Source organism: Providencia sp. (assembly GCF_003533305.1).
GTDB lineage: Bacteria > Pseudomonadota > Gammaproteobacteria > Enterobacterales > Enterobacteriaceae > Providencia.
Window position 1 is genome coordinate 1 of sequence record NZ_DOEH01000003.1, and the last position, 57152, is coordinate 57152.

The 57152-nt window shown below is 37.3% G+C and carries 46 protein-coding genes; 26 read left to right on the forward strand and 20 right to left on the reverse strand.

Going from position 1 to position 57152, the window contains the following annotated elements; all coding sequences use genetic code 11:
• Positions 1 to 315: 315 nt before the first annotated feature.
• The 4 genes from metA (at position 316) to aceK (ending at position 6424) form a co-directional block, all read left to right on the forward strand.
• On the forward strand, positions 316 to 1245 hold the full coding sequence (gene metA / locus DD649_RS00555) for a homoserine O-succinyltransferase (protein WP_336428572.1): 930 nt from the start codon (positions 316 to 318) through the stop codon (positions 1243 to 1245).
• Positions 1246 to 1610: 365 nt separating this feature from the next.
• Entirely contained in the window at positions 1611 to 3209 is a 1599-nt protein-coding gene (gene aceB, locus DD649_RS00560; RefSeq protein WP_294101345.1) for a malate synthase A, read from the forward strand.
• Positions 3210 to 3265: 56 nt separating this feature from the next.
• Positions 3266 to 4573, forward strand: coding sequence for an isocitrate lyase (gene aceA / locus DD649_RS00565; protein ID WP_294101347.1), 1308 nt, complete (start codon positions 3266 to 3268; stop codon positions 4571 to 4573).
• A 111-nt stretch (positions 4574 to 4684) separates the two neighbouring features.
• On the forward strand, positions 4685 to 6424 hold the full coding sequence (gene aceK / locus DD649_RS00570) for a bifunctional isocitrate dehydrogenase kinase/phosphatase (RefSeq protein ID WP_294101349.1): 1740 nt from the start codon (positions 4685 to 4687) through the stop codon (positions 6422 to 6424).
• Between the two features lie 543 nt (positions 6425 to 6967).
• On the opposite strand, the gene DD649_RS00575 is transcribed toward aceK, so the two are convergent.
• Together DD649_RS00575 and edd are read right to left on the reverse strand one after the other, a co-directional pair.
• The gene (locus tag DD649_RS00575) at positions 6968 to 7609 is read right to left on the reverse strand and encodes a bifunctional 4-hydroxy-2-oxoglutarate aldolase/2-dehydro-3-deoxy-phosphogluconate aldolase (protein WP_294101352.1); all 642 of its coding nucleotides are present in this window, start codon (positions 7607 to 7609) and stop codon (positions 6968 to 6970) included.
• 24 nt (positions 7610 to 7633) lie between these two features.
• Positions 7634 to 9484: a phosphogluconate dehydratase gene (edd, locus tag DD649_RS00580; RefSeq protein WP_294101353.1), complete on the reverse strand. Its 1851-nt coding sequence runs from the start codon at positions 9482 to 9484 to the stop codon at positions 7634 to 7636.
• A gap of 341 nt (positions 9485 to 9825) precedes the next feature.
• Here edd and DD649_RS00585 point away from each other — a divergent pair, with 341 nt between their 5' ends.
• From DD649_RS00585 to DD649_RS00595, 3 genes are all read left to right on the forward strand, one after another.
• Positions 9826 to 10617, forward strand: a complete 792-nt coding sequence (locus tag DD649_RS00585; RefSeq protein ID WP_294101355.1) for an N-acetylmuramoyl-L-alanine amidase-like domain-containing protein — start codon at positions 9826 to 9828, stop codon at positions 10615 to 10617.
• Positions 10618 to 11064: 447 nt separating this feature from the next.
• Complete coding sequence (locus tag DD649_RS00590) at positions 11065 to 11334, forward strand: helix-turn-helix transcriptional regulator (RefSeq protein ID WP_294101358.1); 270 nt, start codon at positions 11065 to 11067, stop codon at positions 11332 to 11334.
• Positions 11335 to 11871: 537 nt separating this feature from the next.
• On the forward strand, positions 11872 to 12765 hold the full coding sequence (locus tag DD649_RS00595; RefSeq protein ID WP_294101360.1) for an N-acetylmuramoyl-L-alanine amidase: 894 nt from the start codon (positions 11872 to 11874) through the stop codon (positions 12763 to 12765).
• 63 nt (positions 12766 to 12828) lie between these two features.
• Here DD649_RS00595 and iclR read toward each other — a convergent pair whose 3' ends face one another.
• Positions 12829 to 13659: a glyoxylate bypass operon transcriptional repressor IclR gene (iclR, locus tag DD649_RS00600; RefSeq protein WP_294101364.1), complete on the reverse strand. Its 831-nt coding sequence runs from the start codon at positions 13657 to 13659 to the stop codon at positions 12829 to 12831.
• A gap of 209 nt (positions 13660 to 13868) precedes the next feature.
• On the opposite strand from iclR, the gene metH reads away from it, so the two are divergent.
• The 3 genes from metH (at position 13869) to DD649_RS00615 (ending at position 19897) form a co-directional block, all read left to right on the forward strand.
• Positions 13869 to 17555, forward strand: a complete 3687-nt coding sequence (metH, locus tag DD649_RS00605) for a methionine synthase (protein WP_294101367.1) — start codon at positions 13869 to 13871, stop codon at positions 17553 to 17555.
• A 70-nt stretch (positions 17556 to 17625) separates the two neighbouring features.
• On the forward strand, positions 17626 to 18213 hold the full coding sequence (locus DD649_RS00610; protein ID WP_294101369.1) for a hypothetical protein: 588 nt from the start codon (positions 17626 to 17628) through the stop codon (positions 18211 to 18213).
• 205 nt (positions 18214 to 18418) lie between these two features.
• Positions 18419 to 19897 carry an SEL1-like repeat protein gene (locus DD649_RS00615; RefSeq protein ID WP_294101374.1) on the forward strand — a complete coding sequence of 493 codons (1479 nt, stop codon included), beginning with the start codon at positions 18419 to 18421 and terminating at the stop codon, positions 19895 to 19897.
• A gap of 142 nt (positions 19898 to 20039) precedes the next feature.
• Here DD649_RS00615 and lysC read toward each other — a convergent pair whose 3' ends face one another.
• A complete protein-coding gene (lysC, locus tag DD649_RS00620; protein WP_294101377.1) occupies positions 20040 to 21416 on the reverse strand; it encodes a lysine-sensitive aspartokinase 3 in 1377 nt (458 codons plus the stop codon).
• Positions 21417 to 21770: 354 nt separating this feature from the next.
• Here lysC and pgi point away from each other — a divergent pair, with 354 nt between their 5' ends.
• The 3 genes from pgi (at position 21771) to ubiA (ending at position 25076) form a co-directional block, all read left to right on the forward strand.
• A complete protein-coding gene (pgi, locus tag DD649_RS00625) occupies positions 21771 to 23417 on the forward strand; it encodes a glucose-6-phosphate isomerase (RefSeq protein WP_294101380.1) in 1647 nt (548 codons plus the stop codon).
• Positions 23418 to 23663: 246 nt separating this feature from the next.
• On the forward strand, positions 23664 to 24185 hold the full coding sequence (ubiC, locus tag DD649_RS00630; RefSeq protein ID WP_294101383.1) for a chorismate lyase: 522 nt from the start codon (positions 23664 to 23666) through the stop codon (positions 24183 to 24185).
• Positions 24186 to 24221: 36 nt separating this feature from the next.
• Positions 24222 to 25076, forward strand: coding sequence for a 4-hydroxybenzoate octaprenyltransferase (gene ubiA / locus DD649_RS00635; RefSeq protein WP_294101385.1), 855 nt, complete (start codon positions 24222 to 24224; stop codon positions 25074 to 25076).
• 105 nt (positions 25077 to 25181) lie between these two features.
• Here ubiA and plsB read toward each other — a convergent pair whose 3' ends face one another.
• Positions 25182 to 27698, reverse strand: a complete 2517-nt coding sequence (gene plsB / locus DD649_RS00640) for a glycerol-3-phosphate 1-O-acyltransferase PlsB (RefSeq protein WP_294101388.1) — start codon at positions 27696 to 27698, stop codon at positions 25182 to 25184.
• 126 nt (positions 27699 to 27824) lie between these two features.
• On the opposite strand from plsB, the gene DD649_RS00645 reads away from it, so the two are divergent.
• Together DD649_RS00645 and lexA are read left to right on the forward strand one after the other, a co-directional pair.
• Positions 27825 to 28199, forward strand: a complete 375-nt coding sequence (locus DD649_RS00645) for a diacylglycerol kinase (protein WP_294101391.1) — start codon at positions 27825 to 27827, stop codon at positions 28197 to 28199.
• A gap of 136 nt (positions 28200 to 28335) precedes the next feature.
• The gene (lexA, locus tag DD649_RS00650; protein WP_294101394.1) at positions 28336 to 28953 is read left to right on the forward strand and encodes a transcriptional repressor LexA; all 618 of its coding nucleotides are present in this window, start codon (positions 28336 to 28338) and stop codon (positions 28951 to 28953) included.
• Positions 28954 to 29224: 271 nt separating this feature from the next.
• Here lexA and zur read toward each other — a convergent pair whose 3' ends face one another.
• A complete protein-coding gene (gene zur / locus DD649_RS00655; protein WP_336428585.1) occupies positions 29225 to 29740 on the reverse strand; it encodes a zinc uptake transcriptional repressor Zur in 516 nt (171 codons plus the stop codon).
• A 968-nt stretch (positions 29741 to 30708) separates the two neighbouring features.
• Here zur and DD649_RS00660 point away from each other — a divergent pair.
• The 7 genes from DD649_RS00660 to DD649_RS00690 all read left to right on the forward strand — a co-directional run bounded on the left by DD649_RS00660 (position 30709) and on the right by DD649_RS00690 (position 37115).
• On the forward strand, positions 30709 to 31302 hold the full coding sequence (locus DD649_RS00660; RefSeq protein ID WP_294101398.1) for a fimbrial protein: 594 nt from the start codon (positions 30709 to 30711) through the stop codon (positions 31300 to 31302).
• 97 nt (positions 31303 to 31399) lie between these two features.
• Positions 31400 to 33889, forward strand: coding sequence for a fimbria/pilus outer membrane usher protein (locus DD649_RS00665; RefSeq protein WP_294101400.1), 2490 nt, complete (start codon positions 31400 to 31402; stop codon positions 33887 to 33889).
• A 33-nt stretch (positions 33890 to 33922) separates the two neighbouring features.
• Positions 33923 to 34660 carry a fimbria/pilus periplasmic chaperone gene (locus tag DD649_RS00670; protein ID WP_294101402.1) on the forward strand — a complete coding sequence of 246 codons (738 nt, stop codon included), beginning with the start codon at positions 33923 to 33925 and terminating at the stop codon, positions 34658 to 34660.
• Between the two features lie 10 nt (positions 34661 to 34670).
• Complete coding sequence (locus DD649_RS00675) at positions 34671 to 35162, forward strand: fimbrial protein (RefSeq protein ID WP_294101404.1); 492 nt, start codon at positions 34671 to 34673, stop codon at positions 35160 to 35162.
• 11 nt (positions 35163 to 35173) lie between these two features.
• The gene (locus DD649_RS00680) at positions 35174 to 35665 is read left to right on the forward strand and encodes a fimbrial protein (protein ID WP_294101406.1); all 492 of its coding nucleotides are present in this window, start codon (positions 35174 to 35176) and stop codon (positions 35663 to 35665) included.
• Complete coding sequence (locus DD649_RS00685; RefSeq protein WP_336428591.1) at positions 35665 to 36195, forward strand: fimbrial protein; 531 nt, start codon at positions 35665 to 35667, stop codon at positions 36193 to 36195. The genes DD649_RS00680 and DD649_RS00685 overlap by 1 nt, the downstream gene beginning before the upstream one ends.
• A 65-nt stretch (positions 36196 to 36260) precedes the next feature.
• Positions 36261 to 37115, forward strand: coding sequence for a hypothetical protein (locus DD649_RS00690; protein ID WP_336428592.1), 855 nt, complete (start codon positions 36261 to 36263; stop codon positions 37113 to 37115).
• A 104-nt stretch (positions 37116 to 37219) separates the two neighbouring features.
• Here DD649_RS00690 and DD649_RS00695 read toward each other — a convergent pair whose 3' ends face one another.
• The 8 genes from DD649_RS00695 to DD649_RS00730 form a co-directional block, all read right to left on the reverse strand.
• Positions 37220 to 37699, reverse strand: a complete 480-nt coding sequence (locus tag DD649_RS00695; protein WP_294101410.1) for a FidL-like protein — start codon at positions 37697 to 37699, stop codon at positions 37220 to 37222.
• Complete coding sequence (locus tag DD649_RS00700; RefSeq protein WP_294101412.1) at positions 37700 to 38698, reverse strand: helix-turn-helix domain-containing protein; 999 nt, start codon at positions 38696 to 38698, stop codon at positions 37700 to 37702. It lies immediately after the preceding gene.
• 461 nt (positions 38699 to 39159) lie between these two features.
• Entirely contained in the window at positions 39160 to 41169 is a 2010-nt protein-coding gene (locus DD649_RS00705; RefSeq protein WP_294101413.1) for a TonB-dependent receptor, read from the reverse strand.
• A gap of 134 nt (positions 41170 to 41303) precedes the next feature.
• Positions 41304 to 42149: a ModD protein gene (gene modD / locus DD649_RS00710; RefSeq protein WP_294101414.1), complete on the reverse strand. Its 846-nt coding sequence runs from the start codon at positions 42147 to 42149 to the stop codon at positions 41304 to 41306.
• Positions 42146 to 42964: a class I SAM-dependent methyltransferase gene (locus DD649_RS00715; RefSeq protein ID WP_336428616.1), complete on the reverse strand. Its 819-nt coding sequence runs from the start codon at positions 42962 to 42964 to the stop codon at positions 42146 to 42148. Before DD649_RS00715 ends, modD begins: the two co-directional genes overlap by 4 nt.
• On the reverse strand, positions 42964 to 43743 hold the full coding sequence (locus tag DD649_RS00720; protein WP_336428599.1) for an ABC transporter ATP-binding protein: 780 nt from the start codon (positions 43741 to 43743) through the stop codon (positions 42964 to 42966). The genes DD649_RS00715 and DD649_RS00720 overlap by 1 nt, the downstream gene beginning before the upstream one ends.
• The gene (locus DD649_RS00725; RefSeq protein ID WP_336428601.1) at positions 43740 to 44744 is read right to left on the reverse strand and encodes an iron ABC transporter permease; all 1005 of its coding nucleotides are present in this window, start codon (positions 44742 to 44744) and stop codon (positions 43740 to 43742) included. The genes DD649_RS00720 and DD649_RS00725 overlap by 4 nt, the downstream gene beginning before the upstream one ends.
• Positions 44741 to 45796, reverse strand: coding sequence for an ABC transporter substrate-binding protein (locus tag DD649_RS00730; RefSeq protein WP_336428603.1), 1056 nt, complete (start codon positions 45794 to 45796; stop codon positions 44741 to 44743). The genes DD649_RS00725 and DD649_RS00730 overlap by 4 nt, the downstream gene beginning before the upstream one ends.
• A gap of 202 nt (positions 45797 to 45998) precedes the next feature.
• On the opposite strand from DD649_RS00730, the gene gntR reads away from it, so the two are divergent.
• The 3 genes from gntR to gntU all read left to right on the forward strand — a co-directional run bounded on the left by gntR (position 45999) and on the right by gntU (position 49315).
• A complete protein-coding gene (gene gntR, locus DD649_RS00735) occupies positions 45999 to 46994 on the forward strand; it encodes a gluconate operon transcriptional repressor GntR (protein ID WP_294101420.1) in 996 nt (331 codons plus the stop codon).
• 423 nt (positions 46995 to 47417) lie between these two features.
• Positions 47418 to 47954 carry a gluconokinase gene (gene gntK / locus DD649_RS00740; protein WP_336428606.1) on the forward strand — a complete coding sequence of 179 codons (537 nt, stop codon included), beginning with the start codon at positions 47418 to 47420 and terminating at the stop codon, positions 47952 to 47954.
• A 2-nt stretch (positions 47955 to 47956) separates the two neighbouring features.
• Positions 47957 to 49315 carry a gluconate transporter gene (gene gntU / locus DD649_RS00745; protein WP_294101424.1) on the forward strand — a complete coding sequence of 453 codons (1359 nt, stop codon included), beginning with the start codon at positions 47957 to 47959 and terminating at the stop codon, positions 49313 to 49315.
• A gap of 84 nt (positions 49316 to 49399) precedes the next feature.
• Here gntU and DD649_RS00750 read toward each other — a convergent pair whose 3' ends face one another.
• Genes DD649_RS00750 through DD649_RS00775 form a run of 6 tightly spaced genes read right to left on the reverse strand, consistent with a single transcriptional unit; the run spans position 49400 to position 55649 of the window.
• Complete coding sequence (locus DD649_RS00750; RefSeq protein ID WP_294101427.1) at positions 49400 to 51385, reverse strand: ATP-binding cassette domain-containing protein; 1986 nt, start codon at positions 51383 to 51385, stop codon at positions 49400 to 49402.
• Complete coding sequence (locus tag DD649_RS00755; protein WP_336428609.1) at positions 51372 to 51848, reverse strand: hypothetical protein; 477 nt, start codon at positions 51846 to 51848, stop codon at positions 51372 to 51374. The genes DD649_RS00750 and DD649_RS00755 overlap by 14 nt, the downstream gene beginning before the upstream one ends.
• A 4-nt stretch (positions 51849 to 51852) precedes the next feature.
• The gene (locus DD649_RS00760; RefSeq protein ID WP_336428611.1) at positions 51853 to 53103 is read right to left on the reverse strand and encodes an HlyD family efflux transporter periplasmic adaptor subunit; all 1251 of its coding nucleotides are present in this window, start codon (positions 53101 to 53103) and stop codon (positions 51853 to 51855) included.
• A complete protein-coding gene (locus DD649_RS00765; RefSeq protein ID WP_294101440.1) occupies positions 53093 to 54316 on the reverse strand; it encodes a TolC family protein in 1224 nt (407 codons plus the stop codon). The genes DD649_RS00760 and DD649_RS00765 overlap by 11 nt, the downstream gene beginning before the upstream one ends.
• Positions 54317 to 54319: 3 nt before the next feature.
• Complete coding sequence (locus tag DD649_RS00770; RefSeq protein WP_294101441.1) at positions 54320 to 55237, reverse strand: hypothetical protein; 918 nt, start codon at positions 55235 to 55237, stop codon at positions 54320 to 54322.
• Positions 55188 to 55649 (reverse strand): hypothetical protein, encoded by a 462-nt coding sequence (locus DD649_RS00775; RefSeq protein WP_294101443.1) that lies wholly within the window; start codon positions 55647 to 55649, stop codon positions 55188 to 55190. Before DD649_RS00775 ends, DD649_RS00770 begins: the two co-directional genes overlap by 50 nt.
• Positions 55650 to 55857: 208 nt before the next feature.
• Here DD649_RS00775 and DD649_RS00780 point away from each other — a divergent pair.
• A partial coding sequence (locus DD649_RS00780) for an Ig-like domain-containing protein (RefSeq protein WP_294101445.1) occupies positions 55858 to 57152 on the forward strand: 1295 nt, incomplete at its 3' end.

A 57152-nucleotide genomic window follows, 5' to 3' on the forward strand; every position in this document is an offset into this window, starting at 1 on the left:
AAGTAGTAAGTAACAGCTCACTTATTTTTTAATCTATAGATTTCAATGGTAATCGTTCTACTGCTTTTATTGCCATATCTCATACAAAAAAAGTCTAAGATAATCGTTTATACAAAAATTATCATGGATGAATAAAAAACGTATAAAATCAATTGAATATAATTTTGATATACTCGGGTTCTTAATAGGACAAGGTTATGAGTATGAAATTTTTTCAACTGACCTTGAAATGCTCGACAAGGTACGTAACATTAGTTAAATTATTTAGCATTCTAGAAGTCTAAACGTATAAATGTATATAAAAGGGGATGAACGATGCCAATTCGTTTACCAGACGAGCTACCTGCAGTGAATTTCTTACGTGAAGAGAATGTTTTTGTCATGACCACGACAAGGGCTAGTCTTCAGGAGATACGCCCCTTGAAAGTCTTATTATTAAATTTGATGCCAAAAAAAATTGAAACTGAGAATCAATTTTTACGTTTATTATCAAATACTCCGCTACAGGTTGATATCCAATTATTACGGATTGATCAGCGTGAATCTAAAAATACGCCAACAGAACATTTAAATAATTTTTATTGTGACTTTGAAGATATTAAAGACCAAAATTTTGATGGGCTAATTGTTACAGGTGCTCCTTTAGGATTGGTTGAATTTGAAGATGTTGCTTATTGGCAAGAAATAGAAAAAGTGATCGCATGGGCTAAGTCTCACGTCACATCTACTCTATTTGTTTGTTGGGCTGTACAGGCTGCACTAAAGGTTTTATATGAATTACCTAAATGGACAAGGAAAGAGAAATTATCAGGTGTTTACCAGCATGATACAGTAGCCCCATATTCGCTGTTGACTAGAGGGTTTGATGCTTCATTTTACGCACCACATTCACGCTATGCTGACTTTCCCGAAGATCTTATCCGCCAGTACACTGATTTAGATATTCTAGCGAGCTCACAGGAAGCTGGTGCATATTTGTTTGCTTCAAAAGATAAACGTTTAGCCTTTGTGACAGGGCATCCTGAATATGATGGAGATACCCTCGCTTTAGAATATTGGCGTGATTTTAATGCAGGGATCTCTCCTGAGTTACCTTGTAATTATTTCAAGGATAATGATCCAAACAATGATCCAATTGTTAGTTGGCGTAGCCATGGGCATTTATTATTTTCAAATTGGCTAAACTATTTTGTGTACCAGATCACACCGTTTGATCTTACTCATATGCAACCAACATTAGATTGAAATCAATATTAAATTCTAAATTTAATTGTCATTACTTAGACAATATTTTTATAAATTGAATTATACTAGTTTATAAGTTTGATTTAACTAATTCCCTCCGAGTTATGGCAGCTAATAAAAAGCTGCTTTTTTATTTTTAAGATAAATTATCAAAAATAAAATTCCCTTCGTAATCGCTTGATTTAACGAATATTTAACATTTTTATTTTAAGTAAAGGAATGTTAAGTCAATTTTTTAATTGAGTTAAATTTATTATTTATCAATTAGATAATCTATTTTTTAATTAAAATGGAAATCGTTTTTGATTTATTTTGAATTTAATTCTATCCTTGATTCATAGTTAGCCATGAGCGAGGATTGACCAATGGAACAGCAGTTATCTATATCTGATTTAACATTTATAAAAGATATTACCCGTCAAGATGAAAAGGTATTACATGCTGATTCTATTGCTTTTTTATCGGAATTAGTTGACCGTTTCTTTGTTCGTAGGAAACAATTACTGAAAGATAGAATCGGAAGGCAAGAAATAATTGATTCAGGTACGTTGCCAGATTTTATTTCGGAATGTGATTCCATTAAAAATTCACAATGGAAAATACAGAATATACCTGAAGACTTACAAGATCGTAGAGTTGAAATAACTGGCCCTGTAGAACGGAAAATGGTGATTAATGCCTTGAATGCTAATGTGAAAATTTTCATGGCTGATTTTGAAGACTCTCTTTCGCCTTCATGGGAAAAATTAATTGATGGCCAAATTAATTTAACTGATGCAATTAAAGGCGATATTTCTTATACCAATGATAATGGAAAAGTTTATCAACTTAAATCTGATCCTGCTGTTTTGATTGCACGAGTACGTGGGCTGCATTTAGATGAAAAACATGTACTTTTTGGCGGTGTACCTATCCCTGGTGGGTTATTCGATTTTGCACTTTATTTTTTCAATAATTATCAAGCCTTATTAGAAAAAGGAAGTGGTCCGTATTTTTATATTCCTAAATTGGAGTCATGGCAAGAAGCCCTGTGGTGGAGCGATGTATTTAGCTTGGCGGAGGATATGGTAAACATACCAAGAGGGACAATTAAAGCCACTATATTGATAGAAACGTTGCCAGCAGTATTCCAAATGGATGAAATCTTGTACCACATGCGCCATCACATTGTGGGTTTAAATTGTGGCCGCTGGGATTATATTTTCAGTTATATCAAAACATTGAAAGAACACTCAGACCGAGTATTGCCTGATCGTCAGGTTGTGACTATGACTCAAGAGTTTTTAAGCGCTTATTCTCGTTTATTGATTAGAACCTGTCATCGCCGTGGTGCTTTTGCTATGGGGGGGATGTCTGCATTTATTCCTAGTAAGGATGCGCAAGAGAATCAAGCCATTTTGGCTAGAGTAAAAGCAGATAAAGAGTTAGAAGCTAAAAATGGACACGATGGCTCATGGATAGCGCATCCAGGACTTGCCGATACGGTGATGGATGTTTTTAATCAAGCACTTGGTGGAAATAAAAACCAGTTACAGGTATCTCGTGAATCAGATGATGAAGTAACCGCAGAGCAGCTATTGCAGCCTTGTGCCGGTGAACGAACGGAAGCTGGAATGCGAGCTAATATTCGAGTAGCGGTACAATATATTGAGTCGTGGATTACGGGTAATGGTTGCGTGCCTATCTACGGATTGATGGAAGATGCTGCAACAGCCGAGATATCAAGAACTTCAATTTGGCAATGGATCCGTCATGGCAAGGTTTTATCTAATGGCGAAAAGGTAACTAAGTTTCTATTTGAAGAAATGCTAGATGAAGAGTTACAGGTTATTCAAAAAGAGCTTGGTGATAAGCGTTTCCAAAGTGGTCGTTTTCGTGAGGCAGCTGATTTGATGCGTAGGATAACGACACAAGACGAGCTTATCGAGTTTTTGACTATACCTGGTTACCAATTAATAGATTAATCATTCAGTAAATATAATCCGATAGACCTTACATATTCTTATAAAGGACATTAACCATGACAACATCGCGCTTAGAGCAAATCTCTCAATTAGAAAATGAGTGGAAGAAGCCTCGCTGGAAAGGCATCACACGCCCTTACTCGGCTGAAGAAGTGATTAAACTACGTGGTTCCGTGAATCCAGAGCATACTTTGGCGCGTAAAGGAGCAGAACGCTTTTGGGCACAACTAAATGGTGGTTCTAAAAAAGGTTATGTAAATGCATTAGGTGCCTTAACGGGGGGGCAAGCTTTACAACAAGCTAAAGCTGGTATTGAAGCCGTTTATTTGTCTGGGTGGCAGGTTGCTGCGGATGCTAATACAGCATCGAGTATGTATCCTGACCAATCTCTTTACCCTGTTGATTCGGTTCCGTCTGTAGTACAAAAAATTAATAATACTTTTCGTCGAGCAGATCAAATTCAGTGGTCGAATGGAATTGGACCTGACAATAAAGAATATATCGATTTCTTTTTACCGATTGTAGCTGATGCTGAAGCTGGATTCGGTGGCGTATTGAATGCATTTGAATTGATGAAAAATATGATTGAAGCAGGTGCGGCAGCGGTTCACTTTGAAGATCAACTCGCAGCGGTTAAAAAGTGCGGTCATATGGGGGGAAAAGTGTTAGTTCCAACCCAAGAAGCTATTCAAAAATTAGTTGCTGCACGTTTAGCAGCTGATGTTTCTGGCGTACCAACACTTCTTATTGCAAGAACTGATGCAGATGCAGCGGATTTATTGACTTCTGATTGTGATCCTTATGATGCTGAATTTGTCACGGGTGAGCGAACGTCTGAGGGTTTTTTTCGTACCAATGCAGGTATTGAGCAAGCAATCAGCCGCGGTTTAGCCTATGCCCCTTATGCTGATTTAGTGTGGTGTGAGACGTCAAAACCTGATTTAGATGCGGCTCGTCAATTTGCCGAAGCTATTCATGAACAGTTTCCTGGTAAGTTGCTGGCTTACAACTGCTCTCCATCGTTTAATTGGAAGAAAAATTTAGATGATGCCACGATTGCTCGTTTTCAAGATGAACTTTCCGCGATGGGATATCGTTTTCAATTTATTACCTTAGCGGGTATTCACAGCATGTGGTTTAACATGTTTGATCTTGCTCATGCATATTCTCGAGGTGAAGGGATGAAGCATTATGTTGATAAAGTTCAAGAATGTGAGTTTGCTGCGATGAATAAAGGCTATACCTTCTCTTCGCATCAACAAGAGGTAGGAACTGGTTATTTTGATAAAGTGACCACAGTGATACAAGGTGGAACATCTTCTGTGACTGCATTAACGGGATCGACAGAAGAAGAACAATTCTAGTTTTAGTGATGAGATATCGGTTTTATTTTGATTTTTGAATCTCTGTTGTTTTGGTGTATCTGTTTATTTTTAAGGCACGTCACGGTGCCTGTTTTTTTATTGGGAGATAAAATGACATTAGCGACTGAACAGATAATTGCCCAAACTATCTTGCAAGGATTTGATGCTCAATATGGCCGATTCTTAGAAGTTACCTCTGGGGCGCAAGAGAGATTCGAACATGCGGATTGGCATGGCGTTCAGTATGCGATGAAACAAAGAATACAACTCTATGATCATCATGTCGGTTTAGTTGTCGCACAATTGCAGTGCATGGGACTCACTCAATCTTTGACACCGAATAGACTGTCACAGATTAAGCAAGTTTATGTGACACTCTTGCCTGATTATCCTCGTTTTGAAATTGCAGAAAGTTTTTTTAATTCAGTTTATTGCCGTTTATTTCAGCATCGAAAACTAACGCAGGAGAATCTATTCATTTTTACCTCGCAGCCTGCAAGACGTTTTCGTTATTTACCTCGCCCATTATCTCGTGAATATAAGTCTAAAGGTAATTTATCAAGTTTACTGTTTTCCATATTGAATGGTTTATCTTTGAGGTTACATTGGCGTGATTTAGCTTTTGATATTCAATGCATCATGGAAACGTTAAAAGGGCGATTTCCTCATATAGAAAATAAAAATATTAACTTACATGTTGCCAATGAATTATTTTATCGAAATAAAGCCGCTTGGTTAGTGGGGAAAATTTATATTGATGATGAAGTTCACCCTTTTTTATTGCCTATACATCATGATGATGAAAGTAAAATTTACATTGATACATGCTTAATTGAATTTGATGAGGCAAGCATTGTGTTTGGCTTTGCTCGCTCTTATTTTATGGTTTATGCGCCATTTCCAGCTGCGCTAGTTTTTTGGTTACGAGAAATTTTACCCAGTAAATCTATCGCTGAATTATATATGGCAATTGGTTGTCAAAAACATGGTAAAACAGAATACTACCGTGAATATCTTGCTTATATTAATTTCTCTCGTGAGCAATTTTCCATTGCACCCGGTGTTAAAGGTATGGTTATGTTGGTTTTTACATCACCATCATTTGATCGCGTTTTTAAAATAATTAAAGATGAATTTGCACCACAAAAAAATGTGACTAAAGAGCGGGTTCAAGAGTGTTATCGCTTAGTGAAAGAGCATGACAGGGTTGGTCGTATGGCTGACACTCAAGAATTTGAGAATTTTATTATTGAGAAACGTTTCATTAGTGATGAGCTAATGAATGAATTACAAAAAGAGGCAGCATCAAAAATAGAAGATCTTGGTGACAAGATATTGATCCGTCATCTTTATATGGAACGAAAAATGGTTCCGCTTAATATTTATATGGATGAGGCGAATGAAGAACAGCTAAATCACGTACTTGAAGAGTATGGCTGTGCTATCAAGCAGCTAGCAGCAGCAAATATCTTCCCCGGCGATATGTTATTTAAAAATTTTGGCGTAACGCGTCATGGGCGAGTAATTTTTTATGATTATGATGAAATTTGCTATATGACCGAGGTTAATTTTCGTCATATTCCAGAGGCTTTGTATCCTGAGCAGGAACTCTCTGCGGAGCCTTGGTACAGTGTTGGGGAACATGATGTTTTTCCCGAAGAATTTGCATCATTTATCTGTCAAAATCCCAATATTAGAGATTATTTATATCAGCACCATAATAATCTTTTTTCTGCTAATTATTGGCAAGAATTACAAAACAGAATTATTAATGGTCATGTAGAAGATGTTTTTGCTTATAGTGAGTCATTACGTTTTTGCCACCGTTTTACTGAGACGGTATGCGATTAAAAATGAAAATAAAAAAGTGTTAGATGGATGTCAGTGACGGGCGCCAATTGCGCTAGGCATGTATAAACTCATAAGCTAATTAATCTGCTGAGTATGGGAGAGTAAGTTAGCTAAAAGCTGACAGGCATCGACTAAATTGTTGGATATTCATAATGTGATTTAAGTGATTAGAGCACAATTTTAATGCTACCTTATCGTATGATGATTATAGCTAGGAAGTGATTATTCTTATTGGTGATAACCATTTGATATTAAAGGTTGCAGAGCCTTTTTATTGGCTTTCACAACATATAAAGATTAAGAAATGTTTGATTGAAATCTATTTGATTAAAAAATGTTTTGCTTATTTTATTCTACATTGAGAGGCTCTTACCTAGTTGGGCTAGGTGGTGAACCTCTCATCTTGATTACGTTGATTATTAGATGAAGATTTTCAATTCAAACGCTTTTATAAAAAAAAACGACCTGTAAAAATTAACAACTTCTCTATTTAATGATTTTTGACGTAATCATTAAATATCTAATATTATGATGATCTAAAGTTTAGGCTTTAGTCCCTAAAATTGCTTCTTGTGCTAATTGAGTGATTTTTTCATAGTTACCAGAGGTTAGAGCCTCTTCAGGTACTAACCAAGAGCCACCAATACATAACACGCTATCTAGGGCCAGATAGTCACGATAGTTGGCAAGTGAAATACCACCTGTAGGGCAAAATTTGACTTGTGAAAATGGTCCGGCGATGGCTTTTAGTGCTTTAACGCCACCATTAGCTTCAGCAGGAAAAAATTTAAATTCTTTTAAGCCATAGCGCATACCTAGCATGAGCTCTGATACTGTCGAAATTCCAGGTATCAAAGGAATATTTCCTTGCGTCGCTGCACTTAATAAATCATCTGTAAGGCCAGGGCTAATAGCAAACTGCGCACCCGCTTCGGTCACGGCAATAAGCTGTTGAGCGTTAATTACTGTACCGGCACCGATAATTGCATCAGGTACTTCTTTAGCAATTAAACGGATTGCATCAATAGCACATTCAGTACGTAATGTGACTTCAAGTACCTTAATTCCGCCTTTAACTAAAGCTTTAGCTAAGGGCACTGCTTGTTCTAGTTTATTGATGACAATGACAGGAACAACAGGGCCTTGTTCAAGTACACTTTTAGCGGTCATTTTCCAATTATTCATACGTTATCCTATTAATAAAATAGATTAGAACTCGATACAGCAAGCGCCTTCTTCCGCGCCAGATAAGTTTCGCCTTAATGCACCAAATAATTCTCTACCACAGCCAATGCGTTCATTACTGAGGTCTGGCTGATAAGGTTGACGGGCTATGAGGTCTTTTTCATCGACCAATAATGATAATTCGCCCGTTAATGCATTTACACGAATAATATCACCGTCTTTTACTTTAGCTAAAAGGCCATTATTGTAAGCTTCAGGTGTGACATGAATGGCAGAAGGTACTTTACCTGATGCTCCAGATAAACGGCCATCAGTGACTAAGGCAACTTTGTAGCCTTTATCCATTAAAACGCCTAGGGGTGGCATCAGTTTATGCAGTTCAGGCATCCCATTAGCGGAGGGGCCTTGAAAACGTACAACGATGATGCAATCACGATTGAGCGCACCGGATTCAAATGCAGGTGTAATATCATTTTGGTTATTAAATACGATAGCTGGTGCTTCAATAACTAGATTTTCTTCTGGGACTGCTGATGTTTTTATCACTGCTCGACCTAAATTACCTGAGACTAATTTAGTGCCACCATGGGGAGAAAATGGATGTTTAATATCAGAAATGACCTTATTATCATAAGATGTTTCTGGGCCTTCACGCCATTCTAATTTCCCATTATTTAGCCATGGTTCTAAGGTGTAGCGAGAGAGACCAAAACCTGCAACAGTATGTACATCTGGATGTAATAAGCCTTTTGTTAGCAACTGTCTGATGAGTAGTGATACACCGCCTGCGGCTTGAAACTGATTGATATCTGCTTGTCCGTTAGGGTATATGCGGCAGATCAACGGTACGACGGCAGAAAGATCAGAAAAATCATCCCAATTGATAATAATGCCTGCTGCTCTAGCAATTGCAACGAGATGCATCGTTAAGTTAGTTGAACCACCTGTCGCAAGTAGTGCAACAATACCGTTGATGATGACTTTCTCGTCAACGAGTTGTCCTACGGGTAAATAGTGACCTGATTGCTCAGTTAGCCGCGTAATTTGGTGTGCAGCAGCATTCGTCAATGCTGTTCGTAATGGGGTATCTGGTTGAACAAATGATGAACCTGGAAGGTGTAGCCCCATCACTTCCATCATCATTTGGTTTGAATTTGCTGTGCCGTAAAATGTACATGTTCCTATGCCGTGATAAGACGCGGCCTCAGCTTCCAATAGCGCATTCCTATCGACTTTCCCTTCAACATAGAGCTGGCGGATACGTACCTTTTCTTTGTTTGGTAGCCCCGTGGTCATTGGCCCTGCAGGAATAAATATTGCGGGTAAATGGCCAAATGACAGTGCTGCAAGCATTAAGCCTGGGACTATTTTGTCGCAAATACCTAAATATAAGGCACCATCGAACATATTATGAGAAAGGCCTATCGCGGTTGACATGGCAATGACATCGCGACTGAGCAGTGAGAGCTCCATGCCATCTTGTCCTTGAGTCACGCCATCACACATTGCAGGCACACCAGAGGCGACTTGCCCAATAGCGCCAGCTTCAAGTAGAGCGGTTTTTAACTGTTCAGGGTACCTATCATAGGGGCGATGGGCAGAAAGCATATCGTTGTATGAGTTGATAATGGCAATATCAGAGTGGGTCAGGCTTTTTAATATTTTCTTTTCGTTGCTTTCACATGCTGCAAAACCATGAGCTAGGTTACCGCAAGCAAGTTCAGCTCTATGTACTGTTGAGCTACGAGCTTGTTTAATTTTGTTGAGATAAGCTTCTCGCGTTTTCTTAGACCGAGATATTACACGTTGAGTAATGCGTATTATGTCGTTATTTACAACTGGAGAATCTTCCGCTACAAGGTTGTTATTGCTCATAATAATTGCTCCATGCCACTAAAAAATGATATGTCTACAAAACGGGTGTTTGTTGTGACTAATGAATATTTTATTTGTTAATAAATCAATACAGGTATAAATGTATTCAAAATGTTACCGGTAACATTGTTGAATGAAAATGAAAATGTTGCAATGACAAAAATGATCATTCCAACTTATCTGTGATCTGTATCAAAATTAATTTTTAGTGCTTTTTAAAATAGTATTGGGTTTTATTATTAAATGTTCATATTGAATAGATGAATTTATTCATAAAATTAAGGTCTATTGATCTGTCATACGATGAGGAATATATGTAATGAAAAGAGGAAAAAAGCACGATGTATAAATGTGTGGGTGCTGTGGTTATCTTTTTAGCTTCTCATTGGGTAAGTGCTGATGTGGTTTTTACATCGGGTTCTTATTCAATTTTAGAAAATGTACTAGTAGAGAGTCAAAATACCCGACAAGAGCTGAAAACTAAAGCTATCACACAGACCTTGCTAAGCACGCCTTATAGCAAGAGTACATTGAATATGAATCCATTATCAGTAGAACGGCTAATTGTGGATTTGAATGCGATGGATTGCATGACTTTCATTGAATACACGGAAGCGTTTAGGCGTGCTGAAAATTATCAACAATTTATTTCTAATCTTATTAATATTCGTTATATAGACCAACAAGTTACTTTTAGTAACAGACGCCACTTTTTTACTGATTGGGCTCAAGAATCTAAACCCATTGCCGTTGATATCACTACAATGATTAGCTCACACGCAGTTCCTATTGAGAAAAAACTAAATTGGAAAGGTAATGGAGGTTCATTCATTTCTGGTTTAGGCGTTAAGGCTAGGTTAATAAACTACATACCGACACGTTATGTAGATGAAGGTTTAATCGAATTATTAAAAACGGGAGATTATATTGGGATATATTCTAAAAATCAGGGGTTAGATGTTACCCATGTTGGTATTGTGATTAAAGAAAACAAGCAAGTTGTATTTAGAAATGCATCATCATTACGTCATAATTTAAAAGTGAGTGATGTAGAGCTCAGGCATTACTTAGATGATAAAGTGGGAATTATTGTTTTTAGGTCAAGTTTAGATTATTACTCTGACATAAACTAACTGAGTGCCTATTATTTAATACTTTACTCATTATTTTCATATGAAAACATTTGTTTAATAAGTTTCTATAAGCTATTCATAATCTAAAGATTAACTTATCTTTATTTTTAAAAAATAAAAATAAGTTAAATTTAATGTATTGAATTTATTTGTATTAGTTACTAATTATTTCTGGTGTTATTTAAAGTGTAAATGAATATTAAATTATCGGAATAATAAATGATTTTTTATTTTATCTATAAAACTAAGGTGATTGGAAAATTCATTTATAAAGCAATAGATTGCTCTTAAAAATAATACGGATGTCTCTTATCTTCATTAGAAAGTAAGGTTAATTCCTATCAATTTTTAACTTTTGATTGTTCATAACTATTTTAAATGTAAGGGATTAATTTTATAATGAATAATACTAGCTAAGTCTTTCTTTTTATTTTTTTGGGGGAAGGTATGCATATACCGGATAAAAAAAATATTTATGCATTATTAGGAAATCATTTACGTAAAGCTAGGGTTGGTAAAGGCTTGTCGGGAAATGAGTTAGCCGCAATTATTAACTTAAGTCAGCAACAAATTTCTCGTTATGAGCTTGGAATTAATAAGTTAAGTTTAGATAAACTCATTGAAATTGTTATTTTTTTAGAGATAGATATTGATGATATTACGAGTCTTATATCTAAACAGGTTGAGTATGAAAAAGGAGTATGTCTTGCTGATTAAATAGCCTGTCGATATTTTATGATTTTAAAAAATAAAATTGTATAATTATAAATAACAACCGAAATCTTGACATGAGTTACCATTGTTATGTGTAATGGGGTAGATAAGAAATCTTATTTAATTTTCCTTAAGTTATCTTAGTAATCACAGTATAACCGCCAGATAATATATTATTAAGTCGTCATAATATAAAGTGAGTATTGTTACTATAACTTATTACTAACTGGATGTTTATGTTGTGATCTTTAAAATAAAAATCACACAGAGATTGAAAAATAAGCCTTTATTTTTAACGTTTAAAGGAAAGTTGTTCTTTAAACTAGAGAAGTATAAGGCTTTAAATTAACAAGTATAAATTTAAAATAATCACCTAATACTGTTTTAGGTCATTAGGGGTGAATATATAATTGTTGTATAAAAATAGTATCAGATGTTTTTATAAAAACCCTTTTCTAAGGTATATCACCTTTTTATAGTGTTATTTAGCACTGTATGTTTAAATAAACAACTAATAGAAATGGAATAGGGTACGATAAGATGTACAAAGGAATAGGGATATTTATTATATTCTTACTTATTGGGTGTTCAAGCCCATCATCACAAACAGGTTATTACCTCGACCATAGTTACTCGTCAAAAAATACCAGTGAAAGAATTCAGTATGTTGTGCTGCACTATACTGTTTCAGATGATGAGCAATCTATTAAGATACTGACAAAAGGCAAAGTGAGTTCTCATTATCTTATTCCAAGTCAGCCGCAACAGAAAAATAATCAACCTATTGTATTGCAATTGGTTCCTGAATCGTTAAAGGCGTGGCATGCAGGAGATAGCCGTTGGCTTTATCATACTAGTATGAATGATAGCTCAATTGGTATTGAGATTGTGAACGGAGGTTTCTCTGATGATAAAAAAGGGAATAAAACGTGGGCTCCGTTTAATGATATTCAAATTGTAGCGCTTATCCCGTTAGTTAAAGATATTATGCGGCGTTACAATATTCCTCCAGAAAATATTCTTGGTCATAGTGATGTTGCTCCGCGACGTAAACAAGATCCAGGAAGAGCTTTTCCGTGGCAGCGGCTATCACAACAAGGCATTGGCGCTTGGCCTGATCCTAAAACGGTCACTAAATATTTAGCGGGTCGAAATGTGAATGAGCCGACGAATATCTTACAATTACAAAAAGCATTAAAATTTTATGGCTACTCTGGAATACCATTAACAGGAAAACTTGATAGGGAGACACAAAGTACTCTTCGCGCTTTCCAGTTACATTTCCGGCCTCGAGATATTGACGGACGTGCAGATGCAGAAACTGAAGCTATTGTATTTGCGTTGATTGAAAAATATCGCGATATGTCACGATTTAAGGCATATCAGCAGAAAAAACAGTCAGAAGAAAGCTTTTCTAATCAACATGGGGATTAGTTCGTATTTTTCGTAACTGTTTAATCATCTTAGTGATCCATTTAAGTCTCTGTGAATATTTAATTAACGGTTCGCACCATATTCACGGCTGATTTCTTTTGCTGCTTTGATGACCATAGCGCCGAGCTCGGTAATTCGGTCATCAGTGATACGAGATAGGGGGCCTGAAATTGAAATAGCAGCAAAGGCCTCTTTATGCTCATCGTAAATACAAGCTCCGATACATCGTAAACCAAGGGCATGTTCTTCATCATCATAAGAAAATCCTTGTTTTTTAGCTTGTTGTAGATTCTCTTTTAATGCAGAAGGATTAGTTAATGTATGAGGCGTGTAGGCGTGTAAGCCTTTTTTACTGAGTAGCGAAAATAGTTTTTCTTCGGTAAGGTTCGCAATAAAAGCTTTACCTGCTCCCGATGCATGTAATGGGAGCTTGCCACCAATCGGTGCCGACATTCTCATCAAAGCATTACATTGAACCTGATCAACAATCACGGCATCGTATTCACTGCGATCGAGAATGGCTAAATTAACCGTTTCACCAGATCCATCCATCAAACGACGTAATATTGGATGTACAAGTGCGAGTAAGTTGCGGCTTTCAAGAAAACTACTGCCGATAATGAATGCATTAGATGCGATGACCCACAGTCCTAAATCGCCTGTCTGGCGTACAAAACCATGTTGCTCTAACGTCATCAGTAGGCGATGAGTGGTTGAGTTAGGTAAACCTGATTGAAGAGCGATATCGGTTAATGCAATACCGCCAGTTGATTCAGAAATATATTCCAAAAGTGTCAGTCCACGACTTAATGATTGGACTTGTCCTGCTGCTGTAGCGCCGCTGGCAGGGCCTTTTGCCTTTTTTAATTTTTTTGTAATTGGTGCAGTCGCCATTAAGTCTCTCCTGACTGGAATGTATTTTTGTTTCTATTATGAATGATTTCCCCTGAAAATACTCATCGGATCAGTGAGAAATTAGATCTGGAGGCAACCTGAGAAACTCTCATCACAGCGATAAATTTTCTAACTGAAAGTTGTGATAGGATGTGAGAGCGAAAAATTTAACTTATTATTTGGGTGTCCGATTTCAGGAGGGCAGTGCAGTGTCCAGTAAAATCAAACAATTAGAACAAGAATTAAAGAAGCGCATCTTAGTCCTCGATGGTGCTATGGGAACGATGATCCAGCGCCATAAATTAACCGAAGAACAATTTCGCGGTGAAAGATTTGCTGATTGGCCTAGCGATCTAAAAGGTAATAATGATCTTCTCGTACTGACGCAACCGGATATTATCCGTGAGATCCATAGCCAATATTTTGAAGCTGGCGCGGATATTATTGAAACCAATACATTTAACTCGACGCCAATCGCGATGGCTGATTACCGAATGGAAGCTCTTTCCGCTGAAATTAATCAGGTTGCTGCGCAGATTGCGCGTGAATGTGCTGATGAATGGACGCGCAAAACACCAGAGCAGCCACGTTATGTCGCGGGTGTTTTAGGTCCAACTAACCGAACTGCCTCGATCTCCCCCGATGTTAATGACCCTGCATTTAGAAATGTGACCTTCGATTTGCTGGTGGATGCTTATCGTGAATCAACGCGCGCTTTAATTAATGGTGGTGTTGATTTAATCATGATCGAAACCATTTTCGATACGTTAAACGCCAAAGCAGCTATTTTTGCGGTAGAAAGTGAATTTGAAGCACTCAATATTTATTTGCCCGTGATGATTTCTGGCACGATCACCGATGCATCAGGTCGAACGCTATCTGGGCAAACGACCGAAGCCTTCTATAACTCTTTACGTCATGCACAGCCATTATCATTTGGCCTTAATTGTGCATTAGGCCCTGATGAGCTACGTCAATATATCGCTGAATTATCTAGAATTTCTGAGTGTTATGTAAGCGCTCACCCAAATGCAGGTTTACCTAATGCGTTTGGCGAATATGATCTTGATGCACAAAATATGGCTGCGCAAATTCATGAATGGGCGCAAGCCGGATTCTTGAATATAGTCGGGGGTTGTTGCGGAACCACGCCTTTGCATATTCAAAAAATGGCTGAAGCAGTCAAAGGTTTGGCACCACGGCAGCTCCCTGAATTACCGATTGAATGTCGATTAGCGGGCCTTGAGCCACTTAATATTGGGCAAAAATCATTATTTGTTAACGTGGGTGAGCGTACTAATGTCACCGGGTCAGCAAAATTTAAACGCTTAATTAAAGAAGAAAACTATCAAGAAGCGTTAGATGTTGCTCGTCAACAAGTTGAAAGTGGCGCACAGATTATTGATATCAATATGGATGAGGGAATGCTGGACTCTCATGCTGCAATGGTGCGATTTTTGAACTTAATTGCCGGTGAACCTGATATTTCTCGTGTGCCGATTATGATTGACTCCTCTAAATGGGAGGTTATTGAAAAAGGTCTTAAGTGTATACAGGGTAAGGGGATTGTTAACTCTATTTCGATGAAAGAAGGAGAAACCGCTTTTATCGAACATGCTAAATTAGTACGTAAGTATGGGGCTGCAATGGTTGTTATGGCCTTTGATGAGATTGGGCAAGCGGATACTCGTGAACGAAAAATTGAGATTTGTCGCCGTGCTTATCAAATATTAACTGAAACCGTTGGTTTTCCACCTGAAGATATTATTTTCGATCCTAATATTTTTGCGGTAGCGACGGGTATCGAAGAACATAATAACTATGCGGTTGATTTTATTGAAGTCTGTAAAGATATTAAACAACAACTGCCGTATGCGATGATTTCAGGTGGTGTATCCAATGTATCATTCTCATTTAGAGGAAATGATGCTGTTCGTGAAGCTATCCATGCGGTTTTTTTGTATTACGCGATTCGAAATGGCATGGATATGGGGATCGTAAATGCGGGGCAATTAGCCATTTATGATGATTTACCCTCAGAGTTAAAAAATGCAGTTGAAGATGTCATTTTAAACCGTCGGGATGATGGTACTGAGCGTTTATTAGAGCTTGCAGAAAAATATCGCTCGACAGGGTCAGAAGAACAACAAATACAGCAAGCAGAGTGGCGAAGTTGGGAAGTTGAAAAACGCTTAGAGTACGCCTTGGTTAAAGGTATCACTGAATTTATTGTTCAAGATACGGAAGAGGCGAGAGCACGTGCAACAAGTCCAATTGAAGTCATTGAAGGTTCTTTGATGAACGGAATGAACGTGGTAGGAGACCTGTTTGGTGAAGGAAAAATGTTTCTGCCACAAGTCGTGAAATCCGCCCGAGTCATGAAACAAGCTGTTGCTTATTTAGAACCGTATATTAATGAATTAAAACAGTCGAGTAGCAGTGCAGGTAAAGTCCTACTGGCGACAGTGAAAGGCGATGTACACGATATCGGGAAAAATATTGTTGGTGTAGTTTTACAATGTAATAATTATGAAATCATTGATTTAGGCGTTATGGTGCCGTGCGAAACTATTTTAAAAACCGCCCGCGAGCAAAATGTCGATATTATTGGTTTGTCTGGGCTAATAACACCATCCCTTGATGAAATGGTACATGTTGCTAAAGAGATGGAAAGGCAAGGTTTCTCACTGCCATTATTAATTGGCGGCGCAACAACTTCTAAAGCACATACTGCGGTTAAAATTGAACCTAATTATGTTCGTGGGCCAACCACTTATGTCTCTAACGCTTCTCGTACCGTTGGGGTTGTTTCTGCATTACTTTCTGAAATAAAAAAACCAGAATTTATAGAACGTACACGTCGCGAATATGAAACCGTCCGTCAGCAACATGGGCGCCGTAGGCCAAAAACACCGCCTGTTTCTCTTGATGTTGCGCGTGCGAATTCGGTAAAAATTGACTGGACAAATTATCAGCCCCCTGTACCTAATTTCTTAGGTGTTCAAGAAGTAGAAGCCTCTATTGAGGTATTGCGCCATTATATTGATTGGACTCCTTTTTTCATGACGTGGTCTCTCGCGGGTAAATATCCGCGAATTTTAGATGATGAAGTAGTGGGCTCTGAAGCTCGTAGGTTATTAGCTGATGCCAATGAGATGTTAGATATGTTGGCAGAGAAAAAACTGCTGACGCCTAAAGGTATTTTTGGTTTATTTCCAGCAAACAGTGTAGGGGATGATATTGAAATTTATCACTCTTCATTGCGTGATAGCGTTCAGGCTGTTGGGCTTAATTTACGTCAGCAAACATTGAAAACTGATTTTCCAAATTATTGCTTATCGGATTTTGTTGCACCTAAAGAGAGTGGTAAGGCCGATTATATCGGTGCATTTGCCGTGACTGGTGGTTTAGAAGAAGACGCGCTGGCTGAGCAATATGAAAATGAGCATGATGATTATAATAAAATTATGCTTAAAGCATTAGCAGATAGATTGGCGGAAGCATTTGCAGAATATTTACATCAGCAAGTAAGAATGCGTTATTGGGGCTATGCCGCAGATGAAAATTTGAGTAATGAAGAGCTCATTCGTGAAAATTATCAAGGAACACGGCCTGCTCCAGGGTATCCGGCTTGTCCTGAACATACTGAGAAAGAAAAGATTTGGCAGTTACTGGACGTTGAAACGCAGGTCGGCATGAAATTGACGAGCTCATTTGCGATGTGGCCGGGAGCTTCGGTATCGGGTTGGTATTTTAGTCACCCTGATAGTAAATATTTTGCGGTGGCGCAACTACAGAAAGATCAAATCGAAGATTATGCAAAGCGTAAAGGGATGTTAGTGACTGAACTTGAGCGCTGGCTAGCACCTAATTTAGGTTATGACCCGGAGGACTAATGGATCAGTGGATTGATTTTTCATGCATTAGGCACCATCTTATAGCTATGACATTCAAAGGGGCCAAATGATGAGCTATGAATTTATTATTGAAGAAAAACTACCATCAGCGTCAGTTTTTCCTTATCAGATTCAAAATAGTGCAGCGCCAGAAACGTTCATATTGAGTGAAGATGCTGTAAGCGCCATGATGAGTATTTTACAAATTATGGATAAGCTTGATACAGATGATTCACTCAATGAACACTGTTTTAATCAGATATGGTTAAGAAGTGAGTTAACTCCGGCGAGAGCAGAAGAAATCTATTTATTTCTTGAAGAGCAAGAAAAAGTAGAACCTCTACCTTCTGATGAGGAAATTACGGCTTTTCATCAAGCACAAAAAGATGAAGATAAACTGTTATCTCAAGAAAGTGCTAAAGATGGGATGATACCGGTACATAAGTTTTCGACTAATGATGGCTGGTTAGTGACATCTAAAGAAAGTGGATTGATTGCAGAGACTTTTTCGCCTGAGTTAATTAAAGAAAATCATTTTGTGATCTCTCAGATTTCAAGTTTGTGTAATATTAGCCATCCAAAACTAGAAGTGATATTCATCGAATGGGGCAAGTTTAATTTATTTGCCAGTAAACATGGTGGTTATCGAGTTAATTAATCGATAGTGTTTATTTTTGATTTGGCTTCTTACTTGTAAATATGACTGTTCAGTGCAGCTAAGGTCTTGGAGTATTGAGTGGTTAGCTGCCTGAATTTTTATCCGCTATTCTTGCTCAATTTCATTATTTTAAGCTTGAGTCCCTTATGATTTTTTTATTGAGGTGTTATGTTAATAACATCATTCTAGTTAATGGATTAAATCGATGAAATTACACCATCTATTGCTGGGTCTGTGTATTAGCTATATCCCTTTTACACAAGCTGAATCTGTAAAAGGGGACTCAATAAAAGAAAAATCTCAGACCCTCTTAGTACAAACAAAACAGAATGATTTTCCTGCTGAATTTAAAAAGAAAATGACACAGGCATCTAATGGCGATGTGAATGCGATGATTGATATCGGCATTGCTTATATGGATGGGACTGAGTTTTTAGAGGCTGACGATAAAATCGCCTATCGCTGGTTTAAAAAAGTCGCTGATTTAGATAACACGGATGGTGATTATTACCTCGGTATGTTATTACAAAACCAGAAGAAATACACTGAAGCCGCAAATTGGTACCGCAAAGGTGCAGAGAAAGGTGACGCCTATTGCCAATATGCCATGGGATTTTTATATGAACGTGGTCTAGGGGTCAAAGAAGATGATAAGCAAGCCAAGGCATGGTATTCGGAAGCGGCAGAGCAAGGGCAAGCGCACGCTCAGTTTGCGTTAGGTATGTTTTATCATGATGGTTTAGGGGGCGACGTTGATTATCAAAAAGCCCGTGAATGGTATGAGAAAAGTGCTGAAAATGGCATATCAGCAGCCTTTAATAATCTTGCCGTGATGTATGAGAATGGTGAAGGGCTTGAAAAAGATGATGCAACTGCCATTTATTTATATCGACAAGCTGCCAATATGGGCTCGGCAATTGCTCAAACAAACATGGGTGATTTTTATCAAAAAGGCCATCCTCTAATCGAAAAAAATAGTTATCAAGCAATTTATTGGTATAAAAGAGCGGCTTTGCAAGGCGATACATCGGGCCAGCTAGCGATGGCAAAAGCGTATGAGAATGGTGATGGCGTTGGTCTGGATTTAGTGGAAGCTTTTGCATGGTATCAACGTGCTGCTCTCAATGAGTCATCGGAAGCAGGCATGAAAGTGGCTGAGTTCTATGAAAAAGGGTTGGGGGGAGTAAAACAAGATAATGCTAAAGCCGTTGAATGGTATCTCAGTATGGCAGATGACGATATTACGCCGGCGCAGCTTAAGCTTGCATCGCTTTATTTAGCGGGCGGTTTGAAAGACATTGATATTAAGAATATTGTCGATTGGCTTCAATTGTCAGAAGAAAATAGTATTGATGCAAAAAATCAATTAGCGGTGTTTTATTTAACGGGTACTGGGGTTTCGCAAGATCCACGTAAAGCGCGAGAGTTATGGGAAAAAGCGGCTTTTAAAGAAAACAGTGACGCTCAAAATAATTTAGCGGTGATGTATGCAAGAGGTATTGGGGGCGATAAAAATATTTTTCGCGCTGTAATGTGGTTTGAACGTGCAGAAAAGTTAGGCAATACTAAAGCAAAACAGAATTTGACATTGCTCAAAAATGAAACAAAGGTAAAAGCAAATGAATTGCAATATACCGATGATTTACAAAAAATTTTGATGAAAAGTAAATCTAATAAAGTTTAATCTGAATTAAAATTAGCATAATGATTACCTCATATTTGAATATGCAATAAGGCTGTGTATTGGCTTGGTTTTAAGGCAGTGGCAGACTTAAATATAGACGGTCATGAATACCGTCTATATTTTTAGGAATACTAAATCGTTATTACTCAAACAAATTACTATGCAGTGTGCGAACAATTTCTTCAGCATCATCCCCTGGCACTAATAAGCAGATATTATGGCTACTTGCGCCGTAGCTTATCATGCGAATATTAAATGATTCTAAAGCTCCAAATATTTGTCGACCAAGTCCATTCACTTGTGAAAGTTCATTACCGATGATGGCAACTAACGCAAGATTCTCTTCAACTTCAACACGGCATAGTGCGGATAGTTCAGTCATTAAGGCATTGGTTAATAAGCTGCCGTTAGTGCCTGTTGAACCCGTCGTATCAAGCGTGAGTGCAATGCTGACTTCAGAAGTAGTGATGAGGTCAACTGAGATATTATGACGTAGTAAAATGGTGAAAATTTCAGCAAGAAAACCACGTGCATGGAGCATTTTAAGGCTATGCAGCGTAAGTAATGTTTGTTTACGACGTAATGCCAATGCTCTAAATTGTGGCGGGTTGGTAGTTTTATCACATACAATTGTTCCGCCATCTTCTGGTGCTTTGCTTGAGCCAACAAACACAGGTATACCTGCTCTTACGGCCGGTAGCAATGTGGCTGGATGAAGAATTTTTGCCCCAAAAGTGGCCATTTCAGCTGCTTCATCAAAGGCAATTTCATCGATACGTTTTGCATTCGGTACGACACGAGGATCTGTGGTATAGATTCCGGGTACGTCGGTCCATATGTCAACGCGAGAAAGGTCTAGGACTTCAGCAAGTAGTGCTGCCGTATAATCGCTACCGCCACGGCCGAGAGTGGTCGTTCTGCCTTTTTGGTCACGGCCAATAAAGCCTTGAGTGATCACTACTGCATCGGCTAAGCGAGGGTATAAATGTTGTTGAGCTAACGCTTTTAATTGGGAAAGCTCTGGTTCTGCGCGGCCAAAGTTTTCATCGGTTCTCATCACTTTACGGACATCAAACCATTGTGAGTTAGTATTTCTTTGGCGTAAAACCTCAACAAATAACAATGTTGACATCAACTCGCCATGGCTGACCATTTCATCTGTTAGGGCATCAGATGTGGCAAGTGAGGCGGAGTCGGCTAGATGGGCAATATTTTCTAATAAGCGATTTACTTCTTCACGAATAATATCTGCGGTTTGTAGTTTATCAATGATCGCATATTGAATTTCTTTGATTTTTTGCAGTAGCTCGTTACGTTTATCTGCATCACAACCTTCAGCCAGTTCTATCAGTAAGTTGGTAATGCCTGCGGATGCAGACAGCACCACTACACGCACATTACGGTTGGATAGAACAATATCGGCACTTTTATTCATTGCGTCGAAATTTGCGACACTAGTTCCGCCAAATTTTGCGATAACAAACTGACTATTGTCTGGTGAAGGTACGGCAGTATTCATGATTTCAATCCCTTTAGATAAACGTGTTCTTATGCTTTATATATTTAAAATGGCGCTTAGACTCTAAGTATAGAAATATCGGGTTCTATGGGCTCAGTCAATGAAGAATCGATGGAAATCAGTAATTCTAATGATAGGTAATTAATTATTTGTTTTCTCGATATACTCGTTATACCTCAAGTCACATAGCTGTTGATGACTCTGAGCTTGAATTATTTAGGGTTAGATGTAATTAGGTCTGGCTAAATAGGCCATAATTGAGGAATATCACTAGAACGCAGAAAACCGATAAGTCTCGTTTCATTGACGGGTTACAATCTATTATTATTTAAAATTGTTTGGAGAGAGTTATTTATGAGAAGTATTAATCCAAGCCAGACGGCAGCATGGCGTGCGTTAGAACAACATTTCGACCAAATGAAAGAAGTTCATATGCGTGATTTATTTGCCCAAGATAAAGACCGCTTCACTAAATTTTCAGCGACATTTGATGACCAAATGTTGGTGGATTTCTCCAAAAATAGAATTACCCAAGAAACGTTAGATAAGCTTATTGCATTAGCCAAAGAAACTGAGCTGCAAGATGCAATCAAAAGTATGTTTAATGGTGAAAAAATTAATCGTACGGAAGATAGAGCGGTATTACACACGGCATTGCGTAATCGTGATAACACGCCTGTTTACGTTGATGGCAAAGATGTGATGCCAGATGTCAATGCAGTGCTGGAAAAAATGAGCCAGTTTAGTCAGCGCATCATTAGTGGCGAGTGGAAAGGTTATACCGGTAAAGCGATTACTGATGTAGTGAATATTGGTATTGGTGGCTCTGATCTTGGTCCATTCATGGTAACGGAAGCACTACGTCCTTATAAAAATCATTTAAATATGCATTTTGTGTCGAATGTTGATGGCACTCAAATCGCAGAAACATTGAAAAATATTAATCCAGAAACTACGTTATTTTTGATTGCTTCTAAAACATTTACCACACAAGAGACAATGACGAACGCGCACTCTGCCCGTGATTGGTTATTGGCGAGCGCAAAAGATGAAAAGCATGTTGCTAAACACTTTGTTGCGTTATCAACCAATGCGGAGCAAGTGGAAAAATTCGGTATTGATACTGACAATATGTTTGAGTTTTGGGACTGGGTTGGTGGTCGATATTCTCTGTGGTCAGCTATTGGCCTGTCTATTATTTTATCTGTAGGTTATGACAACTTCGTTCAATTACTGGACGGTGCTTATGCTATGGATAAACATTTTACGACTACAGAGCTTGAGAATAATATTCCAGTGTTATTGGCTCTGATTGGCATTTGGTATAACAATTTTTTTGGAACAGAAACTGAAGCGATTCTGCCATACGATCAGTACATGCATCGCTTCGCGGCATACTTCCAACAAGGTAATATGGAGTCAAATGGTAAGTATATTGATCGCGATGGCAACCCTGTTTCTTATCAAACGGGCCCAATTATTTGGGGCGAACCTGGCACTAATGGCCAACATGCTTTCTATCAGTTGATCCATCAAGGTACAAAAGTGATCCCGTGTGATTTTATTGCACCTGCAGTGACGCATAATCAGTTGGGCGATCATCATGAAAAACTGCTTTCTAACTTTTTTGCCCAAACAGAAGCGTTAGCGTTTGGTAAAACGCGTGAAGTTGTTGATGCAGAGTTTGCGGCGCAAGGTAAAAATGTTGCAGAGATGGAATATGTTGCGCCATATAAAGTGTTTGAAGGTAATCGACCGACAAATTCTATTTTGTTAAAAGAGATTACGCCTTATTCACTGGGTGCATTGATTGCTATGTATGAGCACAAAATTTTCACTCAAGGCGCTATTTTAAATATTTTCAGCTTTGACCAATGGGGCGTTGAGCTAGGTAAACAACTGGCGAGCCGTATTTTACCTGAGTTAGAAGATGGTGATGCTGTAGAGAGTCATGATAGTTCGACAAATGGCTTGATTAACCGCTATAAAATCTGGCGTTAATGGATTAGGTTTTTCGCTGAAACAGTCTGTTTAAACACAGGCTGTTTCAATATTAATGATTTATTTATATCTCTAACTCATTATTAATTAATATTATATTAACTTGTTTTTTACAATTCGTGTTGAATATGTGACTTTTTATATAAATTGTTAGCTAACTTTAACCTTGCAGCAAAACAACGTGATATCCTACTTAATAAGAAATAAGATAACTAAACCATGTATTTTATGGTGGAAATTTAAGTAATGGATGAAACGCTTTTTACCTCTCACCCGATTCATTGGTTGCCAGAGGATGATAAAGATAATGATAAATTAGTGCCAGCCAATACCCTTAATTGGTTATTAGAACTTGGCTCTATGACTCAACGATTTGAACAACATAGCCGACAAGTCACTGTGATACCTTATTTAGAACGCTATGTGTCACCTGAAATGTTGAGTGCAGAAGAGGCCAAATGTTTACCGGCAAGTCAGCGTTATTGGTTAAGAGAAGTGATCATGTATGGGGATAATATCCCATGGTTGTTAGGAAGAACGCTTATCCCAGAAGAAACACTCACCGATGATGACCAACAGTTAGTTGATATCGGCAGAGTACCATTAGGGCGTTATTTATTTAGTCGTGATAATCTCACTCGAGATTATATTCATATTGGCTCTAGTGCGAGTCGTTGGGTTCGTCGTTCCTTGCTAAGACTGTCAGATAAACCCTTATTATTAACAGAAATATTTTTACCTGAATCACCTGCATATATTATTAAATAATAAGTAAGAAAGGAGCACGACAAAGTGGAGGGAAGTATGACGCTAAGTAAATGGCATGCATACAGCCGTTTAATGCGTATTGATAGACCCATTGGCTCACTGTTATTACTGTGGCCGACGTATTGGGCACTATGGATTGCGGCTCAAAGTACACCTAGTTTGCATATCTTAATTGTTTTCACCGCAGGTGTATTTTTCATGCGCGCTGCTGGCTGTGTTATTAATGACTTTGCCGATCGCCATTTTGATGGGCATGTGGAAAGAACAAAACACAGGCCTTTACCGAGTGGTGATGTCACCGAAAAAGAAGCCAAAATCATATTTGTGGGTCTAGTTGGCCTTTCGTTTTTACTGGTATTGACCTTAAACTCAATGACTATTTGGTTATCCATCGCGGGTCTTGCATTAGCGTGGGTATATCCTTTTGTTAAGCGTGTTAGTCATTTACCTCAGGTTGTTTTAGGTGCGGCATTTGGTTGGTCGATTCCAATGTCATTTTCTGCCGTCAGTGAATCGCTGCCTTTAGTTTGTTGGTTATTGTTTTTAGTTAATATTCTTTGGTCGGTTATTTATGACACCCAGTATGCGATGGTTGACCGTAACGATGATTTAAAAATTGGTGTGAAATCGACGGCAATTTTATTTGGACGTTATGACAAGGTCATTATTGGTGGATTGCAGCTTTTAATGATTGGCTTATTGATTGTAATAGGCTCTTTAGCAAACTTAGGAACGGCTTATTATATATCATTAGTTTTTGTGTTAGCGCTGTTTATTTATCAGCAAAAATTAATGGTTAATCGTGAACGTGCTCCTTGTTTCAAAGCTTTTTTGAATAATAACTATGTCGGTCTTATTTTATTTATCGGTATTGTTGTGAGTTATTTCTAGCAGTATTAGGAAGATAATAAACGGACAATAAAAAAGGGTAATGCCATGACGCATTACCCTTTTGCTATTCTAATTATCTAACAAGATAACAGACTAAAAATCACGTTATTCTTTTGGTTCAGGTTTCACTTCAGCTGTTTGTTCGGCAACTTTACTTTCAATAACGGGTATCTTTTTAGGTTCAGAAAGCTCATCTGTTTGGCCGACACTTTCAATCGTTAAACGAATTTCTGGTGACATTAAACGGGCAATGACGGCGTAAAGTTTCTTCGCATTTGCTGTGAAAATGTCATTTTCATCGTTATCGATATAGCCTTGCTCTTTTAAGGTATCAACCAGTGTAGAAAATACTGCTTTATCAAAGAATTCAGGTGCATTGATACCATGAAGAACAGATAAACGTTGAGCCAAAATACGACTTTCTTTTTCCAAAGTGTTCCGGCTTATTTCTGGGCTAGCACTGAGTAGAGAAAGTGTAATTGCATAGCGTTGTAGTGTTTCACGGACACCTGCCGCTAACAATTGTAATGGTCGAATACGGCGTGGATTCAGTACTACCATATCGTCATCACGTAAGCCGATAAGTTTCTGATTACTTAGCTCATTAATCAAGGTATCCACGGTTTCTGCTAAAGACTCACTGTCATAACGCATAAACAGTTCAGTTTTAAGGAACGGGTATATTTGCCCTACCTGAAAATGGATATCTTGGCGACTAATGCGCTCATGGTGCAGAACGATACTGGTAATCAACGAAGGTAATACCAGTAGGTGATGGATATTGTTGCGGTAATATGTCATTAAGACGGCATTTTCACGAGGCAGGATAATAATATCCCCCATACTGTCTTTTTCGACTTCGAATTTATCCATTTGCAATGCATGTTCGAGCAACTGTTCCGCCGTTTTGTTCGGCGTAGTCGCGTCGGCAGTATAAGGCACATTGCGCAATAGTTGCAGATAGCACTCAACTTGTTCGATAAGTTGCTCACGGGTTAAAGAACGTTGGCGCGAAGCAAGCAAAGCGGTTGAACAAAGATTAATGGCATTCGCCGCGGCGGCATTGTTAATATTGACCATGATATTATCTGCCAGTGCGCCAACTGTTGGGTTTAGCCAAGATGGGCGTTGCGGTTCAATAGGGTCAATGGAATCACGCCAATTAGGTACGCGTTGAGTCAGGTATTGAGATAGAGAAATCGGCTGTCCAAAGTTGACATAACCTTGTCCTAAGTTGCGTAACTTACGCAAACCTCGAATCATCGAAAGGAAACCTTCTTTTTCTTTCTCTGCGCCCCGTAGCTCTTTTGCATAGGTACCGACTTCCATCACATGTTCATAGCCAATATAAATAGGCACAATAGTGATTGGACGTGAGTCTCCACGCAGCATTGCTTGTAATGTCATCGATAACGTACCTGTTTTAGGCGTTAATAAACGACCTGTACGTGAGCGACCTCCTTCAACGAAGTATTCTATTGAATAGCCCCGGGCAAATAATTCACTCAAATATTCACGAAATATTGTTGAATAGAGTTTATTGCCTTTAAATGTGCGACGAATAAAAAAGGCACCTAGACGACGGAAAATAGGTCCTGCCGGCCAAAAGTTGAGGTTGATACCTGCCGCGATATGGGGTGGAACGAGCCCTTGGTGATAAAGCACATAGGAAAGCAGTAAATAGTCCATATGGCTACGATGGGATGGAACATAAACAATTTCATGGCCATCTTGCGCAAGCTGGCGGACTCGTTCAGCGTGTTGAACGTTTATTCCTTGATAGAGTCGGTTCCAAGTCCAACTTAGGACTCTATCCGATAAGCGAACAGCTTCGTAAGAAAAATTTGCCGCTATCTCTTCCATCATATTAACCGCATTTTGTTGCGCTTTTTTGAGTGGAATTTTTTTACTGCGCGCTTCATCTTCAACCGCTTTTTCAATTGTTTTTGACGTGAGCAGTTTATTGAACAGTTCATGGCGTACAGGAAGCTTAGGTCCTACCGCGGCTAACCGTTGGCGTGAATAGTGGATCCGAGCAACTCGCGCAAGTTTATTGGCAATAATGGTGTCGGTACCGTGGTCTTGCGCCATTTTTCCGATTGAGACAATCGGTGATAAACGAACAAAACTATCGCGCCCGAGCCAAAGAATGGCAATGAATTTCTGGATACCATTGAGCAGCTTTAACGGCGGTGTTGGTGTATGACCTTCACGTCCTGGCGAGCGACCAAACATCACGGATGCAGGTAGCATCTGAATATCTAAATTTGGATTATTACGATGCAAATCTAAATAAGCATGGAATATTTTCACTGACTCTTTACGTGGATCCGGAGAATAGTAACGAAAAACACGTGGGCCATCATCGATAAATACATAGGCAGGTAATTTAATACCATTGATGTCATTATCAATTAACGGGTCAGGTAGACCGATGGCTAAACATTGGTGACGTAGCGTTAGGAGGTCGGACTTAGAGTGGTATGGCAATACATAAAGCGTAGGCCTATTTGTATCCAATTGCAGCTCAGTAATTGGGTCCGATGGAATTAGTTTACTTTTTACCAATAATTTAAGTGGTAAATTCAACATGTTGTAATATATTTTACGCCATAGTGACATAAATGATTATAGCCTCTTGTTAACAATGCTTCGCAATCATACCAGAAATCAACTGGCAAATCTGTTACTGAGAATTCACTTTGACCGCAAAAAACGATTATTGTTTGCAAATTTTAAGGAATAAATATGGCGAATCAAGATAAGGGTTTAACCCGAGTAATAAAAGCCGCGGGATACTCCCTTAAAGGTCTAAAAGCCGCATGGATAAATGAAGCTGCTTTTCGGCAAGAATCGGTCGCAGCAATTATTGCGATTATTATCGCTTTTTATTTAGATATTAGCTATATAGATAGAATTTTATTGGTCAGTGTTGTTGTGTTAGTGGCAATTGTTGAGTTGATTAACAGCGCAATTGAGGCTGTGGTTGATCGTGTGGGGAGTGAATATCACGAACTCTCGGGTAGAGCAAAAGATATCGGTTCTGCGGCTGTTTTTATCAGTATTGGTTTAGCATTATTTGTTTGGGTAATTGTTTTATGGCAGCGTTATTTTACCATCTAGTCTTGAAAGGCCCTGAAACATAACAAAAGAACCTAAATAGATAGTAAATGCCTAAGTTCAGTGATTTAACTGTTTCAAATCTCAATTTACCTGTATATACTCACAGTCTGACTGTATAAACAAACAGGGGAACGGAATGAAAGCACTGACGGCTCGACAACAACAGGTTTATGACCTGGTGCGTGATCACATCGCGCAAACAGGCATGCCACCTACACGTGCTGAAATAGCAGCAAGCCTAGGTTTTCGTTCACCTAATGCGGCAGAAGAGCACTTAAAAGCCTTAGCTCGTAAAGGTGTAATCGAAATAGTTTCTGGTGCTTCCAGAGGTATTCGTTTGCTGATGGAAGAAGCTAATGATAACCCTGGCTTACCGTTAATAGGCCGAGTTGCAGCAGGTGAACCTTTGCTTGCAGAAGAACACATTGAAAGTCATTATCAGGTTGATCCTGAGTTATTCAAACCACATGCTGATTTTTTATTACGCGTCAGCGGCATGTCAATGAAAGATATTGGTATTATGGATGGCGACCTACTTGCAGTGCATAAAACACAAAACGTTCATAATGGTCAAATTGTGGTTGCACGTATTGAAGATGAAGTGACGGTAAAACGCTTTAAGCAGCAAGGTAACCGAGTTGAATTGCTGGCTGAAAACTCTGAGTTTTCACCTATTATTATCGATTTACGTCAGCAAAACTTTACTATTGAAGGCCTTGCTGTTGGGGTGATTCGTAATAGTGATTGGCATTAGTAGACTGTATTCGTTTTGCTTTAAGTATCTGAATTTTGGCTGGCAGATTTCACTCTGATGTTAGTTATTTCTTAGTGGCGTCTGCCCGCGTGCTTTTATTGCTTTAATATCTAGTTTACTAAAGTGAACAGTTGGCTAGATATTAAGTGAAATTTTTAAATCTCGAACTTAGTTTTTCAACAAGGGTTTTATAGCAATTATTTTATAATAACACTCTTATACCAATGCCGTTATAGGCGCGTTTTCTATCGGTATATTTTTATAACAGCACTCACTTCTTCTTTATAATGGCTTGTTGTTCATGGTTATGCTCACAATGGTCATGGTCTTGACAAGCATTCACTTCATAGCATTCATGACATAATCCATGGTTTTCTACTACGGTATGCCTTAGATGAAACTTATTCTCTCCTGCTAAATTAATAATCGCAACTTCAATTGTTGTGCAATCACTTTCAGTGACACTTCCACAGATATCACAAATCAGCATGACTGAAATATGACTAGGGTTGTCAACATGATGGCAAATAACGTAGCTATTTGTTGATTCAATTTTATGAATAAAGCCTTGTTCCATTAAAAATTCAAGGCCACGGTAAACTGTAGGGGGTTTTGCTTGAGGTTCAACTTCACGTAATAGGTCTAATAAGTCGTAGGCACTGATAGCCCCGTGCTGTTTCGCTATTAGGCGTAAAACGGTTTCTCGTTGTGGTGTCAATCTAACACCTCTTGACTGGCAAATTCTTTCAGCCATCACAAGCAACATTTCTTCGTTCATTTTTTTCATCTTACTTGTTCCCAACCTTGAAAAACTGAAACGTCTGTTACTCACAAGTTTACCATAGTTTTGTTAGTGATAGAGACTGAAAGCAACAAAGGGTACTCATGGTGAACGGTAAGTAATAATAAGTATATTTGAAAATAGAAAGAAATATAAAAAATAATATAGGGTGGAGTTTATATTTTTTTATTTATCTATTATTTATCTATTATTTATCCGGGTGATACATGCGATAAACAATTCGCACCAAATATTTAACTTTTAATAAACATTTGATAGAAATGTTATGTTACGTTTTGAACCAATTTCTAATTGAGACTTATCTGAGCAATTTTTATAAAACAAACTATAAGTATTCATTATACGACTGTTTTTATCTATTGGTCTTGATGTTTGATTTTAATTGGAGTTTTAATTCAAGTTTTACTATCTATATAGATTTAAATATTGCTTTATTTTTTGTGTTTTTTTGAAATATTTTGAAATTTTTATAAATAAAAAAGAATGTTTTATATAAATTATTCTAAATAACTACTTTGATTTATGTATTTTATCATGTTTTTAGTTTGTAACTCTGGTCTGGCGTTTTTTGTTGAAACTTAAAGCTGTATAAACTCATTTCGTGTGTCTTTTTTGACAATAAATATCGAAGTTGTAGAATTGACATCAGAAAATATCAAACGGTATATGTAAAAAACTCATTAAGTGTTCTATATCAATTTTCAATAATTATGAGAGAAACTTAATAATTATTATAAATGAGAATGTTGGCTTTATGAGTTCTGGTCTTTTTAATAAAACGATAAATAAGATGGATCTTATTTATATATACACCTCTAACCTGAGTGAAATTAACAAAGTCGGATTGCTGGAATAATTTCAAGGTTAAATCGATTAAGTAAATGAACTTAATTATTTACCAATAAAAATCAGTAAAGAGGAAGCTTCTTCCTACTTATTTAAAGGTAACGTTTATGAAACTGAATAAATTAGCATTAACTCTAGCTCTTGGTTTTGGTGTCGGTGTTTCTGGTGTTGCATTAGCAGAAGATCCAGTTGTACCTGCAACAGTTGAAAGTTCACAAGGTGAAGTTCGTTTTATTGGCTTTATTAATGATGTTCCATGCTCAATTGATGCCGATAACTTGAAACAAGTTGTTGATTTCGGTGAAATTGCTTTACATGAACTGACTTCTAACCAATTCCGTTCAGATAGCAAAAATTTTGATATCGTATTAAAAAATTGCTCAACTGAAACTTACAAAAACGCGAAAATCACTTTCACAGGTTCTACTATTTCTGGTTTCACTGGCTTTACAGGTGATTTATTAGGCTTAGGTGGAAAAGTGAAAAATGCAGGTATCGTTATCACTAATGGTTCTGACAAAGTTGTTGAATTTGGTAAAGAATTCCCAGGAACTGGTACTGGTTATGCTTTAAACAATGGTGATGGCTCAGAAACAACTTTGCATTTCGCGGCTTATGTTAAAGGTAACGAAGCTGCAGATGCAAAAGCAACTACTGGTCGTTTTGACACTGTTGCTAACTTCAAAATCATCTACCAATAAGCTTAAGCTTATTTAGATTGAAACATGTGGCGTTATTTACGCCATATGTTTCTAGCTTATTTTTTATTTTGTTGTTTTTAATTGGCGGCATTATTTAATGAAAAGCATGAAAATCAATTTAATTACAAAATTAATGCTTTTAATGTTAACGCCTATGCTTGCATTTTCTGAAGAATCTGTCGATTTTAATACAGACTTTTTAGAAGCTGAAGGCACAGAAAATGTTGATTTCAGTAAATTCTCTCATGCTAATTACGTCCCGCCTGGAAATTATTCTCTTGCTATTGAAGTTAACCGTGTAAAGGTGGCGATTGAACAACCAATTATATTTTTTAATCCTAATTACGATGATAAGGTTTCTTTAGCCTGTATTACGCCCGAAATCTATGAATTATTGGGATTAAAAAATGATTGGAGCGCTAAAATAAAATGGTTAAATGATGGAAAATGTTTGGATATCCGTACTATTCCTGAAATGAGCATTCAAGGCGATTTAGCGAAGAATGTGGTGAGTATTAGCATTCCCCAAGCTTTTATGGAATATCAAGACCCTGATTGGGATCCGCCTTCTCGTTGGGATGACGGTATTTTAGGTGCCTTTATTGATTACAATGCTACAGGCCGTGTAGTGAATAAACAAAAAGGTGATAAAGGAACGGAATCTGGCGTAACAGCAACAGGTACCATGGGTGCTAACCTTGGTGCATGGCGCCTAAGAGCAGATTGGCAAGCTCAACAAGGTGATTTAAATAAAGGTAACCAGTCATGGGCTTGGAACCAACTTTATTTATATCGCGCTATCCGTGCATTGAATTCACGCTTAACCATTGGTGAGCAATACTTATCCTCAACGTTGTTTGACAGTATTCGTTATATTGGTGCCAGTTTAGAAACTAATGAATCTATGTTGCCACCGCGTTTACAAGGTTATGCACCAGAAATTGCGGGTGTAGCTAAGACTAACGCAACTATTATTGTTAGGCAGGATGGCCGCATAGTTTATCAATCTGAAGTGAGTCCGGGACCATTTCGTATTCAGGATGTAAACTCGTTTGGTGGCGGTACTTTGGATGTCACTATTCAAGAACAAGATGGTAGTACTACAAATTATCAGGTAGAGACCTCTCGATTGGGTACATTAACGCGCCCAGGACAGCTTATTTATCAATTTGTTGTTGGTAAGCCAAGTAAAGGTGAGCATAGCACTCAAGGTCCGGCATTTAGCTTAGGTTCCTTATCATGGGGTGCAACAAATAATACAACGTTTTATGGTGGTGTTTTAGGATCGTCTGACTACCAAAATATGGCGATTGGTTTTGGTCGTGACCTTGCACCATTTGGTGTGCTATCTGCGAACTTGAATATATCTCGAGCTGTAATGGGGAGTTTAGATAATAACCGAACACTCACTGGTAATTCATATAATTTAACTTACTCCAAGCAGTTTGATGAAATTAACAGTCAAATTACTTTTGCGGGCTATCGATTCTCCGAACGAAACTACATGAATATGAGCCAGTTTATTAGTCGTCGCTATAATGGTGATACGGTTGATAGTGGTAAAGAATTATATACAATTATATTTGGTACGGCATTCCCTGATTATAATACCAATATGTATTTAAATTATTCGCATCAAACTTTTTGGAATAGAGCTTCGACGAATCAGTATAACGTGACAATTTCTAATTATTTTGATTTCGGTAAGATGAAAAATATTAGCTTAAGTTTGACGGCTTATAAAACCAAATCACGCGATAGTGATGATGATGGTATTTATTTAAATTTAAATTTACCACTAGAAAATAATGACTCCAGTATTAGTTACTCAGGATCTTATAGCGGTAACAACCATAGCAATAATGTAAATTACTATAATCGTATTGATAATCGTAGCTCTTATTCTGTTTCAACAGGGACTTGGGATAAAGAAAAAATCACCACATCAGGTATGTATAACTATGATGGGGATACAACTCAGGTGAATGTCAACGGAACCTATATTCAAGATAACCAATCAACGCTATCCATGCAGTTAAAAGGTGGTTTTACGATGACCCCAGAAGGTGGGGCATTACATCGTAATAATTCGATTAGCGGCGGCTCAAGAATTTTAGTTGATACAAATGGAATTGAAGGCATCCCTATTCAAAATGGTGTGACACCAGTAAAAACAAATCGGTATGGTAAAGCGGTGATAACCAGTGTTATGGATTATAATCGTAATAACTTAAAAATTGATTTAAAAAATGTGCCAGATAACGCAGAAGCAATACAGTCAACACAGTATGCAACATTAACTGAAGGTGCCATCGGTTATCGTAAATTTAATGTGATACAAGGTGAAAAATTATTAGGGACAATCAGTCTTGCAGATAATAGTTATCCACCATTTGGTGCTTCAGTTGTGAATGATAAAAAGGTTGAAGTAGGGATTGTTTCAGATAATGGATTTGTTTATTTAGCGGGTATTAACCCATCAGATGCGCTTGAGGTGAATTGGGGTGATAAAACCACATGCCATATTCAACTGCCTGAAAAAATAGATAGTACAATGGCAAATACTATATTACTGCCATGTCGATAATTATAAATATGTTTTAACGTCAACGGTGAAAATATGAAACTTTTAAATAAAGTCAGAATAATAACAGTAATAAGTACTTCTTTACTTGTTCAATCTGCTTATTCAGCGATTGCACTCGATAGAACACGTGTTATTTATAATGAAAATGATAAATCTGTGAGTGTTGGCTTAACCAATGAACACAAAACAAGCCCGTATTTAGCGCAAACATGGATAGAAAACGATAAAGACGAAAAAGTAAATTCACCTTTTATTGTTACGCCTCCGGTACATCGCTTGGAAGCTAATTCAAAGAGTCAGATTAAAATTCAAGCTATTCCTGCGGTTGCACAACTCCCAAAAGATAGGGAAAGTGTTTATTTCTTGAATGTGAGAGAAATACCGCCGCGTAGTGATAAAGCTAATGTTTTACAAATCGCTTTGCAGACTAAAATTAAGCTTTTTTATCGCCCGACTGCGATTTCTACAAAAGAAAGAATGGATATTATTCCTCAGGAAAATGAAATAAAAATCGCGAAACAAGGTGGTAATTATATTGTTAAAAATCCATCACCTTTCTTTTTATCAATAACTAAATTGAAAAAAGGTGCTACGGATACTGAAAACTTTGAACCTGTTATGGTTCCGCCTCGTGGTGAAATAAGTTTAGGAAAATCCGCTGGTGATATTGGTTCATCGCCTACTTTAGTTTATCTCAATGATTTTGGTGGCACCGTTGATTTGAAATTCAACTGTGGTGCAACTGAGTGCACTGTGATACCGAGAAAATAAGGTTGACGTTATGATGCCCATTAAGAAGTTAACTCAGGTATGTTTGTTTTTACTGGCCTTAAATGCCACAGGTGCATTTGGATTCTCAGGGTTTTTATACGTTGAGGTTAAAGGGGAAGTATTAGCAAGACCATGTTCAATTAATGGTGGGCAGACAATTGAAATTGATTTTGGTGATGTTATGACGACACGTGTCCAAGATGAATTTTATAAACAACCATTTGACTATACTGTTACCTGCAAGGATGGTAGCAAGCCTAAGCTTAATATTTTCGTTGATGGAGTAGCAGCAACGTTCGATCAGCGTTTATTAAAAACCAGTGTGAATGAATTAGGTGTACTTTTTAAAGCGGACACTAATGATTTACCACTTAAGAGTAGGCGTAGTTTTAGTTTTGCTAATCCTCCTGCATTGGCTGCTGTTTTAGTTAAAAAAAGCGGCTCTGAACTACCTGCAAAAAGCTTTACCGCTAATGCAACACTTAAAGTTGAATATCAATAAGGGTGAGAGATATGCAAAACATGACTAACATTGTTGGTATAGCCTTATTGATGCTTCTATCTTTTGTTTCAATAGCAAAAGATAACGAAACTGCTATTACAATTAAAGGTAATTTGATTACACCACCACCTTGTCGTATTGATGATGGGAAAGAAATTGAAGTTGATTTTGGCAATGTTTCAATAAAATCAATTCAAGGTAACGATCAAAAACGACAAGTTAATTATCAGATTCAATGTGAAGAAAACAAAAATAATTGGGCGATGTACTTAATGCTTAGCGGTGTTAAAAGCACTTTTGATATTAATGGATTAAGTACTGGTGTTGATAATCTAGCAGTTAAGTTTCAATTAGCGGATAAAGAATTAGATCTTGGCAAAAAATATCTCATTAACCCAAGCTCTCCAGGTATTCTTTGGGCTGTATTAGTTAAAAATGGTAACAGCGAATTAAATACGGGTGATTTTGTCGCCAATGCCACATTACTTGTGGAGTATCAATAATGAAAAGTAAAATTTTGTTTATTGCGCTATTCGGATTTCTTGCAAGTCATCTCTCTTTAGCCGCCACCAATAATGTCAAAGTGAAAGGGTCGTTGGTTAATGCACCTTGTGTCGTGATGCCCGCTGATAAGAATGTGGAAGTCGATTTTGGTGATATTCGATTATTAGATATTTATGACTCTAGCTTTCAGTTTCCAAGAAAGGAACTTACTCTAGTTTTGTCTAACTGTGATTTAACTATCGCTAAGAAAATGAAAGTTAAATTTTCAGGTGCTGAGCATAATCAATTATTAGGTTTTTTAGCATTAAGTGGTACTGATAATCAAGGTTTAGGTATTGGTGTTGAATTAGTCGATGGGACCGCCGTTAAAATTAATCAATTTTCATCTTTGCTTCCGTTAATACAAGCGGGGAAAAATGAACTGAGATTTAATACCTTTTTAAAGGCAACACCAGAGTCCATTAGCAATAAGCAAATTAAAGCTGGGCATATTGTCGCCACAGCAACTTTTCTATTTGAATATGAATGATTTCATTCTCAACATTCCATATCGTGTTGGAATTAGATGTTTAACTAAATAAAAAGAGAACTGAAATGGGAAAAAGAATACAGCAGTTATTATTTGTACCGTTATTTTTTATGACTTTTTTTAGTTACGCTTCAACTTATTTTTCCTATGTGGAAGAAGTTGTTAGCAGCGGTAGTAGCCATAAGTATTATTTTCAATTTGATTATTGGAAAGCCAGTTCTCCAACGGAAGGTAACCCTTGTGTTTCTGTCTTGGGAGCTGATGGTGCTAAAAAATGTTATTTTACAATAAACCATTTGCACTCAGGTAAAGACACAGGTGGTGTTACGTCACGTATAGCATGGGATTGTCGTATTAATTTTGCAACCTATAGAACAATGGAAGCCATTATTGCCGATGCAAGGGACCAATGTGGACTAACTTTTCCTAAAACAGGAATGAGTGAACATAGTGGGACGATTAAAACAGACGAATGTGTTGGGATTTTTTTAGGGGATAAGCAACGTGATGGGTTATCTAAAATGTTACCGGGGGGAATTTGCGGTATTGCCCCACCACCTGCGGGTAAATGTTATTTTGCGTCTGTCGAGAATAATACACTTGAGCTCGATCATGGAAGTTTGAATGCAGATGAACTCAATGGTAATACGGTATCAAGTATGTTCAGTATTTTGTGTAATCAGGATATGGGCGTGAGAGTATCTTCAAACTTGCAGCAAAATTATGTCAGCTTGCGTCCTAATAATGAATTGCAGTCTATGGTTACGCTTAATGATCAACCTGCGTCAGTTGGTGTTCTTGTTTCTGCTCGAGCTAACAGAGGTACGCCAATAATAGTTAAATCTATATTAAGAACAAGTGGCTCAGTAGCACCTGGTAAATTTAGTGGTCGTATTACCCTCGTTATGACTATTCCATGATCTAGTTAGCAGAAAAGTTTTGTATTCATCCGTTTTCCCATGTTGACGGTTTTGCCTACTTAAACGTAATTGTTGGTAGGCTTTTTTTTCAATTTATTTTGATGTTATTTTTCTACATGACATGTAAAAGAAGAATAAGCTTCATCTTTTAGAATATAAATATTGTCTTCCATTTTTGTAATGTTGACATAATACTTTATTTTATCTTGTTCTAATTGAATGAAGTTTGAGAATAAATCATCGGGAGTATTATCAGAGGTTGTAATTGATGAAGAGGTGAAATTAACTGCATAGTTACCTTTTTTATCAACAGGTTGATAATTAAAGTAAATTGCTCTATCTAATCGGTAGGTTGCATCTTTATCTTTAATATAGCCGTAAACATTGATTCTGCCTTGATTATCATTGGATGTCAGTATACTCATTTTTGACTTTAAACTGATGCCGTCTGGCGTGCCATTATCTTTAATCCACACAACTTCAGAATGACAAATTTTTATATTGTCATTTCTTTTATTTACGACGGCAGCTGAAACTAAAGCAGTGGTGACAACAATAATGGATGCGGCAATATATTTTTTCATTTAAATTCTCTGGTCATTAATTGATACACAATCATATTTATTGTTTTTTTCTTTACAGATACTGATAGCAATATTTTTATCAAATGAGTAAGTATAGTTTAAATCAGATAAAATAATAACGCGTTTTGGTTCATCACAAGATATATTATATTTTTCTAGTTTTTTATTAACAAAATTTATATTATCGCTTGTTGTTTTTCCTACCATGTCAGTCGGGGTTTGTATTATACAATTATCTCTTTTACTTACAGTAAGATAACTTTTCCCTACAATATTATCCTCTACTGGTGAATCGAATAACATATAAATTGAAGTTAAAATCACTATTATTGAAAAGCTTAATAATAGAGCTCGGGCTATTTTTTTCTTGTTACTGTTTATGATGACGTGTTGTTTATCATCAGAAAAAATATTGTCGTTTTCAATACTTTCATGTGAGGCGTTTTTAATTTTAATAGATTGATTTTCTATGATTTTTTGTTCTGTAGGATTTTGTTCCGCATTATGTGTTTCAGGTTCAATCAATAAATGTACGGGGGGTGTCTCTGCTTTTAATAGTGGAGGGGGTGGAAGATTATCATAAAAATCTAATTTATCATCATGCTGGGTATTAAATTCTTCACATAGAATTGTGTTATCACTATCTTCCATCTCAAATTTAGAGAGATGGCTATCAATACGAAATCCTTTTTTAGGGACAGTGACAATAGATTTAGGATCAATACCCACAATTTCGAGTTTTTTTCGTATCTCGCTGATATAAGTGTTTAAATTATTATTTGAGCCGACAAGTCCATATTCTTCCCATACATTTGTGAGAAGCTCATCTCGAGTTGCAATTCCTTTTTTCATATTTAATAAAATAATCTCATTAAATAATCGAGCGGCAGGTTTTGATAATTCAATGTTTTGATTTTGGTCATCTTTCAGGTAGATACGACTTGTTTTTTGTTCAAAAACAAATTTATTATCGATAGTGTAATCATGTTCTTCAATCATAAATTTTGTGTGCTCTCTAATTTAAAATGGCATAGCAGAGTCACTAAAACCTAGTGCTCAGTTTAAGTTAAATTTTATTTTTTGATAAATTAATTTTTATATTTTATTGTTATTTATATAGTCTAAATAGGGAACCGATTAACTGCAAGTATTGAGCGATGAGCTTTTTTGTAGACTAGTAGCAAATTTATTGAATTGAATGGTTTAGTGTTATTTTAATCTATATATTTTGCTATTGTTAGCTTTTAATTGATGCGATTGATTGCGTTCTGGGTGAGAAAGATATAATAATCTATAAATGGCTAATATTTTCGTTTGAAATGTTGATTATGGGAATAATCCTAGGTAATTGTACTTGCTTTATTTCTTGTTTACATCATTTCTATTATTTTAATAATGTTTTTCTCTATTATGTGTACTGATAGGTAAGGAAAAGAATCCTTACCTATCTTAATTAAGCTTTAGTATTTATATTCTAAACCTAGCCAATAGTTTCGGCCTTCTTCAATATATCCATCAGTATATTCATATGATTTATCAAATAAGTTGTTTGCTGAGGTATTAACAGATAAGCCATGACCTAAATTATAATCTAAACGCAAATCTGTTTTTGAAAATCCGCGAACTTTGTCTTCACTATCAATATAATTGAATGCCCAGCTTCTTGCTTCTTCAGTCACGGTTATGCTAAGTGGTTCATAAGGTGTGAATTTAATCCATGCGAAGGCTTTATGAGTGGGTAATTCGGAGACGTGACGGACGCTGTCATGCTTTGGATCTGCGTGAATATAACTGTAGTTTAAGCCCGCTTCCAACCAATCCGTAAATTGACCTGTCGTGCCTACATCAATTCCAGCATAATTAACTTTTCCACTATTACGATTTTGTAGTAAATCGCCACCTTTGGGGTTATCACCGATGTGATGGGCCATAATGGCATCTGTAACTTGGTTATAGTAAGCACTGGTGGTGTATGACCATAGTGGAGATATGTGACCTTTATAGGTTAAATCATAGGTAAGTGCTCGTTCAGCATCAAGATGTGGGTTAATGATAAAGCTATCATTGTTTTTCATCTTATTAGTCGTGTAGCGTTCTTTCTGGGTTGGGAAGCGACTTCTATCTGATACAGAAAATTGTACAGTATCATCATTTTCTAAGTGATAGCGGGCCATAACTTCCCAATTGAAGGCACGTTGACGGTTATCATCGTAGGTTTCAACACCCGTGACGATATTGTTTTTATTATATAGATAGCGTCTGCCATCATCGCTACTACGCCAGTCATAGCCAATTCCTCCGATAATATCGAGTTTGTCGGTTGCAACCCATTGGTATTCTGTCGCCACTGACCAAGTTTGGTCTTTATAGCGGTCAAAAGGGACAACTTTGTTACTACGAGAGCGGTGAACATCTTCTTTCCAATGTCCTGCAAATGACAGCATATCCAGTTCACGTACAGTGAAATCAACTCGCATATCGGCACCATTGCTGTAGTCATCATAACGACTGTAGTTATAGGTACCATTTTTGTAATCTTTTACTGATTTGTATTGGTGTAAGGTATTTTTAAATGAATCGTGATACAAGCGGCTTTGCAGTGCGATGTCGTTTGTGATCTGAGTTGTTCCATTGAAGTAAATACTTTCTTTATCATATGCAGGCCATTGCCAAATTTGTTGCTTGGTGTTGTTTACATCAGGAGCGCTATTTTTATCACCGTCTTGTTTGATGTAGGTGACTACATATTCGTCTGTTTCGCGAGGTGTCCAGCCCATTTTTAACATCAAGCGCTTGTCATCTGTGGCTGAATTGGTACGTCGGCCATCGCTGCCGGCTAATGGATTATTATTTTCGCTACTTGGAAGTCCCATAAAGCGTTGTTTGTATTGGCTACCGCTGACTTGGATAAAACCGAGGTCATTACGCCCACCCAGACGTGCGCTGACGTTATGCGCATTGTCTGCACCGCGAGCGAAGCCTTGATTGAGGCTGATGTCAGCTTCAAATGGTTTTTTAGGCGTCGCTGTGGTTAAGTTAATTGCACCGCCCATTAAATTTGGCCCTTGTAGCAATGAGGTATAGCCAGTAGAAAGTTCCACACTGGATAACTCACTGGTCATGAAACGACCAAGGTCAAGCGTACCGTCATAAGGTACGTAGGTTGGGATACCGTCAAAGAATATCGGAACTTGGCGGCTATCAAAACCACGGACATTCACTTGGGTTTCATTGCGATTCCCTGATTTTTGGATAGCCACACCCGGCAAGGTACTTAGCGCTTGTGCAACGTTTGTTTTATTAAGCTGTTTCATTTGAGATTCAGTGATGACATTTGCGTCGGCTGCGAGAGGGGTACTCCACACCGACATGACATCATGATTTGTTTCGGTCTTTACATCACTTGCAGCATGACCTTGTGCTGTGAATAAAGCCATCCCGACTAAATAGGTTATTTGTTTTATTTTCATTATTGATTTCCAGTTTTGTTTTTTACTTATGATATCGATGTATAATTTTATATATAACGAGTTGTGCGTTTAAATAAATGAAAAAATAACCAGCTCTGTTAGCTAGGCTATTTTTTCAAATGGTGTTTTAGTAATTATTGTTTGAATATATGAACTTTTATATCTCTCGGCGCAGCATAGTAAGGGGCTGAAGTTACTAACAGAGAAACGCCTGTCTGTGCATACTCAGCGATAGTTTGTAGATTGATACCGCCAGCAATCGAAAGACGGCATGATTTATTCTGGGCTCGGATAATCGATTGTAATTGCTCAATTTGCTTTGTAGGCAACTTATCTAATTGAATAATATCGGCTCCAGCTTCAATAGCTAACACCGCTTGCTCGCGATTATCTGCTTCAACAATAATTTGTTTTTCTGGTGCGGCTGTTTTTAAAGTTTGTATATGAGACCGCCAATCATTTGGTTCCGTTAAGCAATTTCGATGATTAGTAAACAGCAAAATACTTTCTGCGCTGCCAGCCCTATGTATGATGGCGCCACCTGCAATAATTGCAGTGAGTGCAAGAGGTTTGGTATTAGGGATAGTTTTACGAGTACAAGCTAATTGTCCATCAGGTTGATATTGCTTTAAAATATTGACCATTTGATGGGTATAGTGGCTGATGCCACCACACCATTCTAGTATATTTTGTACTGCTTTCCAGCCTTGGTGCAGAGCTTCAACGGTACCTGACGCACGGATCAACAGGCTTTGAGGCTCGACAATTTGACCATCTTGAAAGAAGCATTGGGTACTGATACCAAGTTTTGCCAACATGCGTTCAGCAATCGCAATGCCACTCACACAGCCGCCTTCTTTTGAGGTAAATGTCATGGTGCCTTGTTGTGAATGCAATCCAAGGGAGCGGGTTGTGAGATCCCCATACTGAATATCATCCAAGAGCAGTTGGTCAATTAATGAGTCAGGTAAATAAATCATAAGGTGAGTTCCGATTCATTAATAACGTCCCAAGAGACCATTGCCCAATCACGAGATGGATAGGGGATTTGTTTGCCTGAAGCAGTTTGCGCATCGTAATAATGGCGGAGTTTTTCAGTTTCCTCAGCGGTAAGGTTTTTTAACGACCAATTTACGCTATCGGCAAAAGCGGCAAAGCTGTCGAAGCCACTTTTAGTGGGATTTTTAATAAAATCGACGCGGGCATGAATACCTAGCTGATGCAGAATATTCACGGCATAAATATAAGTGGGGAGCCTAATAACTTCACGGCCAATTTCGCGAATAATATTTTCATCAATAAAGGTTGGATTGACCGTGTGGGTGGTGTAAACCCGTAAATTAGTTTGACGGTTAAGTTTTAATAACGCTGTTTTTAAGTCATCAACCAATGTTGAGCGTGAAGCGACGGCGATATCAAATTTCGGGAGCGCTTCCCAGCTGTCTTCCCATGCTAATTTCTTAAAGCTCGCATTATGGATATCCATTTTGTTTGCGCGCTGTTGAGCCATTTCAATCATGCCACCGCTGTAGTCGATACCCATAACTGATTGAAATTGGTTTGCGAGACATAAGCTCACTGAACCGGGTCCACAACCCACATCCAATAAAGTTTGTGCGCCAGTAAAGTCCATCAATTCACGAAAACGTAATAAATAAGGATCATTTGGATTGGCACAATTTTGTGCCATTTGCTGCGCTTTTTTATCCCAATGTTCAGGTTCTTTACGTGAGCGCTGAGCTTGCTGCATATGTTGTTGGTACATGTGTGCAAAATTTAACTGGTGAATTAACATCATTTTTGGCCTTCACAAATCAAGGTTGATGGAAGCTGGAAATGAGCCATGATACTTTGCTCATCCACTGAATAGAGTGCTGACAAGTTAGTGAGTGTTAACATACTTTTTGATGTACCTTGTCTAGCTTGTTGGTGTTTATCAAGCAAAATAACATTATCAGCAATGGCCGCAGCGTGCTGCGGGTGATGGGTAGACATAAATATGGTGATGCCATGGGCTTTTAATTGTTCTATTTGCTTGAGTAGGCGAATTTGGTTACCAAAGTCTAGGCTTGCTGCTGGCTCATCCATAATCAATAATAATGGGTTTTGGATTAAGGCTCTAGCAATCAATACGAGTTGTTTTTCACCCCCACTAAGTGTGCTATATAGGCGTGAAGAGAGGTGTTCGACACCTAACTTATTGAGTTGTTGGATGGCTAAGGTTTTCTCTTTCTCGCCGGGTAGTGAAAATAAAGAAATATGCGGCGTGAGTCCCATAACCACCATATCAATAACGGTGAACGTAAATGGGGTATCGTGAGCTTGAGGTACGTAAGCAATCACTTTCGCGATGTCTCGCTGTTTTAGCGAATTAATTGATTTATCTTTTAAATAAATATCACCACAAATGGCAGGAAGAAGGCCTAAAATGGTCTTCATTAATGTGGTTTTTCCGCAACCGTTAGCACCCAATAGGCAAGTAATCGCACCTTTGGGTAACGTAAGGTTAATTCCCTCAATAATGGCTTGGTGATGATAGCCAATAGAGACATTTTTAAGGGATAGAATCGTCATTTAACCCGCCTTGTTTGCAATAAAATAGCTAAAAAGAAGGGGGCGCCGACAGCGGAGGTCAAAATTCCGAGCGGAAGCTCTATCGAAGCAATGGTGCGAGCCAGTGTATCGGTAATAAGCAACATGATTGCACCAATAATCATTGATGCGGGCAGCTGATAGCGAAAGTTAGCACCCACTATCATTCTGGTGATGTGTGGCACGATCAATCCTATCCAACCAATGATACCGGCAATAGAAACGGCACTGGCGGTAATTAGTGTGGCAGAAACGATAAATACTGCGCGGATTAAGCTCACATTAACCCCGAGGCTTTTGGCTTCTTCATCGGATAAGCTGAGTAAATTCATTCGCCAGCGTAATAAAAGCAATGGAATGATACCAATAACCATTAGAGGTAAAACCGCAATCAAATCTTCTTGGGTAATTGAAGATAATCCCCCTAATAACCAAAAAGTAATTGAAGGAAGTTGGGTATAAGGATCGGCTAATATTTTCATCAGTGAAATCGCGGAGCCACAAAGGGCGCTGATAGCGACACCGACTAAAACAAGCGACAAAATAGGGTCATGTTGACGGGCAAATCGAGCAATAAAGCAAACCAGAGCAACAGTAATAAGCCCACCAACGAATGCAGCGAGTTGGATATAAATTAAGGATTGACCAAAGAAAATGCCAATCACCGCCCCCACGCCTGCACCTGCTGAAACCCCTAAAATATCCGGTGAGACCAGCGGGTTACGAAACATACCTTGATAAGCCGCTCCAGCAATCGCCAATCCGCCACCAATTAAAATGGCCGCAAGTGTGCGCGGAAAACGAATTTGCCAAAAAACGGTTCCGTTGCGCGGGTCATCACTTGTGGCTGATGCAGTAAACTCATTGGTAAATAAATGATATAGCTCTTCAAGGGAGAGCGAATATTTGCCATTTGTCAGTGCAATAGTGAGGCTGATAAGTAAAATAATCAGCAGCAATAGGCGTTTTACTGTGCCATTCATGACATTTCCATTAGCTGGGTTATTTGTGCATCAGTCAGTAGTGAATGGTAAAATAAGTCATAAAATTGCTGAATATCTTGCCGAATTGTTTCTTGGATTTTTTTATCAAAATGGCTTTGTAACCTGCGCATACCTAAAAGACGATTTATGCCAGGAGGGCCATCAATCCAACCAAAAGGAACGCCACTAAAGACATATAGTTGACGAGATTTGATGGCATTCAAACCTGTCCATAGTGATGAGGTGTTGATGAATTCAACGGCTTCATTATATTGAGTTATAATGATGTCAGGGTTCCAGTCATACAGCTGTTCCATAGAAACTTCAGTGAGCCCACTAAAACCAGGGATGTCGGCAACATTGCGTAACCCGAGGATTTCAATTGCTTCAGTATGAATTGAGCCTTTAGTGCCTGTTTGTAACCCTTTCGCCCCTCTTGCAAGATAAAAACTGAGGGGTTTAGTTTGCTCAGTTTTAGGCAATTGATTCTGTTGTGCAAATTGAGTGGCATCAGATAAATACTGCTCGGCAAGGAAACTGAGCTTTTCAGCTTGCGGCTCCACGCCGAGTATCTCACCGAGCTGGCGTAATTGCTGCGGGGAATCTTGCAAACTACCCGCGATTAATAAATAAGGAACACCAGTCTGTTTTGCGACCTTTTGTGCTTGAGAACGGTAAGTTTCATCAATATTGCCAGTATCAATAATTAAATCTGGACGGTAAGACAATAATTTTTCTAGGGAAAGTGTGCTGCCACGCCCTGCTAGTCGACCATAAATGGGAAGATTAAGCCATTGCTGAGCAAAGAACCCTGTATCGCCTTTTTTCAGTGAAATAGAGGAAAACCCAACCATTTTTTCAGGGGCGAGAGCGAAAAGAAGCAAGTCAGATGGAGGTCCCGCACTGATAACACGCTGAATTTCAATAGAAATAGGGCGCTTACCAAAGAAAGCTTCTTCGATTTTGCTATGCGTTTTGGCAAAACTAGGTAAGCAGTAAAATGCGCTAAGGGTAACGCAGGACTTAATAAAGTGTCTTCGATTGATTGCCATAGTACGTGATTATCATTGCGCTGTATTTATTGGTATATAGCGCGAAAATTAACGGAGTCATGGCTGAGAGTCAACTATAAAAGTGGGGTTGTTAGAAAAAATCGACAGTTATGTGATGTAAATCAGGAACAAAGATTGCTATCCGGAAAAAGATAGCAGACCATAGCGATAGAAATGGTGCATTGTTGATTATATTGGATATATGAAGAATAGAAGACCCTCTTTGCAGGATGTTGCCGATCGTGTCGGTATCACCAAAATGACTGTGAGTCGCTTTTTACGAAACCCTGAACAAGTTTCTGAATCACTGCGTGGTAAAATTGCCCAAGCAGTTGATGAACTTGGTTATATTCCGAATAAAGCGCCCGATATTTTATCCAATGCAACTAGCCATGCCATTGGAGTATTGCTTCCTTCATTGACTAACCAAGTCTTTGCGGAAGTGATCCGCGGAATTGAAGCTGTTACCGACAAACATGGTTATCAAACAATGTTGGCTCACTATGGTTATCTGCCAGAAAAAGAAGAAGAACGTTTAACATCGTTACTTTCTTATAATATTGATGGCGTTATTTTAGCAGAGCGAACGCATACCGACCGCACACTTCGGATGTTAAAAACCGCAGGTATTCCTGTTGTCGAAATCATGGATAGCGTCTCTCCTTGTTTAGACATTGCGGTAGGGATTGATAATTTTGAAGCATCTCGCCAAATGACGCATGCCATGATTGCTCGTGGTTGTCGAAAAGTGGTTTATATAGGCGCACGTTATGATGAAAGAACCTTTATTCGTCTAAAAGGTTATGAACAAGCGATGCTTGATGCCAAGCTTGAGCCGCGTAATGTGATGACGCAAGAGAGTTCCTCTTATTCGTTGGGCGCGCAGTTACTACACAGTTGCAAAGAAAAGTATCCCGATACCGATGGGCTATTTTGTACCAATGATGACCTTGCAATCGGGGCAATTTTTGAATGCCAACGCTTAGGTATAAATGTTCCGAAGGATTTAGCAATATCAGGCTTCCACGGCCATGATGTCGGCCAAGTTATGACGCCAAAGCTCGCCAGTATTTTAACCCCTCGCGACCAAATGGGGCGCAAAGCAGCAGAAATGCTGTTGGCTCGAATGTCAGGCAAGAAGATGGCGGCGACGCATTTTGATGTGGGGTTTTTTCTTCTAACAGGCGAAAGCATCTAGTTTTATCCGTCATACTTCGCGCTGTAGCGTTGTTGCCTGCACTCGCTAACTCTAGTCACATACTTGTGTATGCTCCCAGAGCTTAGCTCGATTGGCGCCTAGCTACAATACGAATTATTTAGGATAAGGATCAGGTTATAATATGAATTATTAATTCATATTACTTAGGGTGTTTTATTTGTAATGTTTTCAAGTTTTAAAAATAAAAATATTTCTTATCTTTAAGAATTATTGAAAATTTATATCTTGGCATCCTCTATATTATTGCGATAACTATCACAGAACTGTTTTTTTCTTCGCCAATTTAATTGCTAAATAATGCCCTACTGATGATAATGTTACCCGTAACTTGTTACCGGTAACATTTGTATCGGTTTATAAATATAATCAGATAAGACCATTTTAATACCTGAGGAGTTTCCTATGAGTGATACCCAAAATCAAAACTATACATTTGTCTTAATGGGGGTATCGGGTAGCGGTAAATCCGCGGTTGCTAACGGTGTCGCACAACAATTAAATGCGGCTTTTTTAGATGGCGATTTTTTGCATCCTAAAACGAATATCTTAAAAATGGCGTCAGGACAGGCATTAAATGATGATGACCGTAAACCTTGGTTAGTTGCGCTTAATAGTGCGATTTTCGCGATGCAAAGAACCAATGCAGTTTCTTTAGTAGTTTGTTCTGCGTTGAAAAAAAGTTATCGCGATATTTTACGAGAAGATAATAAAAATCTTTATTTTATCTACTTGAAAGGTGATGCGATTGTCATCGAAGAGAGATTGAAAGCGCGTAAAGGGCATTTTTTCAAACCCGAAATGTTGAAATCCCAATTTGATACGTTACAAGAACCAAGTGCAGAAGAAACAGATGTTCATGCTGTTGATATTCGTCCATCTTTAGAAGATGTGATTGCGAACACCTGCTCTGCAATTCGTCATGTTATGACTGAGGGCTGACCATGAACACAACTGTTGAAACATTAAGCACCATGACATTGGTATTGACCGCTGTAGGTTCGGTCGTTTTACTTTTATTTTTAGTGATGTACGCGCGTTTACATGCATTTGTTGCATTAATGATAGTCTCTATCGGTGCTGGTCTATTTTCCGGTATGCCAGTACAAGATATCACTGAAACAATGCAAAAAGGCATGGCAGGTACACTCGGTTTTCTGGCTATTGTTGTCGCACTCGGTGCTATGTTTGGTAAGATTTTACATGAGACCGGTGCGCTTGATCAGGTAGCAAATAAGCTTCTGAATCTTTTTGGTGAGAAGCGAGCGCACTATGCGGTCGGTGTGGCTGGATTAATTTGTGCATTACCACTTTTTTTCGATGTGGCAATTGTTTTATTGATTGGTGTTGTTTTTGCGGTAGCAAATCGCACGGGCCACAACGTTGTTCGCCTTGCTATACCACTATTTGCTGGGGTTGCGGCGGCTGCGGCATTCCTATTGCCGGGACCAACGCCTATGTTGGTGGCCTCACAAATGGGTGCTGATTATGGTTGGATGATCTTAATTGGTCTTTGCGCTGCGATCCCAAGTATGATTTTAGCGGGTCCTTTTTTCGGTAGTTTTATCAGTAAATTTGTTCATATTGATATTCCTGCGGATTATCAGGCACCAAAAACAGAACAAGGTAGAATGCCGAGTTTTGCATTCAGCTTATGTTTAGTGCTATTCCCACTCGTGTTAGTCGGCTTAAAAACGATTGGTACACATTTAGTTGAGAAAGGTTCAAATCTAGAACATTGGCTAGAGTTTATTGGTCATCCATTTACTGCATTATTATTAGCTTGTTTGTTAGCTATCTATGGTTTGGGGTTCCGTTACGGCTTGAACAAAGAAAAAGTGATGGAGATTTGTTCAGCTGCAATTCAACCTGCTGGTATTATCCTGCTTGTTACCGGTGCTGGTGGCGTATTTAAACAAATTTTAGTGGACTCCGGCGTAGGCCCTGCGTTAGGGGATTCGTTGATTGGTGCAGGTTTACCAATTGCTATCGCGTGTTTTGTATTAGCGGGGGCTGTCCGTGTCATCCAAGGATCTGCGACTGTGGCTTGTTTAACGACGGTCGGTTTAGTTTTACCTGTGATTAGTGAGCTAGGTTATTCTGGTGCTCAGTTAGCGGCTTTAGCTATTTGTATTTCGGGTGGATCTTTGATCCTCAGTCATGTTAATGACTCAGGGTTTTGGTTGTTTGGTAAATTTACAGGTGCAACTGAGGCTCAAACATTAAAAACTTGGACTGTAATGGAAACTATTTTAGGTACTACGGGGGCGATTGTGGGAATGATTTTCTTTGCATTCTTATAACCCTGTTCTAGAGAGTATTAAAAATTAGCTGAGTTAAACTCTTTAAATTAGAACGCCTACTGTTAAGTAGGCGTTTTTTGCTTATTACCCTAGGGTGATTTTAGGAATAATAATTTCATTGTACCGTTGTGCAATATTAATGGATTTAACGTTGCCTGAGGATAACGCAATATGCCGTGTAAAAAATGGCGTTAATCCTACGTCGTGGGTAGAAAAGAAAATAATCGCATTATCTAGTTCAAATTCTTTTTTCATTAAATTAAGAAATTCGAGTGCATCATGGGATGCCATAAATGAAGTAGACTCATCGAGAAAGATAATTTCTGGTTTCTTGAGTAATGTAAGTGCAAGCTGTAATTTTTGCTTTTCACCAGTAGAGGCGGCGACATCATTAATTAAGGTATCATCCAAAGTTTCTTTACTAATGGGTAAGGTTGGGCAACATAACTTGGTGATATGAATAATCATCGAATTATCAAAAACACCGTGGAAATTAAAATTATCACGGATACTGCCATGAATAAATGTCGAGACACCACTGTGGTAGGAAACTTTTTCTGCGAAAAAGCACTGAGAAATTTCATCGATATTGACATCATTGATCGTGATATCACCTGATGAGTGTGCTGATGTGCCACAAAGTGCTTTTATTAACGATGTTTTTCCCGATCCAGAGACACCCGTAATACCAATAATATCGCCTGAATGAGCTTCAATATCCAGCTGATTAATAATGGTCTTACCGTTAATGTTAATCGTAAGATTTTTTGCACTGAAATGCGCCACAGAATCTGTTGTTATGCCATTAACTTTGAAGTGGACCCGTGGGTTAGTTGTTAATTGATTAATGCTCGATTTAATGTGAAATAGATGTGTTTTTACCATAAATAAGCGGTTAATAGCGCCTGTAATGGAACTTGAAAGACGACCATTAATTATCATAACAGCAATCACCGAAGCTAAGCTTAAACTACCATCTCCGATAGCCAAATAGCTGGCTATATACATGACTATCATGGACAAAAATGTATTTACCTTGATAACTTCCATCCAATGATGATTAGCTTCGTTAAGCTTTAATTTTATTTTTTCATCTTCATTAGTTTTTACATTAATATATTGCTTAAAATGAGTATTATTAGCAAAATAAAGCTCGTGCTTTTTTTGTTCTAAGGAGTAGTACATTGCTGATTTTTCATAGTTAAGACTATTAGCGCGTAACATATTTTTATATGAACGAAAACGAATGTGCAAACATAGAAAAATAAACCCTGCATAGTAGGCGAGTAGTAATAGCGAATATAGGCCTAACATGCCAATAATACAAAAGGAAAATAAAATGGCTAATCCAATATCATAAATTATTTGAGGTTTGATTTCCCATAATTGTAAAATAGAGGCTTCTGTTGTTCTGATTTTTATGGAGGCACTTTTACAGCTAGCCTGTTTTAATAAATTGACAAAATAGCGATTAAAAATACCAATGTTAAGCTTTATTTTTTTAATGTTTTGTTCGTGAATAATATGTTTGATAAAAAATTCTAAGCCAATAACGAAAATGAAAATAAAACTGATATACAATAAAGAACTTACAGATTCGCTATAGACTAACCGAGAGTTAAAAAGGTTTGAGTATAATGGCAGTAGCAGCGCAAACACAATTAAAGGTAATGAGAATAAACTAGACTTTGGTGTTAGGTTGAGTAGCGATTGATATATACCATCTTCACTAAGTTTTTTTTCATGAGAAGAAAATGAAAATAAATTTTTACTTTCAATTAGTTGTGGTGTTATAGCTAGTTCGGTTGTTAAGTTAGTCAACTGACCACTTTGATTTTTGATGATAATATATTTTCCATCTTTTATCTCCATAATGAAGAGTAAAGGTAGTTTTTTCTCACTGAAATCAATAATTGGGATATATTGATAAGTAAAGAAATCGTTATCAATAAACTCGTTGATATGATTCAGAATATATTTATTATCATACGAAATTGCAGGAGTGGTAAAAGGCTCTCCTAATATCTTAAAGTATTGGTTAATTATATCATGGAAATTACTTTCTTTCATTTTCTTCACTTTTAAGGAAGCAAGCATTAACACCGTCACTATCTTCAACAGGTTTTAAGGCTTTAATCGAAATGTTTGGTGTGTTTTTTTTAATTAAGATCGTATTATAAATGGTGTAAGTCATCGCGGCATCTAAGGATATATTATTGCCATAGCTGCAATAGACATCAATAGATTTAACTTTATTATTATCAATTAGCTTTAATGTATCATGGCTAAATGTTAATGATTTTATCATGCTATTACCGTTGCCACCTCCATAATTACGGCTATTACTATCGTTATTGCTATTATTGATTTCTGTGGAATCTTCTAGTTTATCGTCTTCAATTCCCATCAATGTAGCTTTTCCTTTATTTTGTTCGGCAGCCATGGTGCTCGATAATACATTGGCAAGAAGTACCGCCATCAATAAGGTCATGGTTGCCACAGCAGCGGATAATGCAGAGATAAAACCTAGCATGGGGTCACCAAACGTTAAATGTAATGTTATCGCTAATTAATGCGGTTAAATAATTAAGAACAGAGATTTTTTTACTTGATATATAGATCATGACAGGCAAGCCATCGTGTTCCGGCAAGATCATCGTATCCTGCTCTGGTGTAATTTGTACGGAATAAAAACGTTCTTGATTCATTTTTTCACGGTCATTAAAGGAGTCAGCACTAATTTTAGTCACTTTTCCGTGAATGATTTTTTTAAATCCAGGGGAATTCACAACTATTTTTGCAGAGAGCTGAAGTGTAATAAAAGGACGGTATTTTGCCAGTATTTTACCTTCAATAACTCTAGCATTTTGTTGTTTTTTAATAACCATTATTAAATTTGATGCTTCAACATATGAGCCTTTTTCTAAATCTTTTTCAATGCTTAATACAATACCATTGGCTGGCGATAACACACTGTTTGCCCTTATCTTATTTCTCAATAGTTCCATCTGCCCACTATTTTCTAATTTCTCTTTTTTGAGTCTATTGAGCTGAGTTTCATTTTCTTGAATCTCATTGATAAGACGAGCAGTATATTTTTTTTCGGACAGTGCGATTTCTCGTAATAATCCTTGAGAATTTAATTCGCCAGTTGTCATAAGGGCATTCGTTCTACTGATATCTGCATTGTTATTCAATTTTTCAATTTCAGGAGCATGTGCATTTTTTAGTAGAATCTCTTTTTTTTTCAAAATATTAATTTGATTTTCTAATTCACTTGATTCTTTAATTTGTGCAATATATTTAGCTCTTAAATTGTTTATTTCCATATGTAATAGAATATATTCATATAATTCTCTGTATGCACTTAATTTTTTGCTTTTTAAGCTACTTGAGACTGAAAAATATTCAGACTCATTACTAATTTCCCCATCAAGAATTTTATTCAACAAATTTTTGTTTTCTTCTAACTCATTAATTTTCTCATTAGAAAAATCGACTAAATTAGTTAATGTTTTTTCTTGATGAAATACATCTAAATTTGTATAGGAAAATAAAATTTGGTCTTTATTTACCTTATCCCCTGTTTTAATATTAAATTGATTGATAAATCCAGATGCAGGGCTTACTATCTCTAATCTATTTGATACCCCAGAGATGATACCTTCCCCTGGTGAAGAAATTTCAATTTTAGCTAATAGTATATAACCGATAAATATAGATGTTATACCAATTAGTATTTTTACTTTTTTAGATAATTGATACGGTTTTTTAAAATTAATTTTCAATTTCGATTAATTTCCCTGTTAAATGGATGTATTCCATCTTATTTTTCATATCTTCGATCATAAGTTCAGCAATGCGTTTCTCCATTGTTAGCATATCAAATAAAGTATTTACCATTTCATAGAAAGAAGATTGCGATATTTCATATTCTCTTTTTTGACTTTTAATAATAGAATGCATCGTTTTACGTTGCTGTTGCAATCCGGATAACTCTGCTGTATTTGAATTAGATATCAATTTTAGATTTTTAATTTTTGCGGCTGATTCCTTATATTTATAATCAGCTTTAGTTTTTGTTGCTTCATATAATTTTAGTTGAGATTTTTCATTGAGTACTTTATCTATATCAAAAACGTTTAACTTTACCTCCATGCCCATGTAAGACTCGTTACGATTTCTGGTTTGATCAAGATACCGTTCTTCGGCGATGAGACTAACATTAAGGAAAGAGTTTTGCTGATAAGCATTTTCTCTCATGGTATCAGCTTGCATACGTAGTATATTATATTCGGTATTTTGCTGAGTATTCTCACTATCAATAATGGTAGATTCTAGGTTTTTTAGTAAGACTTTTGGAATTTTAACACCTTCAGGCGGAAAAATAATTCCCGATGAAAGTTCAACATTTGATTTATATTGTTCAATTTCTCTTTCTATATTTTGTAGTTCTGCTTCAATTCGTTGGATTAACAAAGAAGCCTGTTCTACATCACTGTATTTAGCTATACCACTTTTATATCGATGAGTAATTAGCTTGAAAATATTTTTAGCATCACTATTTAGATTAGCTGTTGTTTTAGTTAGCTCATTGAGATAATAAATTCCAATTAGATTATTAGTTGTAGATGCATAAAGCTCTTCTTTTTCTTTATTTAGTGATAGCTCTGAAACTTTTAATCTTAGGTTTTTTTCATTGAAGCGATGACTTAATGTACTATCATATACCAACGAAGTTGCAGTAATGTTGTTACTTACACTGCTATCACTATTTTTTATTTTTCCTGAAGCTGATATTTTCGGAAGGTAATAATAATCTGTCTGTTTGGCTTTGAGGTTTTCAGCTTCCAACTCTAATGTTTTTATTTTGATCGGGTTTGAGTTTTCTAATACACGATTAATGAAGGAGTGAAAGCTTTCAACATCCTGAGTAGCTATACTATAACTTGATGATAATAGGCAAAATAATAACCCTAAAGTGATATTCTTAGTACGCATGTGCTACTCCATTGATAATAGTGTTAATAATTTTTTTCTGCTTTCAATGGTGTTTTCTTTTAGCCATTGCGTGGTGTGTTCAATTCTTGACATTTCCTCTGATATTTTTTCATTCTCCGTTTTTCGAGTTATTTGTTCTTCCAATAAATAGGTGGCTAATTTTATTTTCCAGTCGTCATCAGCCGTTTTTATTGATTTTAAAACCGATAAATTTTGTTGTGCTGTGGTGCATAAAGTTAAGAGATGTTCTGAAATTTCACTAGCTAGATCGTTATTTTCAGATGTGGAAATCACTTTTTGCGCTATATTTATATTTACTTTTTGTAATGTATTCAGTGTTTCTTGGATATTATTGAGCTCTTCTGTATATGTTGCTGTTTTTTCTTTTATTTTTTTACTTTCTTTTTGATAGAAAAAGTGAAAGAAATTCAAACTTACTAGTAGCAATACTGAAATAGAGACGCCAAGAATGGATGTTAAGAATGCAAAAGACATTGAATTAAGCGCCATAGAGATAGATGAAATCATGGCATTCATTTTCTCTGAAATATCTCCATCCCCTCCAAGTGATGCTGAAATAGCAGTGATCATCCCTGTTAATCCAATAAAAGTACCGATTAATCCTAATGACACAGTTACCGATGCGGATAGCTTTGTTTGGTTTGAAAGGAGTATATAGTTACTTTGCTTATTTTTATTACATAAGCGATGAAATAAAAAAATAATGAGAGGGTAAATATAAATTCCAATCATAGTGTAGCTTATTTCTGGAGCGAGTAGTAAACATTGCTGAATCATTTCTCGTACTGATTGTAATAAAAAACAAGCGAGAAATGTTGCGGCATAAAAAAATAGTCCAAGATAATACATTTTATTTATAATCCCAATAAATACATGAGTTCCAACCTGGGCAATATTCACTTGTTCCTTGTTTTAGAACAACTTCCTTATTAATTCCCAAGTTTTTAATTAGTGATGCCATATAAAGAAGGTTATAGGTGCTTTTTTCTTTGCTGTGGCTTATTCGATCATTTATATAACTGCTTATTATTATTTTTTCATTCTTTGACTTTATTATTTCATTGTTTAGTAAGGATATTTCACTATTTGATAAATGAATTCCCCCCTTGAAATAAATTCGTTTTTTTTGTAGGTCTATTTGAGTCTCTTCAAATCTTAATTCACCATAATTAATATAGGTTTCTGCGGTTTTCATTCCGCTAAAAATAAATACCATGGAGACTAAAATTATGATACATAGCGTTCCACTTAACCCATCAACCATAGGTGCTAGTTCTTCATCTGAGCTGTCATCATCATCTTCTTCTATCATTATAGTTTCAATGCCATTATTAATTTAGGTTTATATTATATTCGCTATTTAAATTAACTCACTTGAGTTTAAGCTCAAAAGAAAGGAGTATCAGACCAATTTATGTTAGCTGAAATATTATCGTTAATTAAAGGTATATAATAATTTCATTGATGACGGCTAACTATTATTAGCTGAATAATCCACTTTTAACATAATGAAATAGAATATGATTAATGAAATTGGCTCGATTGAATCAAAAAATATAGAAATTAAAAAATTTAAAGTACAGGGGCTTGATTTAATCGTAACGAAGCCTGACGGCTCCATTGAAGTTATTAAAAATGGATTGTCTGAAATTATTTTAGGTAATATGAGCTTATCGACTGAGCAAGGGACTATTCTTTCACAAGATGAAATTTTATCATCTATAACATTAAATGTCGGTGCTGATGCGGTTTATATCAAAGAGCAGTTTACGAGTGATACTGTCGAGTTTGCTGATAGCCAGAACATGTCAAATAATAATGAGGAAGGGGTTAACGAACAGAAAGTATTTGGGGATAAGCTGGCAGAGCTAAATCAACAAAACCAAAAACTCGAGCAAACACTTCATATGCTGTCATCAGAAAAAGCTGAACAAGAGGCATTATTGAGCTCGTCACTTACAAAATTAACGGAAGTGAAAAAACAATTAAATCAAAAATCAGAAAAACAAAATCAAGATACCTCAAATGATATCTCTTTTTCTTCGCCCTCTGTATCCACGACCACCCAAGGCAATTCTTCATCATCATCTTCTTCTTCTCAACCTGCAAATAATTCACCTATCACTCCATTGATCGTTAAGCCAAAGATTCAGGCTTTTATTCGAGGGGAATTAAGCGAAGAGTCTGGGAAAAAAAGCGACAATATTTCGAATACTAGCACGCCAACATTTATCGGAATTGTTTCTCCCGATAGCCAGGCTCACTTATCGATTAATGGCGTGAAATACCCTATCAAAGCAGATAAAGATGGTAATTGGTCACTAAAGATGATCCACCCTTTAAAAGATGATCTCTATGAATATACACTGATGGCATCAAACGGAGTGGACAAACCCGTTACGGTGAGTGGCAAATTTACGGTTGATACGCGGTTAGATAGCCTTTTTGTTTGTTTAGATGAGCATTCGGATAGTGGCATTTTAGGGGATAAATTAACCAATAATAAGCTCCCTACTTTTTCAGGAAAAACAGAAGCGGGTAGTCGAGTTACATTAACCATTGCAGGGCAAACATTACAGACAATTACGGATACGCAAGGTATATGGCGCATTAGTGTTGAAAAGCCACTGGTAGATGGAGAGGCAATATATCAAGTAACGGCTACGGATGTGGCCGGCAACAGCAAAACATTAACTGAGTCCGTGCAGATCAAAACGACATTGTTGCCGACAACCCTGCAACTAAATGGTCGAGCTGACTTTCTCACTCATCAAACCACCCCGACATTATCGGGGCACTCGGAAGCGCATGCTGA

Excerpts from the sequence above, each read along its gene's own strand:
- gntK (WP_336428606.1), top strand. The coding sequence starts at position 47,418 with ATGAGTGATACCCAAAATCAAAACTATACATTTGTCTTAATGGGGGTA.
- DD649_RS00685 (WP_336428591.1), top strand. The coding sequence starts at position 35,665 with ATGAAAAGTAAAATTTTGTTTATTGCGCTATTCGGATTTCTTGCAAGT.
- DD649_RS00705 (WP_294101413.1), bottom strand. The coding sequence starts at position 41,169 with ATGAAAATAAAACAAATAACCTATTTAGTCGGGATGGCTTTATTCACA.
- DD649_RS00665 (WP_294101400.1), top strand. The coding sequence starts at position 31,400 with ATGAAAAGCATGAAAATCAATTTAATTACAAAATTAATGCTTTTAATG.
- DD649_RS00670 (WP_294101402.1), top strand. The coding sequence starts at position 33,923 with ATGAAACTTTTAAATAAAGTCAGAATAATAACAGTAATAAGTACTTCT.
- DD649_RS00675 (WP_294101404.1), top strand. The coding sequence starts at position 34,671 with ATGATGCCCATTAAGAAGTTAACTCAGGTATGTTTGTTTTTACTGGCC.
- DD649_RS00585 (WP_294101355.1), top strand. The coding sequence starts at position 9,826 with ATGTATAAATGTGTGGGTGCTGTGGTTATCTTTTTAGCTTCTCATTGG.
- modD (WP_294101414.1), bottom strand. The coding sequence starts at position 42,149 with ATGATTTATTTACCTGACTCATTAATTGACCAACTGCTCTTGGATGAT.
- DD649_RS00775 (WP_294101443.1), bottom strand. The coding sequence starts at position 55,649 with ATGATAGAAGAAGATGATGATGACAGCTCAGATGAAGAACTAGCACCT.
- iclR (WP_294101364.1), bottom strand. The coding sequence starts at position 13,659 with ATGGCGACTGCACCAATTACAAAAAAATTAAAAAAGGCAAAAGGCCCT.
- aceK (WP_294101349.1), top strand. The coding sequence starts at position 4,685 with ATGACATTAGCGACTGAACAGATAATTGCCCAAACTATCTTGCAAGGA.
- DD649_RS00715 (WP_336428616.1), bottom strand. The coding sequence starts at position 42,964 with ATGTTAATTCACCAGTTAAATTTTGCACACATGTACCAACAACATATG.
- DD649_RS00720 (WP_336428599.1), bottom strand. The coding sequence starts at position 43,743 with ATGACGATTCTATCCCTTAAAAATGTCTCTATTGGCTATCATCACCAA.
- ubiC (WP_294101383.1), top strand. The coding sequence starts at position 23,664 with ATGGATGAAACGCTTTTTACCTCTCACCCGATTCATTGGTTGCCAGAG.
- DD649_RS00695 (WP_294101410.1), bottom strand. The coding sequence starts at position 37,699 with ATGAAAAAATATATTGCCGCATCCATTATTGTTGTCACCACTGCTTTA.
- metA (WP_336428572.1), top strand. The coding sequence starts at position 316 with ATGCCAATTCGTTTACCAGACGAGCTACCTGCAGTGAATTTCTTACGT.
- aceB (WP_294101345.1), top strand. The coding sequence starts at position 1,611 with ATGGAACAGCAGTTATCTATATCTGATTTAACATTTATAAAAGATATT.
- ubiA (WP_294101385.1), top strand. The coding sequence starts at position 24,222 with ATGACGCTAAGTAAATGGCATGCATACAGCCGTTTAATGCGTATTGAT.
- DD649_RS00610 (WP_294101369.1), top strand. The coding sequence starts at position 17,626 with ATGAGCTATGAATTTATTATTGAAGAAAAACTACCATCAGCGTCAGTT.
- gntR (WP_294101420.1), top strand. The coding sequence starts at position 45,999 with ATGAAGAATAGAAGACCCTCTTTGCAGGATGTTGCCGATCGTGTCGGT.
- DD649_RS00765 (WP_294101440.1), bottom strand. The coding sequence starts at position 54,316 with ATGCGTACTAAGAATATCACTTTAGGGTTATTATTTTGCCTATTATCA.
- DD649_RS00690 (WP_336428592.1), top strand. The coding sequence starts at position 36,261 with ATGGGAAAAAGAATACAGCAGTTATTATTTGTACCGTTATTTTTTATG.
- DD649_RS00725 (WP_336428601.1), bottom strand. The coding sequence starts at position 44,744 with ATGAATGGCACAGTAAAACGCCTATTGCTGCTGATTATTTTACTTATC.
- DD649_RS00575 (WP_294101352.1), bottom strand. The coding sequence starts at position 7,609 with ATGAATAATTGGAAAATGACCGCTAAAAGTGTACTTGAACAAGGCCCT.
- DD649_RS00595 (WP_294101360.1), top strand. The coding sequence starts at position 11,872 with ATGTACAAAGGAATAGGGATATTTATTATATTCTTACTTATTGGGTGT.
- DD649_RS00645 (WP_294101391.1), top strand. The coding sequence starts at position 27,825 with ATGGCGAATCAAGATAAGGGTTTAACCCGAGTAATAAAAGCCGCGGGA.
- pgi (WP_294101380.1), top strand. The coding sequence starts at position 21,771 with ATGAGAAGTATTAATCCAAGCCAGACGGCAGCATGGCGTGCGTTAGAA.
- DD649_RS00590 (WP_294101358.1), top strand. The coding sequence starts at position 11,065 with ATGCATATACCGGATAAAAAAAATATTTATGCATTATTAGGAAATCAT.
- DD649_RS00755 (WP_336428609.1), bottom strand. The coding sequence starts at position 51,848 with ATGCTAGGTTTTATCTCTGCATTATCCGCTGCTGTGGCAACCATGACC.
- lysC (WP_294101377.1), bottom strand. The coding sequence starts at position 21,416 with ATGAATACTGCCGTACCTTCACCAGACAATAGTCAGTTTGTTATCGCA.
- plsB (WP_294101388.1), bottom strand. The coding sequence starts at position 27,698 with ATGTCACTATGGCGTAAAATATATTACAACATGTTGAATTTACCACTT.
- DD649_RS00750 (WP_294101427.1), bottom strand. The coding sequence starts at position 51,385 with ATGAAAGAAAGTAATTTCCATGATATAATTAACCAATACTTTAAGATA.
- aceA (WP_294101347.1), top strand. The coding sequence starts at position 3,266 with ATGACAACATCGCGCTTAGAGCAAATCTCTCAATTAGAAAATGAGTGG.
- DD649_RS00680 (WP_294101406.1), top strand. The coding sequence starts at position 35,174 with ATGCAAAACATGACTAACATTGTTGGTATAGCCTTATTGATGCTTCTA.
- gntU (WP_294101424.1), top strand. The coding sequence starts at position 47,957 with ATGAACACAACTGTTGAAACATTAAGCACCATGACATTGGTATTGACC.
- zur (WP_336428585.1), bottom strand. The coding sequence starts at position 29,740 with ATGAAAAAAATGAACGAAGAAATGTTGCTTGTGATGGCTGAAAGAATT.
- DD649_RS00700 (WP_294101412.1), bottom strand. The coding sequence starts at position 38,698 with ATGATTGAAGAACATGATTACACTATCGATAATAAATTTGTTTTTGAA.
- DD649_RS00730 (WP_336428603.1), bottom strand. The coding sequence starts at position 45,796 with ATGGCAATCAATCGAAGACACTTTATTAAGTCCTGCGTTACCCTTAGC.
- edd (WP_294101353.1), bottom strand. The coding sequence starts at position 9,484 with ATGAGCAATAACAACCTTGTAGCGGAAGATTCTCCAGTTGTAAATAAC.
- DD649_RS00660 (WP_294101398.1), top strand. The coding sequence starts at position 30,709 with ATGAAACTGAATAAATTAGCATTAACTCTAGCTCTTGGTTTTGGTGTC.
- lexA (WP_294101394.1), top strand. The coding sequence starts at position 28,336 with ATGAAAGCACTGACGGCTCGACAACAACAGGTTTATGACCTGGTGCGT.
- DD649_RS00615 (WP_294101374.1), top strand. The coding sequence starts at position 18,419 with ATGAAATTACACCATCTATTGCTGGGTCTGTGTATTAGCTATATCCCT.